At 35.5% G+C, this 57,671-nt stretch carries 54 protein-coding genes, 2 rRNA genes and 1 other annotated feature (1 of these 57 running past the window's edge); of the genes, 40 read left to right on the top strand and 16 right to left on the bottom strand.

The features are described 5' to 3' along the window. Both BLR62_RS04575 and rrf read left to right on the top strand, forming a co-directional pair. Window positions 1-94 (top strand): 23S ribosomal RNA (locus BLR62_RS04575); the annotation flags it as partial. A 257-nt stretch (window positions 95-351) separates the two neighbouring features. Then, window positions 352-465 (top strand): 5S ribosomal RNA (gene rrf / locus BLR62_RS04580). A 19-nt stretch (window positions 466-484) separates the two neighbouring features. Here the strand turns inward: rrf and BLR62_RS04585 are convergent. The 5 genes from BLR62_RS04585 to BLR62_RS04605 form a co-directional block, all read right to left on the bottom strand. Next, window positions 485-727 (bottom strand): hypothetical protein, encoded by a 243-nt coding sequence (locus BLR62_RS04585; RefSeq protein WP_090793809.1) that lies wholly within the window; start codon window positions 725-727, stop codon window positions 485-487. 870 nt (window positions 728-1,597) lie between these two features. Continuing rightward, the gene (locus BLR62_RS04590) at window positions 1,598-2,311 is read right to left on the bottom strand and encodes a hypothetical protein (RefSeq protein WP_090793811.1); all 714 of its coding nucleotides are present in this window, start codon (window positions 2,309-2,311) and stop codon (window positions 1,598-1,600) included. Beyond that, the gene (locus BLR62_RS04595; protein ID WP_090793814.1) at window positions 2,301-3,167 is read right to left on the bottom strand and encodes an ATP-binding cassette domain-containing protein; all 867 of its coding nucleotides are present in this window, start codon (window positions 3,165-3,167) and stop codon (window positions 2,301-2,303) included. The genes BLR62_RS04590 and BLR62_RS04595 overlap by 11 nt, the downstream gene beginning before the upstream one ends. Continuing rightward, a complete protein-coding gene (locus BLR62_RS04600; RefSeq protein ID WP_090793817.1) occupies window positions 3,154-3,528 on the bottom strand; it encodes a GntR family transcriptional regulator in 375 nt (124 codons plus the stop codon). Before BLR62_RS04600 ends, BLR62_RS04595 begins: the two co-directional genes overlap by 14 nt. A gap of 115 nt (window positions 3,529-3,643) precedes the next feature. Beyond that, the gene (locus BLR62_RS04605; protein ID WP_090793819.1) at window positions 3,644-4,900 is read right to left on the bottom strand and encodes a BaiN/RdsA family NAD(P)/FAD-dependent oxidoreductase; all 1,257 of its coding nucleotides are present in this window, start codon (window positions 4,898-4,900) and stop codon (window positions 3,644-3,646) included. A gap of 170 nt (window positions 4,901-5,070) precedes the next feature. On the opposite strand from BLR62_RS04605, the gene BLR62_RS04610 reads away from it, so the two are divergent. Together BLR62_RS04610 and BLR62_RS04615 are read left to right on the top strand one after the other, a co-directional pair. Next, window positions 5,071-6,702, top strand: a complete 1,632-nt coding sequence (locus BLR62_RS04610) for a putative polysaccharide biosynthesis protein (RefSeq protein ID WP_090793822.1) — start codon at window positions 5,071-5,073, stop codon at window positions 6,700-6,702. A 9-nt stretch (window positions 6,703-6,711) separates the two neighbouring features. Then, on the top strand, window positions 6,712-7,428 hold the full coding sequence (locus tag BLR62_RS04615; protein ID WP_090793824.1) for a pseudouridine synthase: 717 nt from the start codon (window positions 6,712-6,714) through the stop codon (window positions 7,426-7,428). Window positions 7,429-7,475: 47 nt separating this feature from the next. Here the strand turns inward: BLR62_RS04615 and BLR62_RS04620 are convergent, their stop codons facing one another. After that, window positions 7,476-7,673 carry an HTH domain-containing protein gene (locus BLR62_RS04620; protein WP_425438865.1) on the bottom strand — a complete coding sequence of 66 codons (198 nt, stop codon included), beginning with the start codon at window positions 7,671-7,673 and terminating at the stop codon, window positions 7,476-7,478. A 186-nt stretch (window positions 7,674-7,859) separates the two neighbouring features. Here BLR62_RS04620 and thpR point away from each other — a divergent pair, with 186 nt between their 5' ends. From thpR to trmB, 4 genes are all read left to right on the top strand, one after another. Continuing rightward, window positions 7,860-8,429 carry an RNA 2',3'-cyclic phosphodiesterase gene (gene thpR, locus BLR62_RS04625; RefSeq protein ID WP_090793829.1) on the top strand — a complete coding sequence of 190 codons (570 nt, stop codon included), beginning with the start codon at window positions 7,860-7,862 and terminating at the stop codon, window positions 8,427-8,429. Between the two features lie 12 nt (window positions 8,430-8,441). After that, window positions 8,442-9,356, top strand: coding sequence for an NERD domain-containing protein (locus BLR62_RS04630; RefSeq protein ID WP_090793832.1), 915 nt, complete (start codon window positions 8,442-8,444; stop codon window positions 9,354-9,356). Window positions 9,357-9,484: 128 nt separating this feature from the next. Further along, window positions 9,485-10,270: a phosphotransferase family protein gene (locus BLR62_RS04635; protein WP_245719411.1), complete on the top strand. Its 786-nt coding sequence runs from the start codon at window positions 9,485-9,487 to the stop codon at window positions 10,268-10,270. 24 nt (window positions 10,271-10,294) lie between these two features. Further along, complete coding sequence (gene trmB / locus BLR62_RS04640) at window positions 10,295-10,933, top strand: tRNA (guanosine(46)-N7)-methyltransferase TrmB (protein WP_090793836.1); 639 nt, start codon at window positions 10,295-10,297, stop codon at window positions 10,931-10,933. A 55-nt stretch (window positions 10,934-10,988) separates the two neighbouring features. Here trmB and BLR62_RS04645 read toward each other — a convergent pair whose 3' ends face one another. Further along, window positions 10,989-11,309, bottom strand: a complete 321-nt coding sequence (locus BLR62_RS04645; RefSeq protein WP_090793838.1) for a PepSY domain-containing protein — start codon at window positions 11,307-11,309, stop codon at window positions 10,989-10,991. A gap of 153 nt (window positions 11,310-11,462) precedes the next feature. On the opposite strand from BLR62_RS04645, the gene BLR62_RS04650 reads away from it, so the two are divergent. The 11 genes from BLR62_RS04650 to BLR62_RS04700 all read left to right on the top strand — a co-directional run bounded on the left by BLR62_RS04650 (window position 11,463) and on the right by BLR62_RS04700 (window position 22,162). After that, window positions 11,463-12,530: a M42 family metallopeptidase gene (locus BLR62_RS04650; protein ID WP_090793841.1), complete on the top strand. Its 1,068-nt coding sequence runs from the start codon at window positions 11,463-11,465 to the stop codon at window positions 12,528-12,530. 145 nt (window positions 12,531-12,675) lie between these two features. Next, window positions 12,676-13,176, top strand: coding sequence for a hypothetical protein (locus tag BLR62_RS04655; RefSeq protein WP_245719394.1), 501 nt, complete (start codon window positions 12,676-12,678; stop codon window positions 13,174-13,176). A 117-nt stretch (window positions 13,177-13,293) separates the two neighbouring features. Further along, complete coding sequence (locus BLR62_RS04660) at window positions 13,294-14,334, top strand: PTS sugar transporter subunit IIC (RefSeq protein ID WP_090793843.1); 1,041 nt, start codon at window positions 13,294-13,296, stop codon at window positions 14,332-14,334. 19 nt (window positions 14,335-14,353) lie between these two features. Next, on the top strand, window positions 14,354-14,674 hold the full coding sequence (locus tag BLR62_RS04665; protein ID WP_090793846.1) for a thioredoxin family protein: 321 nt from the start codon (window positions 14,354-14,356) through the stop codon (window positions 14,672-14,674). 124 nt (window positions 14,675-14,798) lie between these two features. Continuing rightward, window positions 14,799-15,611 (top strand): DUF1444 domain-containing protein, encoded by an 813-nt coding sequence (locus BLR62_RS04670; protein WP_090793849.1) that lies wholly within the window; start codon window positions 14,799-14,801, stop codon window positions 15,609-15,611. Between the two features lie 13 nt (window positions 15,612-15,624). Further along, on the top strand, window positions 15,625-16,227 hold the full coding sequence (gene ytpR, locus BLR62_RS04675) for a YtpR family tRNA-binding protein (protein ID WP_090793851.1): 603 nt from the start codon (window positions 15,625-15,627) through the stop codon (window positions 16,225-16,227). Window positions 16,228-16,294: 67 nt separating this feature from the next. After that, a complete protein-coding gene (locus BLR62_RS04680) occupies window positions 16,295-18,427 on the top strand; it encodes a DNA translocase FtsK (RefSeq protein WP_245719395.1) in 2,133 nt (710 codons plus the stop codon). A 93-nt stretch (window positions 18,428-18,520) separates the two neighbouring features. Beyond that, window positions 18,521-19,627 (top strand): nicotinate phosphoribosyltransferase, encoded by a 1,107-nt coding sequence (locus BLR62_RS04685; protein ID WP_090793855.1) that lies wholly within the window; start codon window positions 18,521-18,523, stop codon window positions 19,625-19,627. A gap of 105 nt (window positions 19,628-19,732) precedes the next feature. Beyond that, entirely contained in the window at window positions 19,733-21,037 is a 1,305-nt protein-coding gene (gene murC / locus BLR62_RS04690) for a UDP-N-acetylmuramate--L-alanine ligase (RefSeq protein ID WP_090793858.1), read from the top strand. A 177-nt stretch (window positions 21,038-21,214) separates the two neighbouring features. Continuing rightward, window positions 21,215-21,622, top strand: coding sequence for a DUF948 domain-containing protein (locus BLR62_RS04695; RefSeq protein WP_090793861.1), 408 nt, complete (start codon window positions 21,215-21,217; stop codon window positions 21,620-21,622). Between the two features lie 51 nt (window positions 21,623-21,673). Next, window positions 21,674-22,162, top strand: coding sequence for a YtxH domain-containing protein (locus BLR62_RS04700; protein WP_090793864.1), 489 nt, complete (start codon window positions 21,674-21,676; stop codon window positions 22,160-22,162). 64 nt (window positions 22,163-22,226) lie between these two features. Here the strand turns inward: BLR62_RS04700 and pilM are convergent, their stop codons facing one another. Continuing rightward, window positions 22,227-24,362, bottom strand: coding sequence for a pilus assembly protein PilM (gene pilM / locus BLR62_RS04705; protein ID WP_090793866.1), 2,136 nt, complete (start codon window positions 24,360-24,362; stop codon window positions 22,227-22,229). Between the two features lie 281 nt (window positions 24,363-24,643). On the opposite strand from pilM, the gene BLR62_RS04710 reads away from it, so the two are divergent. The 4 genes from BLR62_RS04710 to motS all read left to right on the top strand — a co-directional run bounded on the left by BLR62_RS04710 (window position 24,644) and on the right by motS (window position 28,619). Next, window positions 24,644-25,708: a bifunctional 3-deoxy-7-phosphoheptulonate synthase/chorismate mutase gene (locus tag BLR62_RS04710; protein ID WP_090793868.1), complete on the top strand. Its 1,065-nt coding sequence runs from the start codon at window positions 24,644-24,646 to the stop codon at window positions 25,706-25,708. Window positions 25,709-25,929: 221 nt separating this feature from the next. Continuing rightward, window positions 25,930-26,925, top strand: coding sequence for a catabolite control protein A (gene ccpA / locus BLR62_RS04715; protein WP_090793870.1), 996 nt, complete (start codon window positions 25,930-25,932; stop codon window positions 26,923-26,925). A 91-nt stretch (window positions 26,926-27,016) separates the two neighbouring features. Beyond that, entirely contained in the window at window positions 27,017-27,841 is an 825-nt protein-coding gene (gene motP / locus BLR62_RS04720) for a flagellar motor protein MotP (protein WP_090793873.1), read from the top strand. Next, on the top strand, window positions 27,828-28,619 hold the full coding sequence (gene motS / locus BLR62_RS04725; protein WP_090793876.1) for a flagellar motor protein MotS: 792 nt from the start codon (window positions 27,828-27,830) through the stop codon (window positions 28,617-28,619). Before motP ends, motS begins: the two co-directional genes overlap by 14 nt. Window positions 28,620-28,869: 250 nt before the next feature. On the opposite strand, the gene BLR62_RS04730 is transcribed toward motS, so the two are convergent. Continuing rightward, a complete protein-coding gene (locus BLR62_RS04730; RefSeq protein WP_090793878.1) occupies window positions 28,870-29,991 on the bottom strand; it encodes a cysteine desulfurase family protein in 1,122 nt (373 codons plus the stop codon). A gap of 84 nt (window positions 29,992-30,075) precedes the next feature. Between BLR62_RS04730 and nadB the strand changes: the two genes are divergently transcribed. The 3 genes from nadB to nadA are packed head-to-tail and all read left to right on the top strand — an operon-like array spanning window position 30,076 to window position 33,508. After that, window positions 30,076-31,578: an L-aspartate oxidase gene (nadB, locus tag BLR62_RS04735; protein WP_090793881.1), complete on the top strand. Its 1,503-nt coding sequence runs from the start codon at window positions 30,076-30,078 to the stop codon at window positions 31,576-31,578. Beyond that, entirely contained in the window at window positions 31,575-32,414 is an 840-nt protein-coding gene (nadC, locus tag BLR62_RS04740) for a carboxylating nicotinate-nucleotide diphosphorylase (protein ID WP_090793883.1), read from the top strand. Before nadB ends, nadC begins: the two co-directional genes overlap by 4 nt. Next, window positions 32,411-33,508, top strand: a complete 1,098-nt coding sequence (gene nadA / locus BLR62_RS04745) for a quinolinate synthase NadA (protein ID WP_090793886.1) — start codon at window positions 32,411-32,413, stop codon at window positions 33,506-33,508. The genes nadC and nadA overlap by 4 nt, the downstream gene beginning before the upstream one ends. 75 nt (window positions 33,509-33,583) lie before the next feature. On the opposite strand, the gene BLR62_RS04750 is transcribed toward nadA, so the two are convergent. Beyond that, window positions 33,584-36,580: a transglycosylase domain-containing protein gene (locus BLR62_RS04750; protein WP_090793889.1), complete on the bottom strand. Its 2,997-nt coding sequence runs from the start codon at window positions 36,578-36,580 to the stop codon at window positions 33,584-33,586. Between the two features lie 132 nt (window positions 36,581-36,712). Next, window positions 36,713-36,921, top strand: a binding site (T-box leader). Window positions 36,922-36,986: 65 nt separating this feature from the next. On the opposite strand from BLR62_RS04750, the gene tyrS reads away from it, so the two are divergent. Then, a complete protein-coding gene (gene tyrS, locus BLR62_RS04755) occupies window positions 36,987-38,252 on the top strand; it encodes a tyrosine--tRNA ligase (RefSeq protein ID WP_090793892.1) in 1,266 nt (421 codons plus the stop codon). Between the two features lie 167 nt (window positions 38,253-38,419). Beyond that, on the top strand, window positions 38,420-38,887 hold the full coding sequence (locus BLR62_RS04760) for a GNAT family N-acetyltransferase (protein WP_090794798.1): 468 nt from the start codon (window positions 38,420-38,422) through the stop codon (window positions 38,885-38,887). Window positions 38,888-39,003: 116 nt separating this feature from the next. On the opposite strand, the gene BLR62_RS04765 is transcribed toward BLR62_RS04760, so the two are convergent. Both BLR62_RS04765 and BLR62_RS04770 read right to left on the bottom strand, forming a co-directional pair. Beyond that, window positions 39,004-39,912: a cation diffusion facilitator family transporter gene (locus BLR62_RS04765; protein ID WP_090793895.1), complete on the bottom strand. Its 909-nt coding sequence runs from the start codon at window positions 39,910-39,912 to the stop codon at window positions 39,004-39,006. A gap of 63 nt (window positions 39,913-39,975) precedes the next feature. Beyond that, window positions 39,976-41,088: an MFS transporter gene (locus BLR62_RS04770; RefSeq protein ID WP_090793898.1), complete on the bottom strand. Its 1,113-nt coding sequence runs from the start codon at window positions 41,086-41,088 to the stop codon at window positions 39,976-39,978. A 696-nt stretch (window positions 41,089-41,784) separates the two neighbouring features. On the opposite strand from BLR62_RS04770, the gene BLR62_RS12445 reads away from it, so the two are divergent. After that, entirely contained in the window at window positions 41,785-41,958 is a 174-nt protein-coding gene (locus tag BLR62_RS12445; RefSeq protein WP_176759215.1) for a hypothetical protein, read from the top strand. Continuing rightward, complete coding sequence (locus BLR62_RS04775) at window positions 41,958-42,578, top strand: GNAT family acetyltransferase (protein WP_090793902.1); 621 nt, start codon at window positions 41,958-41,960, stop codon at window positions 42,576-42,578. The genes BLR62_RS12445 and BLR62_RS04775 overlap by 1 nt, the downstream gene beginning before the upstream one ends. A 591-nt stretch (window positions 42,579-43,169) precedes the next feature. Here BLR62_RS04775 and rpsD read toward each other — a convergent pair. Then, entirely contained in the window at window positions 43,170-43,772 is a 603-nt protein-coding gene (rpsD, locus tag BLR62_RS04780; RefSeq protein ID WP_090793905.1) for a 30S ribosomal protein S4, read from the bottom strand. Between the two features lie 429 nt (window positions 43,773-44,201). Between rpsD and BLR62_RS04785 the strand changes: the two genes are divergently transcribed. Continuing rightward, window positions 44,202-46,061, top strand: coding sequence for a sensor domain-containing diguanylate cyclase (locus tag BLR62_RS04785; protein WP_090793908.1), 1,860 nt, complete (start codon window positions 44,202-44,204; stop codon window positions 46,059-46,061). 18 nt (window positions 46,062-46,079) lie between these two features. Here BLR62_RS04785 and BLR62_RS04790 read toward each other — a convergent pair whose 3' ends face one another. Next, window positions 46,080-46,562 carry a GAF domain-containing protein gene (locus tag BLR62_RS04790; RefSeq protein ID WP_090793911.1) on the bottom strand — a complete coding sequence of 161 codons (483 nt, stop codon included), beginning with the start codon at window positions 46,560-46,562 and terminating at the stop codon, window positions 46,080-46,082. A gap of 250 nt (window positions 46,563-46,812) precedes the next feature. Here BLR62_RS04790 and ezrA point away from each other — a divergent pair, with 250 nt between their 5' ends. The 6 genes from ezrA (at window position 46,813) to BLR62_RS04820 (ending at window position 53,455) form a co-directional block, all read left to right on the top strand. Beyond that, entirely contained in the window at window positions 46,813-48,507 is a 1,695-nt protein-coding gene (ezrA, locus tag BLR62_RS04795; protein ID WP_090793914.1) for a septation ring formation regulator EzrA, read from the top strand. A gap of 14 nt (window positions 48,508-48,521) precedes the next feature. Next, window positions 48,522-48,911 carry a hypothetical protein gene (locus BLR62_RS04800; protein ID WP_090793917.1) on the top strand — a complete coding sequence of 130 codons (390 nt, stop codon included), beginning with the start codon at window positions 48,522-48,524 and terminating at the stop codon, window positions 48,909-48,911. A 127-nt stretch (window positions 48,912-49,038) separates the two neighbouring features. Continuing rightward, on the top strand, window positions 49,039-50,178 hold the full coding sequence (locus BLR62_RS04805) for a cysteine desulfurase family protein (RefSeq protein ID WP_090793920.1): 1,140 nt from the start codon (window positions 49,039-49,041) through the stop codon (window positions 50,176-50,178). 4 nt (window positions 50,179-50,182) lie between these two features. Continuing rightward, entirely contained in the window at window positions 50,183-51,385 is a 1,203-nt protein-coding gene (gene thiI, locus BLR62_RS04810; protein WP_090793925.1) for a tRNA uracil 4-sulfurtransferase ThiI, read from the top strand. Window positions 51,386-51,484: 99 nt separating this feature from the next. Beyond that, the gene (locus tag BLR62_RS04815; RefSeq protein ID WP_090793928.1) at window positions 51,485-51,697 is read left to right on the top strand and encodes an alpha/beta-type small acid-soluble spore protein; all 213 of its coding nucleotides are present in this window, start codon (window positions 51,485-51,487) and stop codon (window positions 51,695-51,697) included. A 159-nt stretch (window positions 51,698-51,856) separates the two neighbouring features. Beyond that, window positions 51,857-53,455, top strand: coding sequence for an amidohydrolase (locus BLR62_RS04820; protein ID WP_090793931.1), 1,599 nt, complete (start codon window positions 51,857-51,859; stop codon window positions 53,453-53,455). Between the two features lie 74 nt (window positions 53,456-53,529). Here the strand turns inward: BLR62_RS04820 and BLR62_RS04825 are convergent, their stop codons facing one another. Then, window positions 53,530-54,333, bottom strand: coding sequence for an NAD kinase (locus tag BLR62_RS04825; RefSeq protein WP_090793933.1), 804 nt, complete (start codon window positions 54,331-54,333; stop codon window positions 53,530-53,532). Between the two features lie 164 nt (window positions 54,334-54,497). Here BLR62_RS04825 and BLR62_RS04830 point away from each other — a divergent pair, with 164 nt between their 5' ends. Together BLR62_RS04830 and BLR62_RS04835 are read left to right on the top strand one after the other, a co-directional pair. Next, complete coding sequence (locus BLR62_RS04830; RefSeq protein WP_090793935.1) at window positions 54,498-55,481, top strand: class I SAM-dependent methyltransferase; 984 nt, start codon at window positions 54,498-54,500, stop codon at window positions 55,479-55,481. A gap of 126 nt (window positions 55,482-55,607) precedes the next feature. Continuing rightward, entirely contained in the window at window positions 55,608-56,801 is a 1,194-nt protein-coding gene (locus tag BLR62_RS04835; RefSeq protein WP_090793938.1) for an acetate kinase, read from the top strand. Between the two features lie 96 nt (window positions 56,802-56,897). On the opposite strand, the gene BLR62_RS12515 is transcribed toward BLR62_RS04835, so the two are convergent. Next, on the bottom strand, window positions 56,898-57,053 hold the full coding sequence (locus BLR62_RS12515) for a hypothetical protein (RefSeq protein WP_218119753.1): 156 nt from the start codon (window positions 57,051-57,053) through the stop codon (window positions 56,898-56,900). A gap of 77 nt (window positions 57,054-57,130) precedes the next feature. Between BLR62_RS12515 and BLR62_RS04840 the strand changes: the two genes are divergently transcribed. Then, on the top strand, window positions 57,131-57,671 hold the 5' end (the start) of the coding sequence (locus tag BLR62_RS04840; RefSeq protein ID WP_090793940.1) for an ISL3 family transposase. It continues 683 nt past the right edge of the window; only the first 541 of its 1,224 coding nucleotides appear in the window; the start codon lies at window positions 57,131-57,133; the stop codon falls past the right edge of the window.

A 57,671-nucleotide genomic window follows, 5' to 3' on the forward strand; every position in this document is an offset into this window, starting at 1 on the left:
AGATCCCTCAGAGACGATGAGGTAGATAGGTTCGAGGTATAAGCATGGTGACATGTGCAGCTGACGAATACTAATCGATCGAGGACTTAACTAAAATAAAAAGTGCAGGTGCCCGTTTAACAACGACATGACTGGAGCAAAGTGACTGAGATAAAGGAATCACGAATCGCAGATGACTTATCGTAGGGAACTTTGTGAAGTCATCGCGTTGTTGGGCACCGGAGCTAGATTAAACCAAAAGGCTTGAGTGACCGTTTGACAACGAAAGCTGGATTCAACCAAGCAACACCCGATATGACCTTGTCTACATTCTTATCTAGTTTTGAAGGTGCACCCTTCATATTGACTTTGTTTAGTGACAATCGCGAAGAGGTCACACCTGTTCCCATGCCGAACACAGAAGTTAAGCTCTTCAGCGCCGATGGTAGTTGGGTTTACCCCTGCAAGAGTAGGACGTCGCTAAGCAAAAAGTGAACCACTCATTCTAATGAATGAGTGGTTTTTTAAGTATTAATATATAATGACTTTGATCAAACAGTTTCAAATAAAGAAGTCGCTCATATGTATAGTTATTTTCGATTTTTTTCAATATAACTTGAGGTTGAAAATAAAAAAAACCTAAAAGAAATGTAATAGCTGATATATGAAGATCATCTCTATAAATTCCTATCAAAATAATTGATAGGCTCATTAATAATTGCCCTAAAATAATAATATACTTCCACATAAAAATACCTCCCAAAAGTTATTATATAAAAATCTTATCATAAGAAAAGCTATATGATAATTTTAAATTCTATACGCTTTATAATAAGAGTTGATAAATTTTAAGGAAAAGGTGTTAAGTGTATTAGCTCACAAGATAATAGTGATACGACAAATGCTTCCGATCAAGCAACATTGCGTATGTTATCTGTTTTGCTGTTAATTAATATATTGTTGTAATATATATAAAATGTTAATGTAAAAGAGAGTAGAATAATGGAAAATATTCTTTACTTTCAGTGTTAAATGAGATGGGTATTGAATATGAAAAAATGGTATAGATAGTCCTTACCAATCAATAAGGGCATCTTACTCTTAATATCATATATCAGTAAAGGATGTCGTTAAATTGTCTAATAAACAAAAGTTGATTTTTTCTATAATCGGAATTGCAATACTATCCATATTAACACCGGAAATCGTTTCTTTTTTTATGCATTCTGGTAATGGCGTAATGTTAACAACCAATTATTATATTAATTACATAGTGAATGTAGTTAACTTACAAATTGGGCTATTTTATTTGTTTGTATTATCTATCATTCTATTTATATACGGGAATAAATAGATATAATTATTTGTTAAATACTGTTGTGATAGCGTATATAATAACGTGAAGTCTACTGACTTTATCTAATACAATCAAAGTCATAACATGGTCTGGTGCAAGTGTAGTTTGATGGACACATAGTACATATAATTTAATTGTAAAAATTAGTGTGTTGAATGGCGTACCCCTCAAAATTGTATGTTAGAGTAAAATAATAAAAAAATCCCCCCTATACAACTCATGTTGGGTTGTATAGGGGGATGATGTTATCTATTACTTAGTTCATCCTTTATAAGATACTTGATCAATGACGCTCATTTTTTGAATGACCAATCCTAACAATGCAACGATTAAAGAAATAGGAATTAAAAAGTAAATAGGTTGATAATTAGCATGAAAAAGGCTTAAGTATGATAGGTATTCAAGTATTTGTGTACCAACCGGTTGAATAAGCATTGATAAAGGCAGTATGGATAATACAACGAGTCCCCATTTCATACCAAGGCGATAGAAAAGAGCGCTAATTAAGCTGAAGAATAAGAAGAACGTTAAATACATGAGCCATTCAAACAAGTATTCATTTCCATTAATTAAAGGTGCGTATTGGTCTGCATTAAAACTAACAAAATTAAAATTGTTAATGTTCAAAACATCAATAAGATTGTCAGTGACTATGAAGAAACCATGATTAGCAACTAACATAAAAGTTGATAACATAAGTGCATAAACAAGGGTTGCTAGGGTGAATTTTTGTCTCGATACACCAAATTTTATGACAAATGGGAAGACGTCTTTTATACAAAGCATTCCAAAAATAATCATAAAAATTGTACTTGGTAATGTGTTTACACCTTGGAATTCGACAGTTCCTTGTGTTGTTAATGCAAGTGTCATAAATAGGGCGATAAAACCAAAATAAACAAGCCAGAAAATCATGACGGTTTTGTAAGAATATTTATAAAAATAATAAAGTGTGCTTTTTAATTCACTGTCCATCTTGGGCAACCTCCTCTTTTGTTAAATAGACAAATAATTGTTGCAGTGATAATTTATCGTATTCAATCGTTTCGTGTTGCTCATTAATTGTGTCGTATACGACAACCGTTTTTTTACCTAAGAACTCTGATGAATGAATGACGTTCAAATGATTTGTTTCTTGGTCAATGGTTTCTTTTTTTCCTCGTAGTAACCAATGGTTATCTTTTAATTGCTCACTTATTTCATGTAAATGGAGTTTCCCTTCATGCAAAATGGCAACCTCTTCGAACAATCGACTGACTTCATCAATTAAATGTGTAGAGAGAATAATCATTCTTTTATTGGACTGATAGCTTTCGAGTAACTTATCGTAAAATACAGAGCGATAAGATGCATCGAGTCCAATATATGGCTCATCAAAAATAGTTATAGGTGCGTGGCTTGCAATACCGACAATAATACCTAAAGCTGACAGCATCCCTTTAGAAAGAGCGTTAATTTTTTGTTTTCGATTTAACTGGAATGTTTTTAACAATTGATTTGCTTCTTCTTCATCCCAATTAGGATAGAATTGTGAAGCAAGTTGTATGACTTCATTGACTTTAAACTTTTCAAAGAAGTTGTTATTTTCTTGGATAAAACAAATATCACGTGTTAAAAAATAATTATTAAATGGTTCCTGGTCATTGATTGTAATGTTTCCACTTGTTTGCTTGAAATGACCGGCCAATAAACGCATTAGAGTTGTTTTTCCAGCGCCATTTTTCCCCAAAAGACCGATGATTTTATCTCCTTCAAATTGAACAGTTAAAGCATCTAATGCTTGCTCACCTTTGTAACTTTTAGTTAGTTGATCCGCTTTAATAACTGTCATCTAAACCCTCCTCAATCCATTGTTTTAATTGATCTTTACTTAAATTTAATCGTTTTGCTTCAATTAACAAAGGAACCATTAATGAATCATAGAAACGATTTTTTCTCTTTTCTAAAATGACGTGAAATGCTTTTTCCGTCACAAACATACCAACACCTCGTTTTTTGTATAAAATTTGTTGATCAACGAGTAAGTTTATCCCTTTAGCAGCTGTAGCTGGGTTGATTTGGTACTGTTTAGAAAATACATTTGTTGATGGGATTTGTTCATGTGCTTTTATATTTCCATCTACAATACTCTTTTCAATTACATCAGCAATTTGAAGGAAGATGGGTTGATCTTCTTGTAGTTTGTGATTCAAATTATCACCACCTGTTTGGTTAGTTACTTATGTAATTAACCATATAACATAAGTTGAGATAATGCAATAGCAAATAGTAAAATTTCCTAAAAAAAAGAATCGCCTAATGACGATTCTAAAAAGAGTTCCAAGCTGCGTTTTGACCAGCTAATCGACCGGTAACAAGTGCTGAGGTAATGTTGTATCCACCTGTATAACCATGAATATCAAGGATTTCACCGCAGAAAAAGAGCCCTTCCATTAATTTAGAGGCAAGGGTTGTAGGAATGACCTCCTTAATCGATACACCACCGCCTGTGACGAATGCTTTCTCGATCGGTAAGCTATCATGAACGTATACCTCAAATCGCTTTAAATGCTCGACTAGTGCTCGAATCTTTTCCCGGGAAATATTTGCGCTATTTATATCTGGGTCGATGTTCGTTTCTTTAAGTAAGAATAGAAAATAACGCTCAGGCACCCAACCTTTTAGATTATTTTTTATTGATTTTTTAGGATTTTGTTCCATTAATTGATTAAACGTTTGAAATAGCGTTTCTTCATTCGTATTAGGCAAGGCATCAATCAATAATTTGACGGGTTCATTTGAAGTTAACCATTGCTTGACGACATATTGTGAACATCTTAAAACGGCAGGACCCGATATGCCGAAGTGTGTAAAGATCATATCCATTGTGTGTGTAACGAGAGACTTATCATTTGAGTCTTTAACCGTTAAAGCGACATCTCTTAAAGAGAGTCCTTGTAAGGCTTTGTTTTTAATAAAAGCTTGATTCGATTTCAAAGGAACCTCGGTAGGGAAAAGTGTCGTGATCGTATGACCCGCTTTTTTTGCCCAGCTATAACCGTCTCCGGTTGAACCTGTGTAAGGAACAGCTTTCCCACCGACTGCGACAACAATATTTTTTACCTGAATCTTTTCATCGTTATCTAATATCACGGTATGGTGATCTTGACGAAAATCGATTGCTTCGACTTTCGTTTGCATCTTAACGGTAACATTTAAATTGTCTAGTTGATTGATTAAGGCTTTTACGACATCTTTGGCAGAATCACTGACAGGGAACATGCGTCCATGATCTTCTTCTTTTAATTTAACGCCAAGGTCTTCAAAAAAATCTATAATATCTTCATTATCAAAAACAGAAAAAGCACTATATAGAAAGCGTCCATTTCCTGGGATGTGTTTAATAATTTCATCTTTAGGAAGGCGACTTGTTACATTACAGCGTCCACCACCTGATATTTCGAGTTTTTTTCCTAGCTTTTTTCCTTTTTCAATTAATAAAGTGTTAGCTCCTTGTTCTGCTGAGGCAATAGCTGCCATCAACCCAGAAGGGCCTCCACCTATTACGACCACATCATAATTCAAACTTGACATCCTTTCATTTTGCTCAAAATAGGTTTGAGCAGACAATTTTATCTAATAAGAGTATACTATAATTCGAAGGTGATTGCTTAAGCGATCTTACAACTTGCTTAATCTGTGATAAAATATGACGTATTGAATAAAGATCGATTTTAAGAATAAAGGTGAATAAAATGTCTAAAAATACAATTGTTCGTGGCACAGTATTGTTAACTGGTGCTACATTTCTATCAAAATTATTAGGAATGCTTTATACGATTCCATTTGAAAGCTTAGTTGGTGCGACAGGCGGAACGTTATATGGTTTAGCGTATGGACCGTATAGTATTTTCATTAGTTTATCAACGATCGGTATCCCGTTAGCTGTTTCTAAATTTGTAGCTAAATATAACTCACTTGGTGACTATAAAACAAGTTATCGAATGTATCGGTTAGCACTTCGATTGATGATGATCACAGGTTTTGTGACATTTATTATACTATTTGGAGGGGCGAGTGTTTTAGCTCGTATTTATATCCCAGATGATGCAAATAATATTTCGGTTGAAGATGTGACAATGGTTATTCGAATGGTTAGCTTTGCCTTATTAATTATTCCATCAATGAGCATTACACGTGGTTTCTTTCAAGGTTATCAATCAATGGGACCTACCGCTATTTCACAAGTGATTGAGCAGATTGTTCGCATTACTTTTTTACTGTTATCTGTTTATGTTGTCCTTTACATATTTGATGGCACAGTGACATTGGCTGTAGGTTTTGCGACGTTTGCTGCCTTTGTTGGAGCTATTGCATCAGCTATTGTACTTTTTTGGTACTGGAAAAAAAGAAAACGCCATATCAATCGATATATAAAGAATCAAAGATCAGTGGAATCGAATGTATCGACAAAGCAACTATTCCAAGAGTTGTTTAGTTATGCAGGCCCCTTTGTATTTGTAGGACTCGCGATTCCGCTTTATCAACAGATTGATGCGATCACTTTTACAAGAACACTTGTGCAATTGGATTATGATCAATCCGTTATAACAAATACCTTTTCAAATATTAATCTATATGGTCATAAACTGATATTGATTCCTATCACGTTATCAACAGGCATGTCTTTAGCGACATTACCAACATTAACAAAATCATTTGTCGATCGAAACCGATCATTGCTTTTTCAACAAATTAATCAATCGTTACAAATAATTGTCTTGTTGATCTTGCCAGCAGTTGTTGGTATGTCGTTGTTGTCGCATGAGGTATGGGGAGCATTTTATGGTGTCAACCAACATATTGAATTAAACGGATATATTTTAGGGTGGTATGCACCGGTGGCGTTGTTCTTTGCTTTATTTACGGTGACATCATCTATCTTACAAGGGATTAGTCAGCAACGGTTTGCTATTTATAGCTTAGCGGTTGGATTATTACTGAAAAGTATCTTAACGATTCCTTTTCTAAATCTATTTGGTCCAGTTGGGGCTGTTTTAGCAACGGGACTTGCTTCCTTCTCTACCGTAGCCATTAATTTGTGGCGCATTAGACGATCGGTCGGTTTCCCGTTAAAAGCATTTATTAAACGAACTGTCTTGATGATGATTTTCACACTGTTTATGACGATAGCTGTACTTGTGATGCGTCAAATCGTCGGTTTAGGTTTAACGTATGAAGAAGGTCGTTTAGCTAATATTATGATCTTAATGATGACTGTTCCAGTTGGTGCAGGGGTCTATTTATGGTTTGGCTATCAATCAACATTAATTGAACGTGTGATCGGACAAAAGATTTCATTTTTAGATCGATTTAAAAGAAAGTAAGGTGGAAAAATGAGACTCGATAAATTATTAGCGAATTCTGGTTTTGGTAGTCGAAAAGAAGTGAAAGATTTATTAAAACAAAGTCACGTCCGAGTGAATGAAAAAACGGTTAAACAGGGGAAAGTGCACATTGATTTAGAGAGGGATGAGGTGGAAGTTAAAGGCGAAAAGGTTGTCTATGAAGAATTCGTTTATTTTATGTTAAATAAACCGAGTGGTGTTGTTTCAGCGACTGAAGATACAAGAGATAAAACGGTTATCGATTTGTTAGATTCAGTGGATAAGGTGAAAGCACCTTTCCCAGTTGGACGCTTGGATAAAGACACAGAAGGGTTACTATTGTTAACGAATGACGGAAAATTAGCGCACCAATTACTTTCTCCAAAAAAAGATGTCGGTAAATATTATTATGCTGAAGTAGGCGGTGCATTGGATACATCTTTAGTAGAACAATTTAAAGAAGGTATTGAACTTGATGACGGCTATTTAACGAAACCATCTGAGTTAACGATTCTCTCAAGCGGTACTCGATCAGAAATTGAATTAATGATTACTGAGGGTAAGTTTCATCAAGTGAAGCGTATGTTTAAAGCGATCGGTAAAAACGTCGTTTATTTGAAACGATATGCGATGGGGGATTGGATCCTAGATCCCAAATTAGAGAAGGGTTCGTATAGAAGACTCACTCAAGAGGAGATTGATTATTTAAAAAGCTTGCGGTCATAGACAAAAAATAAAGCTGACTATAAGTTGTCAGCATACAAAAATGTTTGTTACCGGTTTTTCACTTTTTTTTCAGTGACATCCCAATAACCACGACTTGTGCTCTTAACGAGATCATTATACTGTAAGACATTAAGATCACGTTGAACAGTTCGATCAGTAATGTCGAATTCGTCAGCAATTTCAGACGTTGTGACAGGTCCGTTCTGATCAATGAATAAATAAACGGCTTTTATTCGGGTTAACATTCTCGTTGTCTGATGACTCAAAAAAACCACTCCTTAATGGTCAACATTAGTACTGTGGTGTTGCTGAATCTCTTTAAAAGCTATTTTACACCCTTTTTTTAAAATTGTATAGTTTCATAGTTCAACAACTCGTTTATTTATCAGAAAATTTGTCGATATAATAACTAAAGAGGACAGTGATTAAGAGTGAATGTATTTCAGACACACTATTTCTTAGCATTTGATTTAGACTCAACGTCTAAAGACTGGGCTCAAAAACAACAAGAAAAATTGGCAAAGGAAATTGGTTACTCGGCTTATAAAAGTTGGGTTCATAAGGAAGATTTTCATATTACAATTCAATTTTTTGGTGCTTTATCTCAAGATCAATTAGATCGGATTAAAGAGCTAATGAATAAATTAGCGGACTTTAATAAAATTGAAACCTATTTAAGTAGCGGCGGTTATTTTGGAACGCTTCCACACCCAAGAGTCGTTGTGTTAGATGTGCAATTAACAGAATATATGAATGAGCTTATTCAATTTGTGAAGTGTTATGCATCAACTACTGATCTCCCAGTTGATAAACGCTCCTACTCACCACATGTTACATTGGCTAAAAAGGTGAATGAAAAATATATGCTTGATCAACACGTTGCCTTTTTTGATCAAGCACCAGCTCAAAAAATAAGTAGTAAACTAAAGTCCATATCATTATATAGCGTCCAACATACAACGCCTAATTATCATATTGTAAGAAGCATCGAATTAAAGTGAGGTGTACGATAGATGGCACAATTGATTAAACTTGAAAATTATATATCTCGTTATCAACGTGATATTTTTCATTATCCTGGGCAATATATTCGATTAAAACAAGCGAACTGGCAAAGTGTGCTAAATGCTTGGGAACTACAAAAACAACCTCTTGAACTAGAGGATCCACTTGAAAGCGACCAAGATCAAAGTATTTTATCAAAGTGGAAAAGTTACTTTAACAAGCGGGAGTCAATTGATGAGGCATATGACGAACCTCAAGAAGTATTGCCGCAAACAGAAGAACAGTTAAAGCATTATTTTTTGGATTCATTGTATTCATTTCAACTAAATTGGGCATCGTCAACGATCAATGAAATGTCATTTCTGGATCGCTTATATCAAGATGATTTAACGCTCAAATACTTTATGCAGCGATTTCCAGATACATTTCTCTTTATGTACAACCCAATTTTTAAGTTGAAAAAGGCAACCGTTGATTTAGATATTATTTTAATCAAACCAACAGAAATTAATCTTATTAAGCTTGTTGAAAGACCATCAACACAATCAATCATCGTTGGAGACGAAAGAACGTGGTTTACTGAAGAAAATAATGTTCAGACAAAATTTATGAGCCCTATGGTGTCCTTGCAACGTTCTGATAAGATTATTAAAAGCATTTTAACTCAACAGGGGTTGGAAATGCCTATTAAGAAATTAGTCTTATCTCGAACAAATCCAATTGGTTACATTTCTGAGCCCTATCAAACCCATTATATTGGACGTGATCTTCACGAAGATTGGTTGCAAGCTCAACGAAATGAATTAAGTCCACTCAAGCACCACCAGTTAAAAGTAGCGGAAACGTTATTAAACTTTACAGACACTGTTTCAGTTTATCGACCAGAGTGGGATCGTGATGAATCTGATGATTTTACAACATAATTAAAAATTTTACTTGATTCTACATGATGTTATACGTTAATCTAATATTAGTGATTATAAATATGGTGGCGTGTTCTCACCATTTTATTTGATGAACGAATTCGAGAGGAGGATGCTTTGTGCAGGATATGTTAGGAGATGGGTGGACAATTCAATCTGCTGGAGGGTCAACAGGCGAAGCTTACTATGCTAAATCTGATCAAAAGCAATTATTTTTAAAGCGTAATTCTTCACCATTCTTAGCCGTATTATCCGCACAGGGTATTGTTCCTAAGTTGGTATGGACAAAGAGGCTTGAAAATGGGGATGTCATTACAGCACAAGAGTGGTTAGAAGGCGAAGAGTTAAATGCTGAAACGATTAAACACCCAAGAGTAGCCTCGCTATTAGGTCAAATACACCATTCGACAGAATTATTAGATATGCTAACACGAATGGGTAAAAAACCTATGGATGCTTCTTATCTCATCCAAGAGTTAAGAAATCGGATTAAATGGCAATCAAGTCATCAGTATGCAACCTTAATTTATCAAGGGTTAAAATATATGGAAACACATTTGGATGTGGCACTAGACGTGAAGCCAGTTGTTTGTCATTGTGATCTTAATCATAACAATTGGTTGTATTCGAATCGTGATCAACTTTATTTAATCGACTGGGATAATGCTGAAATTGGCGATCCAGCCATTGACCTTAGTATGTTATTTAGTCGATATATCCCGTTTGATGAGTGGGAAAATTGGTTGACTGATTATGGTGTGAAAAGTAGCCAATCCCTGTATATAAGAATTTATTGGTATATGATTTATCAATTGATTTCGGATATGTATCAATTGCAAGATCATCATACATTGCAAGAGAGCGCAGAAGAGCTGGAATTGATTTTGCAGCGTACGCATCAATTATTGCGTTAATTTTTCATGTGAGGAGACATCAACGTGCGTGCTAGACACAAGCCTTGGGCTGATGATTATTTAAAAAAACATACAGAATATGTTGTATTAGAACCAGAAAGTTTAAAAGGTAATTGGCAGTCTAGGTTTTCACAGCATCAACCGATTTATTTGGAAATAGGTGCTGGTAAAGGACAGTTTATTACCGGGATGGCCGATCAATTCCCGTCGATCAATTTTGTTGCGATTGAATTGGTTAAAAGTATTATTGTTAGTGCTTTAGATAAAGTCGTTGAATCAAAGCCAGATAATGTACAACTGATTAATACAGATGCTAAGGACTTGCGGTCTTTTTTTGGAGAAGGAGAAGTTGATCGAATTTATTTAAATTTCTCTGATCCGTGGCCGAAGAATAAGCATGAGAAAAGACGCTTAACGTATCACACGTTTTTGGAGCAGTATAAAGAAGTACTAAAAGAAGGCGGAGACGTTATACTAAAAACAGATAATCGTCACCTTTTTGAATATAGTTTAACGAGTTTTTCGCAGTTTGGTATGGTATTAGATGAAGTGACATTGGATTTACATGAGTTAGAAGATCCTACCAATGTTATGACAGAATATGAAGAGAAATTTTCTTCTAGAGGGCAGCCGATTTATCGTGTCCAAGCTAGATTCCAATAAGAAATAAACACAAAGGCTCATCCATTAAAGGATGAGCCTTATTCATTATAGCGTATTAAATCGAATGATTGGATTCTTCAGCATGAATGATCGTACCTGTATGAGCATCGATAAAGAACTCATACTGAATGCTTTCTTCATTTATCGTGCGTGTAATACCACCACGATAAACGATATAATCAAGACCGTGTATCGTAAGAGGTTCTGTCTTCATATAAATCCATGATCCACTTACAGATCCATACACTCTGAATTTTTCTTTTGCCATTTTCAAGGCATCTTCAGGTCGAATGGGCATTTTTTGCAATTGATCGTTAAGTAAATAGCCAATTGCGATGCCTACTCCAATCGTGCTGAGTGTTTTTTTCCAGTTCATTCATTTCACCCCTAATTTAGTCGTTAAGGTTAGTATACATGATTTGAGCTGATTTAGAAAATTGATTTTCCGGACTTCGATAAAATGAGTGGAAAAAAACTCTAGATTTCGCTACAATGACAGTTAAGACTTTGATTAGGGAGGCCGTACATAATGAATCAAGAAACAGAAACAATGTTTAAAACATTAACTGAACTACAAGGCGCACCTGGCAACGAACATCTCGTCCGTCAGTATATGAAGCAAGAACTAAATAAATATTCCGATCATTTAGTCCAAGATAACCTTGGTGGCGTATTTGGTGTAAAAGAAGGAGAAGGCCCACGTGTAATGGTAGCAGGTCATATGGATGAAGTCGGATTTATGGTGACCAAAATCACTAAAAACGGTATGATTAAGTTTCAACCTTTAGGTGGCTGGTGGTCACAAGTCCTACTTGCACAACGTGTTCAAATCATGACAGATCATGGTCCGGTTATAGGCGTGATTGGGTCGATTCCACCTCATAATTTAACAGATGCACAACGTAAGCAACCGATGGAACTAAAAAATATGTTAATTGATATCGGTGCAGATGATGAAGAAGATGCAAAAGCTATTGGAATTCAACCAGGTCAATCCATTGTCCCTGTGATGCCTTTTACGAAAATGACGAATGAAAAGAAGTTATTAGCTAAAGCTTGGGACAATCGTTATGGTTGTGGGCTATCCATTGATTTGCTTAAAAATTTACAAGGGGAAACTTTACCCAATCAATTATATTCAGGCGCGACCGTTCAAGAAGAGGTTGGGCTAAGAGGTGCTCAAGTAGCGGCTAATATGATCAAACCGGATATTTTTTATGCACTTGACGCATCGCCAGCAAATGACATGTCAGGAGATGACAAAGAATTTGGTCAAATAGGTAAAGGTGCCTTATTACGTATTTTTGATCGCTCCATGATTACGCACCGAGGCATGAGAGACTTTGTACTTGATACAGCGGAGTCAAACGAAATTCCTTATCAATATTTCATTTCACAAGGAGGGACAGATGCTGGAAGAGTACATCTAGCGAATGAAGGTATTCCATCTGCTGTAGTTGGTATTGCGTCTCGCTATATTCATACACATGGCTCTATTATTCATGTTGATGATTATGAGGCAGCTAAAGAGTTGATTGTTAAACTCGTCAAACATACTGATCAAAAGACTGTCGATCAGATACGTGCTAATAGTTAATAAGTCTAGGTAAATAAATACAAAAATATTAAAAAAGTATTGTCAATTCGTTAAATTATTGTAATATAGCGTTTCATCTATTGCGTTCTTTACTTTTGATCAAGTATGATATAACTTGACATTCAAAGGTTTAGGAGGACTTTAGGTGAAACGTTTTTACATAATGATGATTTTATTGGCGGTTGTTATAGGTTTAAGTGCATGTGGTGTATCAGAAGAAGAGGTTGTTGATTCAATTACGGAAAAAACCGATGAGTATTTTGACGTTGATTCTCCAGCAGTGACACATGAATTTGCTTTATTTGATATTTATATTCCTGAAACCGCAGAGATTACAGAAGAGGCTGAGAATTACTTAGTGATTGAAGATCAAAATCAAACATATATCTTATTTTCTAATAATCTTGAAGATCCTATGAGCGATTCATTTTATTCACAGGCGGAAACGATGGATCACCATCTGTTGTTGGAATCATACGAAGATGATGAACGTTTTGGCTATCTTCAATTGAGCGAACTGGAAGATGATTATGAAATTCAAATAGGCATTGGTGGTATAAGAATGACCACACACAGCTCACTTGACGATGCTGAACAACAGTTAGAAAAGATGAGTCAAATCATTAATTCCATTGAATTTAATTAGCGATATTCTACGTTACTTTTCTATTCAAAAGAAAAGTAACGTTTTTTTACTTCATGTGTCTTGTCATATGTAAAAACATAATGTAAGATGAGGTAGACGAAAAAAGGGGGAAACATCATGCTTGCATTTTTAGAAAGAAAAAATATTGAAATATCCGTTCAAACTTATTTAATAAAAGCATTAAGCTATATGGCTTTAGGTTTATTCTCATCATTAATTATTGGTTTAATTGTTAGCACATTAGGTGAACAACTTGTCTCTTTCTTTGGTGAAAATGAGTTTAATTTAGCATTAATTGAAATGGGCGAATTTGCAATGGATCCGACGGTGATTGGGGGAGCGATCGGTGTTGCGATTGCTTACAGTTTGCAAGCACCACCGCTTGTGTTGTTTTCAGCTCTTTTTGCGGGTGCGTTCGGTTATCAATTAGGTGGTCCCGTCGGCGCTTATATTAGTGCATTATTTGCTACAGAAGCTGGTAAATTAATTTATAAAGAAACAAAAGTAGATATAATATTAACACCTTTTCTAACTGTTATGATAGGATATGTTGTAGGTCGTTTTATTGGACCTCCAATTGATGCATTTATGACAGGACTAGGCGAAATTATAAACTGGTCAACAGCTCAGCAGCCGTTTATTATGGGGATCATCGTGGCACTTCTAATGGGATGGGCTCTTACAGCTCCGATATCGAGTGTGGCGATTGCACTCATGCTCTCTCTTGACGGATTAGCCGCTGGTGCAGCGGTTATTGGTTGTTCTGCACAAATGGTAGGATTTGCGGTCAGCAGTTATCGTGAAAACGGAGTGGGAGGCTTAATTGCTCAAGGAATTGGTACTTCGATGTTACAAATTGCGAACATTATAAAAAAACCACTTCTAATCATTCCACCTTCCATTGCGGCCATTGTGATGGCACCTGTAGGTACAGTTGTGTTCGAGATGGCTAATAACCCGTCAGGTGCAGGTATGGGAACCTCTGGCTTAGTAGGTCAAATTATGACCTTTCAAACAATGGGCTTTTCATTATCCGTTTTCGGCATGCTTTTTGTGGTGCATATTATAGGTCCTGCTGCTATAAGCTTTATAACATCTGAATGGATGCGTAAAAGGGGATGGATCCAATACGGCGATTTAACCATTCATTATGATTAAACATTAGGGGGTAATTAAGGTGGAGAAAATACAAACAGAAGAACAATTCCATACATTAAAACAAGAAGGACGAACGGTCTTTTTATTTTCGGCAAACTGGTGCCCAGATTGTCGTTTGATTGATCCATTAATACCAGAATTGGAAGAAAAATATGATCAACTTAACCTTGTTTATGTAGATCGCGATGAATTCATCGATATATGCATTAACCATGATATATTTGGAATTCCAAGCTTTTTAGCATTTAAAGATGGTGAAGAAGTTAATCGCTTCGTTAGTAAAGATCGAAAAACGAAAGAAGAAATTGAACAATTTCTTGATCAAGTCATAGCGGCTTAACTTAAAATAAAACAAATAGTGTTTGAGGATAAAAGTACCGTTTTAGGTGCTTTTATTTTCATGTCAAGAAGAGTCATGATACAATACGTTATTAGATAATCTATCCTCAAAAGGAGGAATATAAATGGCTTTAACAAGTATACAATTAAAGAAACGGTTAGATGATAAATTTAGCGATGAAAAGTGGATAACACGTTACAATAGAGAAGAAGATAAATACCGCGTCGAGTTGAAAGATTCCAAACAAGGCGTTTCCATTACGCTACCCGCTGTTATTGCAAAATACGAAAAAAGAGGCGATCAAGCGATTGATGAGCTTGTTTATCATGTGACGTCATCGTTAGATATGATGGCCCAAAAGCAATCATTAAAGGATCGTGAAAAAAGTATTTTTCCTGTTATTCGAAGTACATCTTTTGCAACAGAAACAAATGCAAAAACACAGTTGATTTACCATGAGCATACAGCAGAAACAAGAATTTATTATGCTCTGGACTTAGGTGAGACGTACCAACTCATTGATCAACCAATGTTAGAAGAAGTGAAATGGACTGAAGACCACTTAAAAGAAATTAGTCAATTTAATCTAAAAACATTACCGGTAACATTTAATGAAGATATGGTGGCAGATAATGCGTTTTATTTTGTAAATGCGAATGATGGTTATGATGCAAGTCGTATTCTCAATAAGAGTTGGTTAAAGACGTTTAAAGAAGAGGCAAAAGGTGAGGTCGTACTTTCAGTTCCGCATCAAGATACGTTAATTGTGGCCGATATTGTAAATGATGCTGGTTATGATATTATAGCACAGATGGCTATGCAATTTTTTGCTGAAGGTCGAGTTCCCATTACATCTCTATCATTTGTGTATGAAGATGATGAGCTCAAGCCTATTTTTATATTAGCAAAGAAAAAGCCAACAGATAAACAAGACTAGGATGGTGTACAATATGGATGTATTTTATAATCGAAATGGAATCGGCGATGTACTCGTTATTCCGATCAAAACAGGCAATCGAGACGACATTAAATCAGACCAATTTGGTGATGTGACAGTTATTCGTGATACGGAATCAGAGGAAGTTTTAGGGTATAATTTATTCAAGGCATCGACTTACCTTGATCTTTCAGATGGTAAACACCAAATAACAGAATCATTTCTTGAAAAAATTAATGATGTATTTAAATCGAATGGTGTAGATCATTCACTTGATCTTGACTTGTCACCGAAATTTGTTGTGGGCTACGTACAGAGCGTTGAGCAACATGAAAATGCTGATAAATTAAAATGTACGCAGGTCGATTTAGGGGATGAAGTGACTCAAATTGTTTGTGGTGCTCCTAATATAGCTGAAGGTCAACATGTCGTTGTAGCTAAGGTCGGAGCGATTATGCCAAGTGGTATGGAGATAAAAGCAACTAATTTACGAGGTGTTGATTCATTTGGTATGATTTGTTCTCAAAAAGAATTAGGGCTACCAAATGCTCCAGAAGAAAAAGGTATTTACGTTTTAGATGAAAATAGAAAAGCTGGAGAAGTATTTGAATTTTAATGAATAAATGCGTAAGGGAGTATCGACTCTTTTACGCATTTTTAAAAGCTGTTAAAATAATGATAAAATGGCAAAAATGGAAGAGTGGAAAATCATGTGGAAACAACTTAAAAATCGATTGAATCAATTATTTGAATCGAATCCAGATAAAAATGATCAAAAAGACTACACATCATTGAATAGTCAAGACCGAGAGAAATCCATTGAGGCAAAGGTAGCCTTTAATTATCCTAAAAAAACGTCTTATAATTTTCCTATGAGCGTCGATCAAACACCTAAAAGAGTGGAAGAAAAACCCAAAAATAGACAGCTTAAGAAAAGTGAAAAAATTGAAAGATCAAAACCGGTTATACATACTAAGGATGAATCGCAAAAACAGACAACGTCAGTAAAACGTAAGCCATTTAAAGTGTCAGACGTTCCTTCACCCGTTTATGGTTTTAAACAAAGGCAACCAGTAGATAAGCTTTTAAAACACACATCTTTTGAGGATGAAAAAGAAGAAGCGTCAATAATTGATCCCAATTGGGAAAGTAGAAGAGATCAACCAATAAAACAAGAAGAGAAAAAACAGTACCACAACATGGATGCTGACACCCAAAGTGAGAAAGAAAACATAATGATGGATCGTACCAATTCGAAACCAACTGAGCAAGAAGAACCTTCTGTCGTTGCAAGTAACAAAACAACCCAACCCACCCACAAGAAGAGGGAACCTTTTAATGTGCGGATGAGACCGAGTGATAAAAAACGATATGCTGAATCAAGAAAACAAAAACGAGCTCAAACTGAAGATAAACAGCTTGATCATTTAAACGTTAACTTATTGAATGAAGTCAATGATCAAAGTCAAGAGGATAAAACGTGGTTGACTAAAAAGAGCGAGCTGTTAATCCAAACGCTAGAAGAATTTAACGTGAAAGCAAAAATAGCAAACGTGATGCAAGGACCTTCTGTCACACGATTTGAAATACAGCCAGAAACGGGTGTAAAAGTAAGCAAAGTTAAAAACTTAAGTGATGATATAAAACTAAATATGGCAGCAAAAGATATTCGAATTGAGGCTCCCATACCCGGTAAAAATGCAATTGGTATAGAAGTTCCGAATGATCAACCGTCCGCAGTTAATTTGATGCACTTATTTAATTCAGATTCTTTTAAAAATGCTCAGTCCCCGTTAACGATCGGATTAGGACTGGATATTTCGGGTAGAGCAATAGTATCCGACATTAAAAAGATGCCACACGGTCTAATTGCTGGTGCTACAGGATCAGGTAAGAGTGTATGTATAAATGCGATTTTATTATCATTACTTTTTCGTGCAAGTCCTGAGGAAGTTCGACTCCTATTGATCGATCCTAAGATGGTAGAGCTTGCGCCTTATAACGATATTCCACATCTCATATCACCTGTTATCACAGATGTTAAAGCAGCAACACAGTCACTAAAGTGGGCCGTGAAAGAAATGGAAGAGCGGTACATGCGATTTGTTGAGATGGGCGTTCGTGATATTGATCGCTACAATGAAAAAGTAAAAAAAGATGATCGCAATGCTGAGAAGCTACCTCATTTGGTGATTGTCATTGATGAATTATCTGATTTAATGATGGCCTCCCCTCAAGATGTAGAAGATGCCATTTGCCGTATTGCTCAAAAAGCTCGAGCGGCAGGTATTCATTTACTATTAGCGACACAGCGTCCATCCGTTGATGTGATTACTGGTTTAATAAAGGCTAACATACCGACACGAATTGCCTTTAGTGTCGCATCTCAAGTTGATTCAAGAACAATGATAGATACGAATGGTGCTGAAAGATTACTAGGTAAAGGGGATATGTTGTTTGTAGAAAATGGAGCAAGAACCCCTGTTAGAATTCAAGGTGCTTACGTATCAGATGAGGAGATTGAACGTATTACTCAGGCTGTTCGTCATTCGGAAGAAACGCATTATTTATTTGAACAAGATCAATTACTCGAACAAACGGAGAAAGAAGAAATAGAAGATTCTCTATACGATGATGCATTACAATTTGCCATAGAAAATGAGAGTATTAGTACCTCATTACTACAACGCCGTTTCAAAATAGGTTATAATAGAGCAGCTAGAATGATTGATGCTTTAGAATCAGAAGGTATGATCTCTGGACAAAACGGAAGTAAACCAAGACAAGTATTAGTCACATCGAAAACAACGAATTAAGAATAGATTAACTTGTGGAAATATTTATAATCTTATATGATGGTTAAAACGATACTAAACTTATAGTAATAAGTTAACGAGGAGTTTAGATTTATGGAAAAAGAAATTTCAATGAAGCTAAATGGTAAGATTGATCGTTTAACAAATAAAACATTTAAATTTGATGAGCGAATAAAAGAAGGTTGGTTTTCAGCTGTATATTTTTTAAAAACAAAAGAAATTGCTAAAGAAAAAAAGCCTAATAACGAAGTGGTTATGCAATTCTTTCAAAAAGATAATGCTGTATTATGCGGGACGGACGAGGCAATTGCTTTAATTCATGAATTTGCTGATCATCCGGAGTCTTTAGAAATTTATTCATTAAAAGATGGCGATAAGATTAGCCCGTTTGAAACCGTATTAACCGTAAAAGGCCCTTACCAGTCGTTCGGTTATTTGGAGGGCATTATTGATGGTATTTTGGCACGTCGCACCTCAGTCGCTACAAACGTGTATAACGTCGTTAAGGCTGGTCGGAGTTCAGGAAAGCAAAAGCCCGTCATATTTATGGGAGATCGTGATGATCATTATACACAACAGGCTGGAGATGGTTACGCGGCCTTTATTGGTGGATCAACCGCTCAAGCTACACACGCCATGAACGAATGGTGGGGAAAAAAAGGAATGGGAACGATGCCACATGCCCTTATTCAGCTGTTTGAAGGTGATATTGTAGAGGCAGCTAGAGCATATCGCGATGTTTATCCGGATGATGATTTGATGGTTTTAGTTGATTATAATAATGATGTTATTAATGATTCTCTAAAAGCGGCTCGTGAGTTTAAAGATGAATTGAAGGCTGTACGTTTAGATACTTCAAATAATATGGTAGATAAATATTTCTTAAGAAATCAACATTTAATGGGATCATTTGATCCTAGAGGCGTCAATCCAGAGCTCATTTTTGCATTACGTCAAGCTTTAGATGAAGAAGGTTTTAACCATATTAAGATTGTTGCAAGTGGTGGTTTCACTGAAGAAAAAATTCGTCGCTTTGAAAAATGTAATGCACCTGTAGACATGTACGGTGTGGGGCGAAGCTTGTTAGAAATTAATATCGGCTTTACGGGTGATAGTGTGGTATTAAATGGTAAACCAGAGTCGAAATTCGGTCGCCAGTACCGACCCAATCCTAGATTAGAAAGAGTCAATGCTCCTTAATGCTTTATTTTAACTGATTTTAAGAGTAGAATGTGATATAATAACGCATTGTGTTTAAAATATATGAGTTAGGGAGTGTTTACCACTCTTTTGGAGGTAAGAATTATGACAACTTATCATTTTGTTGGGATCAAAGGAACTGGAATGAGTGCATTAGCTCAGATTCTATTTGATGCTGGTGAAGATGTACAAGGATCTGATGTTGAGAAACATTTCTTTACTGAAGAGGCATTAAGACAAAAAAATATACCTATATATCCATTTAATAAAGACAATATAAAGCAAGGTTTGACGATTATAGCAGGTAATGCATTTAGTGATGATCATCAAGAAATTAAAGCTGCGGCGAAATTAGGATTAACCATTTATCGGTATCATGAATTTTTAAGTGATTGGTTAAGCCAATATACGAGTATTGCTGTTACCGGTGCACACGGTAAGACGTCTACGACAGGACTTTTAGCACATGTTTTAGAAAAAAACCACCCTATATCGTACTTGATTGGTGATGGTACAGGATTAGGCCATTCTGATAGTGAATACTTTGTATTTGAAGCGTGTGAGTATCGTCGACATTTCTTGGCTTATCATCCGGACTATGCAATCATGACAAATATTGATTTTGATCATCCGGATTATTTCTCAAGTGTTGATGATGTTTTTAATGCTTTCGAACAAATGGCTAATCAAGTGAAAAAAGGGATTATCGCGTGTGGAGATGATGAGTATCTTCAACAAATCCAAGCGAAAGTACCTGTTGTTTACTACGGTTTAAATGACGGTAATGATTTTCAAGCTAAACAAGTCGTTGAGACAGAAGAAGGTACTGTATTTGATGTTTATGTGCGTCATAATTATTATGATCAGTTTATGATCCCGATGTATGGAACGCATAATGTGTTAAATGCTTTAAGTGTCATTGCGGTTTGCCATTATGAAGGTATGTCAAGTCACGAGATGAAACATTTAAGCTCCTTTACTGGTGTTAAAAGACGTTTTTCAGAAAAAATCGTTAATCAACAAGTTATAATTGATGATTATGCGCACCATCCAAAAGAAATTGCAGCAACAATCGATTCTGTAAGAAAGAAATACCCAAACAAAAAAATAACAGCTATTTTTCAACCACACACTTATACTCGAACAAAAATGTTTCTAAATGAATTTGCTGAAACATTAAATGAAGCGGATGAAGTATTCTTATGTGATATTTTTGGTTCGGCACGAGAACAGGTTGAGAAGTTATCGATAAAAGATCTACAACGCTTAATTCCTAATAGTAAACGATTAACGTTGGATGGAACAGACCAATTAAATCATAGTCAAGACAATGTTTTAGTTTTTATGGGAGCAGGAGATATTGAAAAGTATCAAGTTGCTTTTGAGAACGTAATTAATTCTGAACATTAGAAGGATAATAAAACTCTACGTCGAATAGTAAACAGGCGTAGAGTTTTTATATAGAAAAAAGAAAGTAATAAAGTTTTGGGTTTATTTGCATGTTATGTTTACAACTCCATGAAACGGGTAAACAACAATATGTCAGTTTAATGTTTTCAATACATAGAAAAGGAGTGTGGTTCTCGAATGGTTGATCTTCTTTATATTGCAGCACTCATTTTTGCTGTTGCATTTGCAGCATTAGTTGTTTATGTCATTAAAGTTTTAAAAGAAACAGAAAGAACAATGACAAATGTTGCAAACACTCTAGAAGGCTTAGAAAGTCAAATGGAAGGGATCACGACTGAGACAACGTTACTGTTGAATCGGACGAATGCTTTAGCAGAAGATATTAATGATAAGTCTAAACGATTAAATGTACTTATTGAAAGTATTGGCGGTTTAGGTACAACGATTTCAGGTTTCAATGATTCCATAAAGCAAGTATCTGACTCTGTCTCAAAAGTAGCTGTGGACAATCAAGAAGAAACAGCGCAAGCGATTAAGTGGGGATCAGTTGTTATGGAATTATTCAAGAGAAACAAACATAAATAATGTTTGTTTCACAATAAATTAATTACAAAAACTTTAGGAGGTTTTTCTAGTATGACAAATCATGATAACCAAACAAACGAAAATATCAATGCAAAGGATTTTTTAATCGGCTCATTGGTCGGAACATTAGTAGGGGCTTCAGTTGCTTTATTATTTGCGCCTAAATCAGGAAAGGAATTACGTGGTGACATTAACAAAGGTGCTCACGAACTAAAAGATAAAGCAGATGAATGGAAAGATGTTGCTTATGAGAAGACAGACGAATTTAAAGAGTATGCTAAAGATCAAAAAGATAGCTTGAAAGAAGTTGTAACTGAAAAATCACAAGAATTACAAGAGAAATTTAATGAAACAAAACAAACAATTCAAGAAAAAGTTGATCAAGCACATGCAGATGCTGAAGATGCTAAAGAGGATCTTGAAGAAAAAGTTGATGAGGTTAAAAAAACTGCAAAGAAAAAGGCTAAAGCAACAAATGCTGCAGCTAAAGATGTAGCAGAAGCTGTAGAAGAAGCTGCTGAAGACGTAAAAGAAAAATAGTCCATAACTTAAGGCTTGGAATTTAAAATTCCAAGCCTTTTACTATGAAAAAATACATTTCAGATCAAAACTTTAATTCAACCTGATCATTTTCATTTAACGGATCTAAGAAAGTGGCGGGTTGTTTATTAATCATGAGTGACACATTGCCTTTCACTTCTGTTAAGTCAATCGACACGACTTTGAAAATGTCTTGAAAGATAAAAGGTGTTTCTTCAGACTTTTGTGTCGTTAAGCGAGATTCAGGTTCAATAACAGTTTCTTTAGTTAAAACTTGATTATCTTGTAATAGTGATTGTGTTTCTTTTTCAAGTGTAACCGGTTTACCATTAAAGTAGACATTAATGGATTGAGAACTTGGCATGTCTAAATGTACGAATAAATCTTCAACTGTCACTCTTTTAGCAGGATGATAAATGATTTTATCATTTGGTTTCAAAGGCTGGTCAAGAACAGCCTTTCGATTATTTACTGTTAACTTCGCTGAGAAGTTTGTTAGGTTTATTTTTTCGTCGTTTAAATAAATTGTCATTTGATTTAATTGGTCAATAAGTGAAGCTTTACCTACTTCATGAAGCCATTCTCTTAATGTTAATGACTCTTTAACTGATATTTGGTCATGATCTTTTAGTTGATACGTGCCTTGTACAAATTGGTTATTAACTTTAAGTTTTGGTTTAATGGTAAAGGTTTGATCATTAAATTCAATGGTAAATGCTTGGTAATCATCGATAACCTCGGCTAGAGTGACATTAGGTTCCAATCCATCCTGTCCTTTTTCAACGATTAGATGGTCTCCGTGTTTAATGGGTTGATCAACTTCAATCGGTTCATCATTTAATAACAGTTTAGGTGGTTCACCATGTGTACCAGGTAGTGTTATGTTTTGGTTGTTAAACGTCACAATATAGGCCATACCAGGTTTTCCGTACATTTTGTCTATATAAATTCCTGCTGCAAGTAAACAATCACCAACTGTTAAATGTTTCATATCAAACAATCTTACAGCTCGACCATTAACGGTTACACTAATATAATGGACAGGATTCTGTTTTGCAGCGATCGCTATACCAATTGGCGTTATGAAGGCAGGTCCTGTCGGTATATCGATCATTGTTTTAAGGTTTGGTATAGCATCTGTACCTCTTGCAGCTACTCGATTTTCAGGTAGATTTAATTTCTTTGCTAAAACAGTACTTAAACGTGGTGTTAAACTCCCACCTCCTACTAACATGACAGCTTTGGGAGATTTACTGTTTAATTCAAGAATTTTATCAGCAATCGCACTAGCTAAATCTTCAATCGATTCTTTAATTGTCTTAGCTAGGTCTTCAAATGTGATGACCTCACTAAATCCTAGAATATCTGTTATGTTCGCTTCACCATGAGATGTAATTTCTCGTTTTACACGTTCAGCTTCATTAAAGTCAAGCAAGTATTGATCGCTGATCGCTTCTGTAATCTCATCTCCGGCTTTTGATACCATGCCGTACGCTGTAATTGTACCTTCATCTGTGAGCGCAATGTCACTTGTGCCCGCTCCAATATCAACTAGCGAAATGTTTAAGCGCCTCATAGATTCAGGGATTAAAACATTAATAGCGGCAATCGGTTCAAGAGTTAAGGCTTCCATTTCCAAGTTAGCACGCTGAAGTGCAGCAAGGAGTGATTCAACCACTACTTTAGGTAAGAATGTTGCAATAATTTCTACTTCTGCTTTATGACCTTGTTGATCGATTAATGATCCGATAATGTCATGGTCTAATTTGTATTGCAAGACAGAATAGCCAACACAATAGTAATGTGTTTGACTATTTTCATTCTCTTCTTCCAAGGCCAATTCATATTGTGCATTTTGAACAGCGCTTAACTCTAAAAACAATATATCTTCTTTTTCCATTAAAGGGTGTTGATGAATGTCCTTTTCAATACGTGTGCGTTTCGTTTTAAGTGCACGTCCAGCAGCTGCAACGCAGACTTTATTAAGTGTGAGGTCATGTCGATCTTCTAGCTCTTGTTTTACTTCCTTGATGACATTAGACACGAGGACAACATCATGAATTTGACCGTCCAACATGGATCTTTTATCATGTTCGTGTATACAATAGTCATAAAGTTTATACTCGCTTCCATCTGCTTCAAGTAAAAGACCGATCACAGAACGTGTTCCAATGTCGAGTGCAAAGATTAAATTCGTCATAATTCGTATCCTTTCTACCAACATACTATTACCATAAAGTTTAACAGATTTTAATCATTTTATATAATGAATTTTAAAAAAACGATTCAAAAGAAAATTAAACCGCTTAACTATATAAAGAAAATACTAAATATTTAAACAATGTAGTGACAATTGTAAGAATATTAGCTATAATAAGCCCTAATCATTCTTTATCTATTTAAATAATACGGAAGTGCTACGATTCTTTGAATCGTCTAATGCAATAGATAAGCAGTAAATTAACAATAGGGGGAATTAAAGTGAGTAATGAACGATTAGATCAATTAAGAGATGAACTTGATCAAGTGAATTTAGAAATATTAAACTTGATCAACAAACGCGCTGAATTAGTGACAGAAACCGCACAAGCGAAAGAAAACCAAGGTGCTGACAAGAAGTATGATCCTGTTCGTGAACGAGACATGCTTGAACTGATTAAAAAGCATAATAGTGGTCCTTTCCAAGATGCAACGATTATTCATTTGTTTAAAGAAATCTTTAAAGCTGGATTAGAATTACAAGAAAAAGATTACAGCAAAGAATTACTCGTATCTCGTAAGCGCAAGGCGGAGAATACAATTGTTGATATCAATGGTGCTAAATTTGGTGGGGATGAACCACAATATATATTTGGTCCATGTGCTGTTGAGACATATTCACAAGTTGCTCAAGTTGCTGAACAACTTAAAAATAAAGGTATGAAAATTATTCGTGGTGGTGCATTTAAACCTAGAACATCACCTTACGATTTTCAAGGTTTAGGCTTTGAAGGTTTAGACATTTTAAAACGTGTTGCAGATGAATATGATTTAGCGGTGGTTAGTGAAATCGTTAATCCTGCAGATATGGAAGAAGCAGCTAAGTATTTAGATGTGATCCAAATTGGTGCACGTAATATGCAAAACTTTGAATTACTAAAAGCGGCTGGTGAAGTGAATAAGCCAATCATCCTTAAACGAGGTATGTCAGCTACTGTTTCTGACTTTATCAACGCTGCTGAATATATTAATTCAAGAGGAAATGGTCAAATTATTTTGTGTGAACGAGGCATTCGCACGTATGAAACGTCGACGCGTAATACGCTAGATATCACGTCAGTTCCTATCCTAAAACAAGAAACGCACTTACCAGTTATGGTCGATGTTACACACTCTACTGGACGTCGTGATTTATTAATTCCAGCTGCTAAAGCTGCTCTTGCAATTGGTGCAGACGGTATTATGGCTGAAGTACATCCAGATCCCGCTGTTGCGCTCTCAGATGCTCAACAACAAATGGACTTTGATCAATTTGATCAGTTTTTAAAAGAAGTCGTAACTAAATAAGAAAAATTATGTGCCCTTTCTTTTTAATTTGTTTAAAACGAAAGGGCACATTTATGCTTAGACTATTTACTATAAATAAAAGACGTTAACTGAAAAATTTGTTATACTATGGTATAGATTAGCTTTATGTTGATAAAAAGGAGATTAGTATGGAAGATGCTCTTCTATGCTATACTTGTACATAATAGCACAATAACTATGTAATCAGTGGAGGGTATAAAATGAATGTAACGATTTATGATGTTGCTAGAGAAGCCAACGTATCGATGGCGACTGTATCACGAGTGGTAAACGGAAATCCAAATGTTAAACCAGCAACAAGAAAGAAAGTGTTAAATACAATTGAGGAATTAGGCTATCGTCCGAATGCTGTAGCAAGAGGGCTTGCGAGTAAGAAGACGACAACTGTCGGCGTTATTATCCCTGACATTTCAAGTATCTTCTTCTCAGAGCTAGCGCGTGGGATTGATGATATTGCGAATATGTATAAGTACAATATTATTTTGAGTAACTCTGACCAAAATGTTGATAAAGAGATTAATTTGATTAATACAATGCTAGAAAAGCAAGTAGACGGTATTGTATTTATGGGTGGACGTATTACAGATGAACATATTCAACAATTTAAAACATCGCCCGTTCCTATTGCATTAGCGGCTACAGTTGACCCGAAAGAAACAACGCCATCTGTCAATATTGACTATGAAAAAGCAGGATATGAAGCGACAGAGCTTTTAATTGAAAATGGTCATAAACATCCAGCTTTCGTAACTGGTGTAGAAGAGACGCCAGCGAATGAATTAAAATATCAAGGCTATAAACGAGCTCTAGAATCCAACCAACAGACTGTCAATGATGAAGTTGTTATTAGAGGTGATTTAACATACACTTCAGGTATTGAAGCTGTTGAACAATTACTTCAACATAAAGAGCACCCAACCGCTATATTTGTTGCATCAGATGAGATGGCGCTTGGTGTGATCCACGGTATTCAAGATAAAGGCTTGCGTGTACCAGAAGATATTGAAGTTGTAGGTTTTGATAACACAAGATTAGCGACGATGGTACGTCCAACATTATCTACAGTTGTTCAACCGATGTATGACATTGGTGCTGTTGCGATGCGATTATTAACGAAATATATGAATAAAGAAGAAGTGACAGATTCAAATGTTATTTTGCCACATCAAATTATTGAAAGAAACTCAACAAAATAATTTTATTGCCGATATAGTAGATATCGATCGTGCAAATCCTTGGCATTTTCGAAAGTAGATTGTAGATTTTACGTAGTTAAGGAGAGGGCATATGAAAAAAAGAGATATTTTAACCCCAATCGGTATCACACTAGGTATTGTGATGATTTCTTTCGGTATTATATCAAATACAGGTGTTGACGGTTTTGTTGCATTTGTTCAGGTATCGTCAGTTGTGATCGTACTCGGTGGTTTGACTGCTGCATTATTAATCAATTTTAATGTAGATCAAGTAAAATCGATGGGGAGCGTTGTAAAAGAGTCATTTAATAAGAATGAGCATGATTTAGAAGATCTAATTAGCTTATTTGAGCGTCTGTCTGAGCGGGCAAGACGTGAAGGATTATTAGCACTAGAAAATGAACTGGAAGAGGTTGAAGACCCTTTTATTAAAAAAGGTGTCTTATTAGCCATTGATGGTATTGAACCAGAAGTCATTCAAGATATCATGTCAGCTGAGATAACAGCGATGGAAGACCGTCATACAAGAGGTCGTATGATTATTGAAAAGGCTGGAGAGTTCGCACCATCATGGGGAATGATTGGTACGTTAATTGGTCTTATTTTAATGTTGAATGATTTAAACGATCCAGCTACACTAGGGCCACAAATGGCCGTCGCTTTGTTGACCACATTTTATGGGTCTGTAATGGCTAACTTAGTCTTCTTGCCGATGTCTGGTAAATTAGAGACGAAAACAGATGAAGAAGTATTTATGAAACAAATTGTTATTGAAGGGGTGATCGGCGTTCAATCCGGTCAAAACCCTCGTATACTTAAAGAAAAATTAAGTGCGTTTCTTTCTGATGATATGCGTAAACGTCGCTCTGAAGATAGTGATGAGGTAGAAGAAGGTGTAGCTGATGAAGCTTCGTAAAAAGAAGCAATCAAAAGGAAGTCCAAAATGGATGACGACCTTTGCTGACATGATGACACTTATTCTTGTGTTTTTTATACTACTTTTTTCAATGTCACAGATTGACGCTGCTAGATTTGAGGCGGTTGCTGAATCATTTAGAAATCGAATGGTTTTTGATGGATTCCCTTCACCGGTGGAAATGGATCAACCATCAGATAGCTCTGATATGAGAGATCAGCTAGATGGAATGGAACAATTTGATCCCGATTTTTTTGAAGATGAAGAGGATGACGAAACTGATTTTGACGAAGATGAATTAGAAGAAGATGAAGATTCACTTGATGAATTACTTCAAGAAGTTGAAATGTTTCTTGAAGATAATCAATTAGAAGAAGTGATTTCAGCAAATCGGACAGATCAAGGCGTTGTCCTCATTTTGCAAGAGCGGATCTTATTTGATACAGGGGAGGCTGTGATTAAGTCAGAAGGTGAGCCTTTTCTAGATAAAATTGCACTTTTATTATCAAATATACCGAACTATGTTCGAGTTGAGGGTCATACAGATGATAGACCTATTTCGACACCGGAATTCCCATCAAACTGGGAATTATCAGGAGCAAGAGCAAGTAGTGTTATTCGTCATATTATCGATGCAAATGATTTTGAAGAAGACCGATTTATGGCAGTTGGATATGGTGATACCCGTCCAATCGTTCCGAATGACTCTCCAGAAAACTGGCAAAGAAATAGACGTGTAGAAGTTGTTATATTATCACTTTCAGAATCTACAGATTAACTAACAAAAAACCTCTTATGTATGAAAACATGCATAAGAGGTTTTTTGTTACTTCTAAAATAGTCTCTGAAATATGTGCTAGGGTAACGGTACACTTTGTGAAAAAGGAAAGTGTGATTTTAGATTACGATATGGCTATTACTTTTATATAAAAATATTTATTCCCACAAGAAAAGAGATTAAGATTAAATAACAGCCAACAGTTTTATTTCTAAGTTAACAAATAGATTTTCAATTTTTTATGATTGGTTTATGTGAAAAGTGTGACTCTCAATTGTGAAATTAAATGATCAATCTCGTCTTTCGTAGTACTTAAGCTTGTGCTAATTCTAAAAAAGCGTTGATGGCTAGATTCATCATCTAATAAACTGCTTAAATTACGATTTGAATGAACCGTTCCTTGGCAGGCGCTTCGTGTTGATATGTATATTTTGTGTCTATTTAATTCTTGCGCAATGTATTCACCATTAAACGCATGAGAAACACATCCAATAATACTTGAATGTTGATCATTGCTTTCAATGATGGACAGTGGCAAATGATGTTTTTGAACTTGTTCAGTAAAGTATTGTCGTAAATCGCTAGTATGTGTGAAAAACAACTCTTCTTCATCCATTGTGTTTGAAAAAGCCTGAGCTAAGCTTCCGATTAATGCTGGGTTAAGGGTACCTTGTTTAAAACCATATTGTTGCGTATTTTCATATAAAGGAGTAAGGATATCAGCGTGTTTGATTAAAAGTAGTCCTATTCCTTTTGGTCCTTTAATTTTGTGTCCAGAGATGGATATCGCATCTACGTAAGTAAATAAGTTATTTAAGTGGTGCTTCCCAAATGATTGAGCAACATCACTATGAAAAGGAATTGATTTGTCTTTTAACATTTTTCCAATTGCTTTAATTGGCTGAATACAGCCTGTTTCACTATTAACGTGTTGAATTGTGACAAGCCTAGTATTGGGTCTTATTGCTGATTGTAGGTCATTAAGAGAAATTTGCCCTGTTTTGTTAACAGGTAAATAGGTAACTTCAATGATGCCTCTTCTTTCTAACAACTTTAAATAATAATAGATAGAGCTATGTTCAACAGATGATGAGATCACATGGCTTTTTTCTTGTTCTTCAATTTGAGACAAATATAAATCAATTGCGAGTTGATTACTATCTGACCCACTTGATGTGAAAATAATGCCTTCATCACTTAAATTAAACCGATTTTTAATGACTTGGCGTGCGGATAACACAATTTGATTCGCGTGCTGTCCTAAATCATGTAGGCTATGAGGGTTATATGGATAAGTTGATTCGAGATACCTATACAGTTCGTTTATTTCCTTAGGTGTAGGATAAGTAGCAGCATAGTCTAAATAAATCAATAGTCATTCCTCCTTGCAAAAAAGTCTTTCTTTTATTATTATATGTAAAGATAGGTGTAAAGACAAATGTAAAGAAGGGTTAATATGGACAAAAGAAAAATGTTAATAATAGGAGCGGGCTTATCTGCATATCAATTAGCGAAGTACAGTTATGATGCGTTTGATGTCACGATTGTTACGAAAGGAAGTGCCAGTCAATGTAATTCCATGAGAGCTCAAGGTGGAATTGCAGCAGCTATTCATTCTAATGATCACCCCGATTTACATTTAAACGATACGTTAAAAGCAGGGAGTTATTATAATGATGTCAATCAAGTGAATACACTAGTAAAAGGTGCTAAAGATATTATGGATACACTTGTGTTAGAAGGTTTTCAGTTTGATAAAAATTCAAGTGGTGCGTTATCCTCTGGTTTCGAAGGAGCTCACCAAAAAAAGAGAATTTTTCGCGCAGGTGGGGATCAAACGGGTAAATATTTAATTGAATTCTATCAATCATTGATTGAAGATCACATTTCATTGATTGAAAATCATTTAGCAGTAGACTTAATAGCTAAAAATGGTGAAGTGAAGGGTGTCATAACGATTGATCAATATGATCAGTATCATGTTTTTAATGCTGATGTTGTGATCCTTGCTACTGGTGGTTATGGAGGAATATATGATCGTCATTCAAATGACGAGACCACTACAGGTGATGGTATCAGTTTAGCGTACCGAGCAGGGGCTGAAGTTTTAGACTTAGAATTTGTTCAATTTCATCCGACTTTATTTAAAGGTAAAAACCGTTATCACTTAATTTCTGAAGCGGTAAGAGGAGAGGGAGCCTGTTTGATCGATGAAAGGGGTACAAAAATCTTAGCAGAGCACCCGATGAAAGACTTAGCACCGCGTGATATCGTAAGCCAAGAAATCACCAGTGTTTTAGAGAAAGGTTCACAAGTTTACCTAGATATAACAAAGATTCCAAATTTCAAAGAACGGTTTCCAAGTATTTATGAGTCATTAATACAAGAAGGTTATTCAATTCATAAACCAGTATCTGTTGAACCAGGTGCGCACTTTTCAATGGGTGGCGTACGTGTTGATGAAAATGGAATGACAAGTATTAAAGATTTATATGCGGTTGGTGAGGTGAGTGCACATCGACTGCACGGTGCCAATCGATTAGCGAGTAATTCATTGCTTGAAACGTTAGTATTTCCAAAGCGTTTAGCTTTATATTTAGATAACGTTATACGTTTAAAAAAAGACAGTGTTGCTGCTCCATTAAGTGATAGAAAGAAGATAAGCGACTATCCTTCATTAGGCTGCATAAAAGAAAAAAACCGTCTAATACTTGGAGTCTTACGAAATCAAACTTCCTTATTAAATTATAAGCAGTGGTTAGATCAGTATGAACTTGATAATCTAGTAAATTTATCGGCGCGAAATGTTTCTCGAAAACAGATCGAAAAAGAACATATTCTAATTGTAAGTCATTTAGTCCTTAATCATTGTATAAGACGAAAAGAATCGCTTGGCGCCCATGTTATTAATAAATATCAAGATCGATCACAAAATCTAAAAGGGGTGTTAAGCTGTTGAACCATTTAATACTTGATGAACAACTTAAACAGTTTTTAAATGAAGACATAGGTCATGGGGATCTTTCGTCACAATGTATTCCTGAAGATGCAAAAGGAAGAGGTCAGCTAAGCTCTAAAGCACAAGGTGTTTTTTACGGATGTGAAGTCATTCGATCCATTTATCGTTTATATGCGCCGATGACTGATATAGAATTTTATATTAAAGACGGAGAAAAAATTAAACAAGGTGATATTATTTGTAGGATTGAAGGTTGTTATCGGCATTTATTAGAGACAGAACGGGTGTTACTTAATCTCATTCAACATTTAAGTGGTGTTGCAACTACAACAGCTGAAGCGGTTGTACGATTAGATGATCATTCGGTAAAAATAGTTGATACACGAAAAACAACACCTGGTCTTCGCATGCTAGAAAAATTAGCTGTAAAAGCAGGTGGTGGACATAATCATCGGTATCATCTAGCAGATGCGGTTATGTTAAAAGACAATCATTTAGCATTTTTCTCATCGATTAAGAAAGCAGTAGCTACTATTAGATCACACATTTCACATATGACAAAAATAGAAGTAGAGATTGAGACTTACGAGCAATTGATTGAAGCGATTGAATCCAATGTTGATGTGATTATGTTTGATAATTTGCCACCCCAAAAAATAAAAGAATGGTTAAGTGTAGTGCCTGATTCAATAGCAACAGAAGCATCAGGTAATATTACACTTGAATCGATCCATACATACAAACATTGTGGCATTGATTTTATTTCGTTAGGTGCATTAACACACTCATCAAAAGCTTTAGACATTAGTTTACAGATTGAGGAGATAAATAAATGAATTTTTTAGATAACTTAGTCGAGTCAAATATACTACCAGATTATTATTTAACGACAGATTCTTCTGTTTTGGAGAAAAGAATAAAAATGATTAAGAATGAGATGAAAGATGATTTGTTCATTCCTGGTCATCATTATCAAAAAGATGAAGTTGTGCAATTCGCTGACGAAATGGGGGATTCTTTAGAATTGGCTAAACAATCAGCGACGAAGACAGCGAAGTATATTGTATTTTGTGGTGTCCATTTCATGGCAGAAACAGCTGATATTTTGTCATCAAATGATCAGGCGGTTATTTTACCAGATTTAAGGGCAGGTTGTTCAATGGCTGATATGGCTTCAATAAAACAAACAGAAAAAGCATGGACATATTTACAGGAGATCTTTGATGATACGATCATGCCATTGACCTATGTGAATTCAACAGCGGACATTAAAGCATTTGTTGGTAAAAACGGAGGAGCTACGGTCACTTCCTCAAATGCGAAAGAAATGATTAAATGGGCTTTTAAACAAAAAGAAAGATTGTTGTTTTTACCGGATCAACATCTAGGTAGAAATACAGCCTTTGAATTAGGTATAAAATTGAATGAAATGGCTGTGTATGATCCAATTAATGAATGCTTAGAATACGATGGTCTATATGATGATGTGAAAGTCATCTTGTGGAAAGGACACTGTTCAGTACACCAACTGTTTACGGCAGCTCAAATAGAATCTATAAAACAAAATGATGATCAAATACAAGTGATTGTGCACCCCGAGTGTCCATTTGAGGTTCTTGAAAAAAGTGACTTAAGTGGATCTACACGTTATATCATTGATAAAATCGATCAAGCACCACCGGGTTCTAAATTTGCGGTAGGGACTGAAATGAATCTTGTCAATCGTTTGATCGATACCTATCCGGATAAACATATTCAATCACTCAATCCATTTATGTGTCCATGTGTGACGATGAATCGTATTGACTTACCACACTTAGCTTATGCACTAGATTGTGTTTATGAGAGTGAATTGTTGAATGTTATATCTGTTCCTAATCAAACGAAAGAATACGCAAAAATGGCATTACAAAGAATGCTGGATCATTAGCATCGTGAGTGAATTTTGTTTAGATAGCAAAAAAAAGAGGATGAAATTATTTCATCCTCTTTTTTGATAAAGTGATTAATCCTCTTCATCGTCACCACTATTGTCATCATCGTTATTACTATTATCATTGTCATTATCATTGTCATTACCATTGTCATTACCGTCGTCATTATCATTACCATTACCATTACCGTTCTCATCGCCGTTATCATTTTCGTCTTCTTCGTCTTGATCATCAGAGTCTCCATTGTCATCAGAGTCTTCTTGATCATCATCATCATCATTGTCATCATCGTCACTAAAGTCACCATCTACAAATGGAGAAGTCGGACTAGATTCTCGACCGAAGTAATCGACAGCGACGATTTCGTATACTGCGGGTCCACTGCCAACATTAAGATCTGTGTCGGTCGTTGAGTCGTATTGTTCAAAATTACTATCTGGATCATCGGCACGATAAATACGATAGCCAACAACATCATTACTAGATGAGGCGTTCCAAGTCAGAACATTGCCAGATTTAGAAACAGAGCTAGGTGAGCTAGGGGCTGATCCATCATCTTCAATTTCATCCATATCTGGAATTTCAACATCGTTCCATGCAGAGTTTCCACTAGGGATAAGTTGTGACATATCTTCAAGTTCATCATACCCCATATCGCTTAACCAATCTGGATCAAAAATGACACCATCTTCTTCAGTAAATTCTTCGGGTGTGTCACTTCCTGCAATAACGGCTTCACCGTCGATCATCACGTATTGCCCCTCCATTAAACTTTCATCTTCATCGGTAGGAACAAATTCAGCATTAAAGATATCACTGCCGACCAATCCGAGTGATTCAGTTAATTCACTTGGTTGCATACCAGAGACCATAGAGTAGGAATCGGTGACAATATTGTTAGGTTGATCAAATGAATTTGATGGTGCCATTAAATCTGGATCGACTTCAGTTGCTGCGTTTACAAGTGCAGCCCAGAATGCTTGAGTACGTCCGCTGTATCCTGTTTCAAGCTGTTGTCTGTATTCATAACCCATCCAAGTCCCCATCGTGACATTAGGGTTTGTTGCGATAAACCAACTATCTGCAACTTCGTTTGATGTACCTGTCTTACCAGCCCAATCAACACCTGGATTGGATAAGTTGTTGCGAGCTGTTGTACCAGTTCCACTGGTTAGAACATCCCGTAACATGTCGATCATTAGATAGCTTGTTTGAGGACTAAATATATCCTCAGATTCAGATTCATGTTCATAAATTTCTTCGCCATCAGGTGATTCAATTTTTTCAATCATGTAGCCTTCTGTATATTGGCCATTATTCCCGAATGTTGAATAGCCATCTATATTTTCTGATACAGTTGCTTCAAAAGAACCGAGTGCGTTTGATTCATATCGATAATTTTGTTCGGGAATGGAATCAAATCCCATCGGAACGAGATAGTCAGGAACTGGATCATTATCTTCAAGTATATCAACATAAGCAGACATAGCAGACACATTATATGAATTTACTAGTGCATCTCTTGCGCTAACGAGTCCATAGTAACGATCGCTCACGAAGTTAGTAGGGTATCCTAATCCGTATCCATAATCTAAGTTAACATCAGCAATAATCGATCCTGGTTGCACAGCACCCTCTTCCATGCCAGGTCCATATACTAATAATGGCTTAGCGGTACTTCCTAATTGTCGATTAGCGTTTGTCGCAAAATTACGATTTTGAATGTCGTAATCACGACCTCCAACAAAGGCAATAATCGCACCTGATTCATTATCACGCAACACACTACTTGCTTGAACGGGTGTGACTAATGGTATATCCTCACCAGTTTCGGGGTCTTGAGTCATAATAGCATCCCCATTATTATTTGTTGCTGTTTTATCAGGCCCATAATTATCATAGTCAGCTGCAACTTCTTGAAAGGCATCATAAATGTCTTTATCAATGGTCGTGTGAATTTCATAACCACCTTGAGACAATTCACGTGATGCATACGTTTGATATTGTTCCGTTAATTCTTCACTATCTTCAATCTCTTCCATTGTGTATCCATCTTCGGTAGCGAGTTGTTCCATCATAATGTCTTCAGCTCGCCCTCTGATTTCCTCAGTCAAATAAGGATACTCTTCATAGGTTGAAGGAGAACGTGTCGTAAATGAATCGAGTAGGTCATATTCCAACGCTTCATCGCGTTCTTCTTCCGTAATATAATCAGCTGAAACCATACGATTTAAGACAGTTTGCATACGATTTAACCCTGGTTGAAGACCTTCTTCATCTTTTAGTGCACCATTCGTTGTAAATGGCGTATAAGCAATTGGACTTTGAGGCAATCCAGCAATAAAAGCTGATTGAGCTAAGTTTAGTTCGTCAGCTTCAACGCCAAAAATACCTTCAGCAGCAGCCTTTATACCTGCAATATTTCGGCCATTAGCATTCCGTCCAAATGGAACGATGTTTAAGTATGCTTCAAGTATTTCATCTTTTTCCATGAAATGTTCAAGACGCATGGCCAAAATAATTTCTTGAGCTTTTCGATCAAAAGAAACCTCACTTGTTAAAATTTGATTTTTAATAATTTGTTGAGTTAACGTACTTCCGCCGGTTTGAGTAGCAGATCCAGTAAACTCTTGGAAGGTTGCTCTTAGGATGGCCTTCGGTACAATACCATTGTGAGTTTCAAAATACTCATCCTCAGTTGCAATGATCGCATCAATGGCTTGGCTAGAGACATCGTCTAATTCTATTTCTTCTCTGTACAGGTCGGATCTTACTTCTCCCATGTAAACATCATCTGCAAAGTAAATTTCAGATGTCTCTTCGTAATTATAGATATCATCAATCATCGAATCAGCTGAGCGTAGTGGTTCGTCCTGAACGAGAGAGGCAAAATAGCCAGCGCCTAAACCACCAATTAAAAAGATACCGATAATACCAATGAATAAAAAGAATAATATGACATTCCATACAATATCATAACTAATTCGAGCTATTCTTTGTATGATACCTTTATCAATTATTTCTTTAATTTTAAGCCAAAAATTCTTTAGTCTATCTTGAAAATTCATTTATAATACCTCCTAAAAATGCAATCTATATTATATCACATTTGATAAGTGGGAAAAGGTTTTTGAAAGAAATACCTAAAAAAACTTGTGTTTGTCATCAAATTATGATATTAATGTAACACAATAGTCATTTTAAAAGCGATGAAAGAATGAAGTAATTTTATTGGTCACTGTTAAAAGAGAGCTGATGGTTGCTGCGAATCAGTACATACTAATAAAGTGAATTACGTTCCTTGAGCTGTTCTAATTAGTAGAACCGGTATTTAGATGCCGTTATCTAAATGAAGTGGCAATCAATGAATTGCAACTAGGGTGGTACCGCGAGCAGATTCGTCCCTGATTTGGGAGATGTCTGTTCTTTTTTTGTGTCAAAAATGGAAGAAAAATGTGAAGGGAGTTAAGAGAAATGGATATTATTCAAGATTTAAGTAACAGAGGTTTAATTCAACAAACAACAGATGATGATGCTTTAAAAGATCATTTAACAAATGAGGTTGTAACACTATACTGTGGATTTGATCCGACAGCAGATAGTTTGCATATTGGTCATTTAGTACCCGCTCTAATGCTCAAACGTTTCCAAGAAGCTGGGCACCGTCCAATCGCTTTAATTGGAGGCGGGACTGGTATGATCGGTGACCCTAGTGGACGAACGAGTGAACGTCAGTTAAACGATGAAAAAACAGTCCAATATTTTAGTGATCGCATTAAAACTCAACTTGCTCGCATTTTAGATTTTGAACAAGGTGAGAATTCGGCTGTTGCTAGAAATAATGCTGAATGGTTGTCGTCACTTACACTCATTGAATTCTTACGAGATACAGGGAAGCACTTCGGTGTCAATTATATGTTAGCCAAAGATTCTGTTCAAACAAGACTAGAACATGGTATTAGTTTTACTGAATTTACGTATATGATCTTGCAGTCGTATGACTTTATGAACTTATTCGAAAAAGAAAATTGCACACTCCAAATTGGTGGAAGTGACCAGTGGGGGAACATTACTGCTGGTATGGAATTAATTCGTAGAACGCGAGAAGATGAAGCTGTTAAAGTATTTGGTTTAACTGTACCGCTTATTACAAAAGCAGACGGTACTAAATTTGGAAAAACAGCAGGCGGCGCGATTTGGTTAGATCCCGAAAAAACATCACCATATGAATTTTATCAATTTTGGATTAATACAGATGATCGAGATGTCATTAAGTTCTTAAAATACTTCACTTTCTTATCAATGGAAGAGATTCAAGCCTTGGAAGAAGAGTTGAACCAAGCGCCAGAAAAACGTGTACCACATAAACGTTTAGCAGAAGAAATGACTAAAATCGTACACGATGAAAAGGCTCTACAGCAAGCTCAACATATTACAGAAGCACTATTTAGTGGCGATCTTAAGGGACTAAATGCCTCTGAAATACGTCAAGGATTTAAAGATGTGCCAACTGTAAAATTAGAATCTTCAGAACAAACATTAGTAGATCTTCTGGTTGAAGCATCAATTGCTTCATCTAAGCGACAAGCGCGTGAAGACATAAAAAATGGCGCTATCTATATTAATGGAGAAAGAACACAGGAACTAGATTATCAATTAACCTCAAATGACAAAATTGAAGAACAATATACAATTATTAGAAGAGGTAAAAAGAAATACTTCCTGCTTGATTTTAGTTAATGACTATCAACGCTGCCATTAAATTATCCAAATTCACTTAATAAGGTTCAATTTTTTGACTAACACATCTAGCTGGTACGTGATCACAATCTTTATTGTGGATTAAAGGAAAGGTGGTTGAAAATTTGTTTCTAGTAAAGCCATCTACGCACTATGAAAATCAATATATGGATTTCTATAACGATTGGAAATCCAGCGAGGAAGAAATGGTTCCCTTTGTAATAAAAAAAGAACCCATTAATTTTCAATCAATGTTGGATTACCTATTAGATTGTGAAAAAGGCATAGAGCCACCAGAAAATTGGATTCCAGAAAATTCAACTTACTGGTTAATAGACAATCAAGAAGTGATTGGTGTTGTGAATATTCGTCATTATCTAACAAAACCATTATTTAATGCTGGTGGTCACATTGGTTATGGTATTAGACCTTCAAAAAGGAATAATGGCTATGCTACACAAATTCTTTCCCTAGCTTTAGAAAAGGCTCGTGACCTTAATTTAGATAAAGTTCTTTTAGTTTGTCATTCAACGAATACAGCATCTAAAAAAATTATCTTAAAAAATGGTGGGGAAATGGATAATGATTATAATGATGGGGAGAACATATTAAATAGATTTTGGATATATTGTTAATCGAACAATAATATCAATTAAGTCGTTTCAGTTTTCTTGTTTATGACAAGATTAACTTTATTATTCCCATTCAAAAAGGAGGGTAACATGTGCGCATGTTACCCTCCTTTTTCGATTTAAATTGACCATTTACGATCTTGAGTAAATAGAACGGTTAACCATTGATCGTGTGGATATTGATCTAGATGAGATTTCAGCGTTTCTCTGATTTGATCTTGTTCTTTAATGGTTAATTCCTTTGAAGTAATAAAGTCGACTTCAACCCAAAGTGTTTTACCTACTTTAGAGACGCGCGTAAAGCTTTCATCGAATTGATAATCAATAACGAGCTCATTCACGAAATGCTTAATCTCTTCAGATACGGTTCCTCGTGGTGGCATATCTAAAATTTCTCTTAATGCTGTACCCATTTCTTGAATGGGCACTTTAATGAAATAAATCGAGACAAGAACGACCATCAATGGATCGATGTAAGGAACTAGCCATTGTAAGTTATCAAATTGCAAAAGTACAAACGATATAACAAAACCTATTAATACACCTACACTGACTAAAGAATCCATATACCATTGATTTCCTTCAGCTTGTATAAGAGCTGACCTCACGTTTTTACCTATTTTAATCAAGTACCATGTAATCAATACACATAACACGGTTGCAATAGCTGAGTATAAGAGAGCAAACCCTACTTCAATCTCACGACCACCTGTAAATAAAGCCATAATGGCAGACGCAAGTGAACCGATGACTAAAATCAAAATAACAAAGTATTTAATCAACACAACAAGAGGTTCAATCTTATCTTTTCCAAAAGGATAGTTCTCCATATCACTTTTGTTCATAAAACGAGATGCAGTTAAAGATAATAAAGATAGCCCTAAACTAACAAGCGAATAAAGCCCATCGAATAAAATCATCTGAGCGCCTACTATTAATCCTATCACAATACCTGAAACCGAAAAAACAAGAGCACCGTAGACCGATAACTTGAGTACAGTGTGCTCTCGTTTCATATTTTCATACATATTATCTGCTCCTATCTAATTAATCCAATAGATAGTTTAGCATAAAATGTCATAAAATGCTCGTTATTCACTTTCCACATCCTGTTGTTCAATTTCTTGATAGCGTCTATTTTGCCTGTAACCATATGCGATGTTGCGAACGAGCTCATCGCTTTCAGAACTTGCCCCAACCGAACCAGCAAGTGTTGCAACTGATGTTGCTAGCCAGCTAAGTCTTAAAAAAGCAGCAAAGTCTATTTCTTTATCAACATCGGTTAGTGATTCAAATAAATCCGGTGGTACAAAGAGGATAATGGCAGTCGAGAAAATAACAAATAAAACAAGGTAATAGGCAATAACAGCAATTGAAAGTGTTGATAAGGTTGTTGCATTGTATAATCGTTTAAATCGTTTTCCGCCTTTTTGGGTTCGTTTTTCCCAAAGTTGATGTGAAACAATCATCCAGATGACCATACTGGCAATGGAGGCAAAAGTCATACCGATCAATCGAAAGAGATTATAACTCAAACTCAATTCCCATAAAGTTGGGAAAATTAACGAATAAGCCCCTGTTGCAAATGCTACAGCAATAATGGGCTTAAATGAGGCGATGACGGCCCATGGCCTGTTTGCATAAGTCATACCTAGTAGTGTACGTAAACGTCCGTTTATTTTAGGAATGACTAAGTATCGAATAATCGATAAGTCATTGGATAATGTTTTTTCGATACGGCGAATGGGAGATAGGTTGAACTTTCTCTTGTATCGATGAGTTGCTGTTTTTTTAACTTCTTTATGTTTATTTTCTTGCTCGTGTAATTCATGAATTAATTTCTGAATTAATTGTTTTGTCCGTTTTTGCATTGGAGGTGCTCCAAGTGCAGGGATGGACAGTTGGGCAATGCCTTTTTTTATATTTACATCAGCTAAAACAACATCATCATTATCAAACAAAGGAAGATCGGTCACACAAATGGTATAGTCCCAATTTTGTTTATTTGATATATGATTCGCCTCATCAATAATTTCATCAGCTGTTTCAGCTGCACCTGTTAATGGATCTGTAATAAGATCTAATTTCCAATTATAATCAGAATCAACTTGTTCTTCGCAATAGGTTGCGAGTTCATCAATTAATCGATTTGTCATATATTCAGGAAGCTCTGGTGCACAGATGAAACCGAGGTGCTTGTCCATCCAATCACTCCTCTTTTTTCAATCTATACGTCTATTACCCAAATTGAAAGTATATTAACCTAAAAAAAACCCAAAAACCTGAGATAGGTTTTTGGGTTTTTTTAGAAGATACGTAAAAATATTATTAATAAATTATGAATTTAAAAGTGAATGTATTTCGATACTTTAAAAGATCTTCATATAAAAAGAATAATTTTCATCTGAACTTGAAGATTATTTGAATGAGTTAGTAGAAAACCATAAAGAAAGATCGATTGATGAATAGAATATAAGCGATTAAAAAACTTTGACTAGGCATCGAAGGAGTTTAAGCAGTCAAACTAACAAAGAGTAGCTTAAAGTATTAGTTACTATTGCACAATTTAATAAGATTAAAAGTTAGTTTAAAAGTTCAAATTACAGGTTATATATTCCTAATAGTGATGCAGCATCCTTTACATGTTATGTAGTCTGGAAAACATCTCCTTAAATTTATTTTTTGGGGGCTACTTTATATTTCATTTTAATTATGTTTTCCTTAAACGCTTGTATTTATACACAGAACTTTTCTTGCTTTCAATGCATATAATTATCTTATAAGGAAAGAATATTGTATAATATAATTAAATTATTTAACATGCATCATATTGTTTTTTAATAAGAATATATATATAATTTGATTAAAGATTTTTAAAATAGGAAATTGAGGTGTCTATAATGGCAACCAAAAGTTTTACAACTGACTTCAAATTTAATCAGAAACAAGCACAAAAACTTATAAACGCAATAGAGAATAGTAAAGACACGCAATATAAACCATCACAACGAGTTAATGAGGTAAGTGATCCAGAAGCGATTAAAAATATTATCCAGTCGACTAGGGATAATTAATGGCTTTAGATGTTGTTTCATTAACAGATATTTTGAATTCGGACATCAGTGAAGAGGAGGTCAAAGACCTTCTCTTTACTTTTGAAACGATACAAAGTGATGGAGTAAGTGGTGCTGCTGACGTGGAGTATTTTTTTCACTATAAAGCGATTGAGTTTGAGAAATTGGATATATCCAGAACATACTTAGTTTTTAGTACATATAAAGAAAAGCGTATTTTGAGTGGATATTTTTCAATATCTAATAGGCCATTAGCCATTAGCAAAAAAAATTTTACAAAGCTGACTAATTCAATGAAAAAGCGTTTAATGGGTGTTGGTCATAGAACTGAACAAAATTCATACGAAATTAAAGGTTTTTTGATCGGACAGATAGGTAGAAACTTTAGTGAAAAGTCAAGAAATTCTAACGGGGCTACTGGCAGAGATTTGATGGCTTTTGCACAAAATAAAATATTGGAAGCTCACAAAATAGTGGGGGGGAGAATTGTTTATCTTGAATGTCAACATGATCAAAAGCTTATTTCATTTTACCGTGACCATGGATTTATTGAGCTAGAAGACTATGAATCTGTTAATGGTTTAGCTATGTTGGTAAAACGTTTGAAACAACCTGAGTAGAGTGAATTGATCATATGTAGAGTTCAATTGTTATAGTTCTAAAGATTTTCTTCATCCCTTTTTCTTTTTAAAATATGATTCTCTTGATCGGGATAGGTCATAAAAGAAACATTGTCTGCTTTTGCTGAAAGAAAAAAGCAAATTAGTTAATTCTTACATGTCTGAAGAAAAAATTGGAACAGTTCTAATTCTCTTGTCATTGAGTAAGAACGAACAATTAAACTTAAACAACACGTTGGATATGTGTTTCTAAACTAACATTGAATGAATTCACTAAAAAAGTAATTGAGAGCGTAACTACCTAATGTAAGGTGTGCTCAATTACTTTTTTGTATGCTTAGCGGCTGTTTAATGTAGATTTGTGGAGGTGAGTTCATCACTAAAGATTAAAACTGTGAACGAATCGTTACTCTATACCCGAAAAACGTGCAGATGTGAATTTCACATATAGCTTAATGTGCTCTAGAAACGGAAATTCCACATCAGTTTCTGCGTTATTCTGCATATATTAATCCAAATAAAAAACCCTGAAACACTTGATTTAACAAGGTTTCTAGGGTTTTTAATCTTAGTATGTGCATACTCAATTTTTTAACGTGAGTACCACTCAACGATAAGTGCTTCATTAATCTCAGCTGGTAACTCTGAACGCTCTGGGAAGCGTGTTAGAGAACCTTCTAGCTTGTCTGCATCGAATGAAACATATTCAGGAACAAATGTGTTCGCTTCGATTGCTTCTGCAATGATGTCAAGTTTTTGTGATTTTTCACGTACGCCAATTACTTGGTTAGGTTGAATGCTGTAAGATGGGATATCTACACGAGCACCATCCACAGTAATATGGCCATGGTTTACTAGCTGACGAGCTTGACGACGTGTACGAGCAAGGCCTAAACGATAAACCATATTATCTAAGCGTGATTCAAGAAGGATCATGAAGTTTTCACCATGAACACCTTTCATTTTACCAGCTTTGTTGAATAAGTTTAGGAATTGACGCTCATTCAAGCCGTACATGAAACGTAGTTTTTGTTTTTCTTGAAGCTGTAAGCCATATTCAGATAGCTTTTTACGTTGATTAGGACCATGTTGTCCTGGTGCGTAAGGGCGTTTGTCTAACTCCTTACCTGTACCTGTTAATGAGATACCTAATCGACGAGATCTTTTCCATACAGGACCTGTATAACGAGACATAAAATAATCTCTCCTTCTAGTATTAGATTTTGCATAAAAGAAGATATAGTGTTCCATTGTCGCTTGGCATTTTGTTTTCATGTACCATCGCTCCAGCAGCAGAGAGTTACACGATACACCTTAATTTATTATATAAGGAACAAAATGAACAACCGGTGGTTCACAAAGGCTACCTTTTTTACACAAAGTACATTATATGCTTTTTGAGCATTAAAGTCAACTGTTTCTAAAGGATTAAATGTCAAGATGACAAAATACATTATTTTTCAAAAGAATTTCGACATTTAACAAAAATGGTAACCCTTTCCTTAAACTTAATAAGGATAATTTACTATGTTTTTGGTAGGCAATTAGAAATATTTGCGTTATACTGTAAAGTAAATGAGTTCGATTGATAATGATCATTATAAGAAAGATGGAGGGTAATTGATGAAGTCTAATACACTAACAGAAAAATATGCCACGTTCCTCCATGATGAGACGTTTTCAAGTCAAATTGAAAGTTCGTTACATAATGTCTTAACGCTTATTAAACAAGTTAGTGAAGTGGAATCTGTTGCGTTTTACAATTACAATGTGTGGCGTGATACATTTGAACTGTTTGATGTCGCATCTGATAAATCAATAAATCTAATAGAACAGCTCGAAGATCATGCGTACCTAAATAAGAATGAAGGGCATGCATTTAAAAAGATGCCTGCAAATTTGTTTTTAAAAGATGACAGTTATACTCAAGTCTATGTAAGCAATATGGAGCATAATGAACGGATAACTGGTCAACTACTTTTCTTCACACAACCGAATCAATCGCTAAATCAGAGTGAGGCGATAAGCTTTGTAGAGAAGTTAAAATCAACAATAATTGGTTTAACAAAAAGTCATGACATGCTGACACAATCTAAAAAGTATGAGTTGATGTTTAATGTGACACAAAAATTTCATTCAACGATGCAAACGAGTGAAGTATTGTCAGAAGTCATAAAGACGATAAAATCGGTTTATCCTCATTATGAATGTAGCTTATTTTTATCTAAGACGCACCAGCACGACACCGATTTACCGATTAAAGAACTTATATATAATGATGAATATGCTGATAAGGCAAGTGTTCAAGCGTTTCTATCAGGTGAAATTAAGCAAATTCAAAAACCGCACAAACGTACAGTGTATGCACCGTTAAATGGTAAGCAAGGGATTTATGGTGTAATGCAATTAATGATTCCAAGTGCTAATGTTTTATTACCACAAGACATCGAGTTTATCCGGCTTTTAGCGAATACAGCTGGGAATGCACTAGAAAATGCTCAACTGTATCAGCAATCAAATCACCTTGTCAGTGACCTGCAACTTATTAACACATTTGTTCATGGTTTAAATAAATTAGAAACTAAAGAAGAAATAACGTCATTTATCAAACAACAATTTTTAAATTGTGTTTCGGCTAAAGAGATTGGCTTTTTACTTTTAAATAAAACAGATCAATTTGTCTTTGATAAGGCATCGAGCAAAAGTTTTATGCATGACAATTCTGAAAGTTACATTGCGCCGATTCTGAATTTAGTGAAAGATAAACAAGCACCGGTATTTATTGGAGACCGTTTAGAAAAAGATATATTACACACAATGACAGATCGATCAGTGATTCTTTTACCGATGGTTCAAATGGATCAATTACTAGGTGTTGTTGTCGTTACACACAAAGATCCTTATCACTTCACATTTGAACAATTTAAATTGTTGCGTTCGTTAATTGAACATGCGACATTAGCATTTTATAACATGATATTAAGAGAAAAATTGGAACGAACTGTAATTACGGACTATTTGACAAAATTGTATTCTAGACAATATTTGGATGAGAAATGTGCCTATCATTTGAAGAATGATCGAGAAGGAGTATTTGTTTTATTTGATTTAGATGATTTTAAACAAATAAATGATCAGTACGGTCATGATGTCGGTGATACAATACTTGTTCAAGTCGCTAATATATTGAGAAAGAAAACTGAAAAAATAGGATTTGTTGCTAGATGGGGTGGTGAAGAGCTTGTTGTTTACCTTGTTAATGCATCTATCGCAAGAGGTAAGCAGATTGTAAGAGATATATTGAGGACGATAGAAAATGAAACCACACCAAAGATTACAGCTTCAGTGGGGATCACACACTGGAAGGAAAGCTATGTCTCCTCATTATCTGACCTTTTTGACCAAGCGGATCAAGCACTGTATAAAGCGAAGAGAAATGGCAAAAATCAATTACAATTAGCAAAACCGCCCCAACATTCATAGTGAATGCGGGGCGGTTTTTTAAAGGTATTTTGTTAAAATTTCAGCAAATGCTTCAAGATAGGATTCATCGAGTGAGTCAAATCGATCAAGCTCTGGACTGTCGATGTCAAGAACACCTATAACGCGATCGTTTTTAACTAATGGAACAACAATTTCTGAATTGGTATCAGCATCACAAGCTATATGACCAGGAAATTCATGTACGTTCTCAACTCGTTGCGTTGTTTTTTCTGAAACGGCTGTGCCACAAACACCGCTTCCCACTTTGATACGTAAGCAAGCAGGTAGCCCTTGAAAGGGTCCCAAAATCAGCTCGTCTTCTCCATCCATTAAATAAAATCCAACCCAATTGACTCGATCAAGAAACTGATTAAGTAAAGCTGAACTATTTGATAGATTTGCTACAGTGTTTGGTTCATCTTCAATTAAAGCCTCTAACTGCTTTAATAAACGTTCGTAATTTCGTTCGCGCGTTCCATCATATGATTCCTTTTCAAACATAAATAATCCCCCTTGATGAAATGAAATAGTTGGTAAAAGATTATACAGATGAATGATGCGATATGCAATATTAAGGTATCGAAAAAAGCATAAGTTTGAAAATGATGTTGTAATTTGAAATTATTTGTTTTTTTTTAGCCAAAAGTAAGATGTTCATGGTATGATAAAAATAATAAAGAATAAATTATATGATGAAAAATTTCTATTTACATAAATATACATATTTTGACTGAGGTTGAGGAGGATTTACATGGTAACCTATATTATAGGGTTTATTCTCATTATTATTACACTTATTATCATAGGGTTAATACTTAGAAAACGAATTTATGATCGCGTTGATCAATTAGAGGCTTGGAAAATGGATATCATGCATCGTAATGTATCTGCAGAGTTACAACGTGTAAAATCCCTGAAGTTGTCAGGGGAGACACAAGAAAAATTTGAAGCATGGAAAGAGACGTGGGATCGAATCTTAACGCGTGAATTACCAGATATTGAAGAATATTTATTTGATGCAGAAGAGTCTGCTGATCGGTTTAAAGTACAAACAGCTAAACGCAGTTTAAATAAAGTTGAACAAACGTTAAATGAAATAGAAGAGACAATTGAATCGATGTATCAAGAACTAGATGACTTGCTTGATTCTGAGAAACAGAGTCGAAAAGAAGTTGAAAAAGTTGTTCCAAAGATTAAAGAATTGAGACATCTCATGCTACAAGATCGACATCTATTTGGAAAAGCAGAGGTGCGTTTTGAGAAGGAGATCAATGAACAACAGAATCTATTAGATCAGTTTTATCAAGCCTCAGATGAAGGTAACTATTATGAGGCTAGACAGATTGTCCAAACATTAAACGATCAATTGAGTGATTTGTCTGAACGAATAGAAGCCTTTCCAGTTTTGTATAAGAAGTGTAACCGTGAACTTCCTGACCAAGTTAATCAATTACGAAATGGTATACGGGAAATGACGCAAAATGGTTACCCAATCGATGAAGATCAATATTTATCTGAATTGGATCAATTTGATCAACAACTAAAAGACTTTGTTGATCGTTTAATTGAAACAGACGATGCTTCTATATACGAAGCGATCGAATCAATGGAAGAACGGATTCAAGAGATTTATACTATTTTGGAACAAGAAGTGCACGCTAAAAAGTATGTCGATAAACATCTCGAATCGTTCAAAACATTAATTGAAGATGTATTGGCTGATTTTAATGACACTGATTTAGAGGTGAAAGACCTTCAACAGACGTATTACTTAGAAGGAAGCGATTTAGAGCTATATAATAATCTTGATAAATGGATTCATCAACTTGAGCGACAAGCTGAACAAATGATACAAGATTTATCAAATGGAGATTGGACTTATGTGGCCATTCAAGATCAGTTAAAGTCAAGTTATCAAGACCTAGAAAAGTTTAAAGAATCACACCAAGAATTTAAAGATCAAGTAAGAACAATTCGTAAAGACGAACTAGCTGCGCGTGATAAGGTGAAAGAAACGAAAAAAACCTTATTAGACATTGAGCGTCGGATTAGAAAAAGTAATTTACCTGGTGTTCCATCGAGTATATGGAATCGTCTTGATGAAGCAAAAGACCATACTCAAAATGTTGTCGAAAAGTTAGAAGAACAACCTCTTGATATGGGTCAAGTTTCCCGCCAATTAGAAAAAACGAATCAATCAGTTGAAGATCTAATTGAACAGACAGAGTTTATGATGGAACAAGCTTATTTAGTAGAGCGTGTCATTCAATATGCGAATCGCTATCGTACGCAATATCCCGTTTTATCTGCAAAGTTGTCTGAAGCAGAAAAAATGTTTAGAGATTATTATTATAAAGAAGCATTGGAAACAGCTTCTGAAGGGTTAGAAGAAGTAGAACCAGGAGCCCTTCAAAGGTTGAAGACTCGGGTTGAAATTTCGAGTTAGTGAGGTGAAAAGAGATGAAAATTGTATCAATTATTAGCATGGTTGCTTTAACGTTAAGCGTCTGGGGACTTTTCTTCGCTATAACGATTGTTGATCAATCACCATCAGAATATGAAGTTAATGCCGGATTGGATGAAGATAGAATGGCAGAGAGAGAACGTGATGCTAATGACTACCAACCGGTTGTTTTAGATGAAGAAAACAGTGATGATAACGACGTAAGTGAGGCTGTTTCAGAAAATAGTGATGAGGAAATAGAAGAAGATGAACCGGTAGTGGATGAAGAGGTGTCACTTTCGGTTGAAGAACGTGCAAGTAGTCCTTATAATGACATATTGTACGACTTTGAACGATCAAATCCTGTTTCAATTGACGAATTATTATCAGCATTGGATATTGAGTAGTGTGCAAAAATCCCAGGCTTAAGCTTGGGGTTTTTGTGTGCGCATATCTAGGTTGTTTGCATATTTTAATTGTAACAGGGGTGTGTTAGAATGAAGGAATGCAATATGACGGTGAAGGAGCAAATAAATGATTTACTTTGATAATAGTTCAACGACTAAACCACTACAAGAAGTTGCGGAGAGTTTTCAAACGGTCTCAGAACAATATTACGGAAATACGTCATCTGCTCATCAGTTTGGATTAGATGCAGAGAAATTGCTGCGAAAGTCTTCACAACAAGCGGGTCAACTATTAGGTGTGGGTGAAGATGAAATCATATTCACTTCTGGGGGAACAGAAGGTAATAATTTAGCCATTAAAGGTGTTGCGTTAGCCTATCAAAATAGAGGTAAACATGTGATTACAACAGCGATTGAACATCCATCTGTATTAGAATCTGTTCGTTCTCTTGAAGCGTTAGGTTTTGAAGTGACCGTACTCCCTGTTGGTGAGTCGGGTGTTTTAGATGTTGATGCGGTTTCTGATGCGTTAAGAGAGGATACGATTTTAGTTAGTGTCATGCATGTCAACAATGAACTAGGGACGATTCAACCTATCAAAGCGATTGGTCAACTCTTAAAGAACCGTGCGCATACTTTTTTTCATGTTGATATGGTTCAAAGTTTTGGTAAAATTGACCTTTCTCTTAATGACTGCTCAGTTGATCTAGCAACAATTTCAGGCCATAAAATCCATGGAATCAAAGGAACTGGTCTACTTTTTGCAAGAAAAGGTATACGCCTTTTTCCATTATTTCACGGTGGCGGTCAACAAAATGATAGACGTTCAGGAACGGAAAATCTTGGTGGTATCGTATCACTTGTAAAAGCAATGCGTGTGATGACTGAACAAAAAATGCACCATCCGGATCATTTTAGAAACTTGAACCATTTAATGAGAATCGAATTAGAAAGTATGGATCATGTTATTATAAATACGATGAATGACCAAGCTGATCACATTTTGAACTTCTCTATACCACACTTTAAACCAGAAGTAGTTTTGCATGCTTTAGAAAAGCGTAATATTTTCGTTTCAACCAAATCAGCGTGCGCATCCAAAAAAGAAGAAGAAAGTCCAGTATTAAAAGCAATAGGACTTCCGAGAAATCGAACAACATCTTCTATTAGAGTGAGCTTTTCTTATCAAAACACTGAAGGAGAAGTCGAATTGTTCACAAGAGCTTTGAAAAAAGTGATTCAGGAATTAAATAAAGTAATGGGGTAATAGTATGTTATATGACCACTTGCTAATTCGGTACGGTGAATTAGCTTTAAAAGATAAAAACCGAAAAAAATTCATAAATCAGCTACATGAAAATGTGAGACATCAATTAAAAGACTTCCCAGATGCTAAAGTTAAAAGCAATCGTGATCGGATGATGATTGAGTTGAATGGGGTCGCCCCATCACCGATTATAGAGCGTTGTCAATATATATTTGGTATTCAAACCTTTAGTTTAGCAATTAAATCAGATAGTGAGGAAATGGCTATTAAACGTGCCGCTCTTTTTGCATTGAATGAAGCTGACTCAGTTCAAACATTTAAAGTGACAACGAAAAGAGCAAATAAAAGCTTTCCTATTGGCTCTCAAGATTTTAATTATATTATCGGTTCACATTTATTAAAAAATACGGAAAATATTAAAGTTGATGTGCATCAACCAGACCTAGAAATTCATATAGATATTCGAAATGATGCAACTTATGTAACCTCAGAACGTTATCAAGGTATGGGAGGACTTCCGGTTGGTTCGTCTGGTAAAACCTTATTATTGTTATCCGGAGGTATCGACAGTCCAGTTGCAGGTTATTTAGCAATGAGAAGAGGTATAAAAATTGAAGCCATTCATTTTCATTCACCGCCATACACAAGTGAGGGCGCGAAGCAAAAGGTATATGATCTAGCCAAACAATTGTCCAAGTATGGACATGCGATTAAAATTCATGTCGTACCTTTTACTGCCATGCAGCAGAAAATTCATCGTGATATACCATTTGGCTATTCGATGACAGTGATGAGGCGAATGATGTTGAAAATTAGTGAGATCATTGCTGAGAAACAAGACATCAAATCCATTACAACAGGTGAAAGTTTAGGTCAGGTAGCGAGTCAAACGATGGAAAGTATGCATGCTATTAACGCGATCACAAATTATCCAATTATCAGGCCATTAGTTACGATGGATAAAAGTGAAATTATATCAATTGCTAAAACAATTGATACGTATCCTATTTCGATTCGTCCTTATGATGATTGTTGTACAGTTTTCGTACCTAATGCCCCCAAAACTAAACCTAAGAAAGAAAAGGTTGAATTTTTCGAAGGTGAATTAGATTTAGAGCAGGAGTTAAATGATTTATTAGATAATATTGAAACGGTATCACTATCTCCGTTTGATTCTGATGAGAATGAAATGGATTCACTCTTTTAATTTGTTCAAAATCTAACAACAACTACCAGTTTAAAAAGGGTATGAACTTCTTTCTTTTGCGCAATCTAATTGTGTAATAAAGAGGAGGTGAATACTGAAATGGTTGCAAATAATAATAGTAGTAATCAATTGGTTGTTCCTGGTGTTTCACAAGCTCTTGATCAAATGAAATATGAAATTGCACAAGAGTTCGGTGTCAATTTAGGTGCTGATACAACATCTCGTGCCAATGGATCTGTTGGTGGCGAAATCACAAAACGTTTAGTTCAAATGGCCGAACAACAATTAGGAAATCAGTCAAATCAATCATAATGAATCGAAGAGAGTAGTGTGAAGTTGACACTGCTCTTTTCATTTGTCACATTTTAAAACATAGCTAAATGTAAAGTACCTTCATAAATATAAGTTTTGAATTTCGTTTTAATTTAGGTGATAATAGTTGATAAAGAAAATAAGGGGGCGAATAAGCAGATGGGGACTTTATGGTATAATGGGGTATTTTATACGATGAGAGATGAAAATGAGACTACAGAGGCCATTTTTACTGAATCAGGTGTTGTAGTTGATATTGGAAACTATAAATCATTAAAAGATCGTTATGGAAAAAGGGTTAAAACTGAAATGAATATGAACGGTGACACTGTATTTCCTGGATTTGTTGATAGCCATTTACATATTATTGGTCAAGGTGAAAAACTGGATCATCTCGATTTATCAGATTGTACAAGCCGAGAAGAGGTGTTACGACGGATCAAATTGAAAGTGGATGAATTGAAACCAGGGCAGTGGTTGTTTGGAGAAGGTTGGAATGATAATCAATGGGAGGATCAACGTGTTATTGATCGTGATGAACTGGATCAATTGACTGCAGAACATCCTATTATATTAACAAGAATATGTAGACATGCTATAGTGGCTAATAGTAAAGCTATTTCGATGTCAGGCATTGATGCCCAAACAAAAGACCCACAAGGTGGAAAAATCGTAAGGGACCATAAAAAACGTATGACGGGTTACTTTTTAGATAGCGCTCAGGACATGATAAAACAAGCAGTACCTGATCGGACAGTAAGTGAGTTAAAACAATTAATTCGTTATGCAGTTGATCACATGCTTAGTCTAGGATTAGTCGGTGGACATAGCGAAGATTTAGCTTATTACGGGAAAAACAGCTTTCAAAATGTCTCACAAGCATACGCTGAAACATTAAATGAACACAATCGTTTATTTCGCGCGCATTTGCTTGTTCATCATGACGTTGTTGATGATTACCTAGCTGCGTTTGATCAAAAGACTATAGTAGCTTCAGAATATGTTGAATATGGTGCGATGAAAATATTTTCTGACGGTGCTCTTGGTGGTCGAACAGCTTGGCTTTATCAACCATATAGCGATGATTCCGGTAATACGGGACTAAACATGCATACACATGAAGATTTAAAACAATTGATAATGAAAGCACGAAAACACAATTTACCAGTAGCGGTTCATACAATAGGTGATCGTGCGATTGAAACCGTTATTGATTTATTGAAGCAATATCCTTTAGCTACAGGTGGTCGTGATCGGTTAATTCATGCTGTTTTAGTCAATGAGTCAATTGTTCAAAAGTTAAAGTCGATTGATGTGACGTTAGATATACAACCTACATTTGTATCTTCTGATTTCCCTTGGGTGATTGATCGGTTAGGAGAAGATCGAGTGAACAATGCTTATGTATGGAAACGTTTCTTGGAGGAAGGTATTGCTTGTGCTGCTGGTTCTGATGCACCGATCGAAACGGTGAATCCACTAAGTGGCATTCAAGCCTTTGTTGAGAGACGGTCGACTATAGATGGAGTGGCATATACAAAGGATGAACGGATTAATGTATTTCAGGCTATCTCATTGTATACAAATGGTAGTGCCTATGCAATCGGTAAAGAGAAAGAAAGAGGTTACATTTTACCAGGCTATACCGCAGACTTCACCGTTTTAAATAACAATCCTTTTGATGTAGAGCCAAGTGAAATTGAACAAATTCCTGTTAATCAAACGATTATAAATGAACGAATTGTTTTCTCTCGTTAGTTTGTCTTGAATTAAGTAGATATATCAATTAAAAAACATGCACATATTCCCATTGTGCATGTTTTAGCGTATTTTCACTTCTTATTTAGAAATTGATCTTTTAACTGATCAATATAATTAGCTTCTGGTAAATTAAAATGCGTCAAGGCTCGAGGAACAAGGCTTAACTCGACTGATCGAATATGGGAAATGGGAAAAGCCTCATTATCAAGGCCAATAATAGGATGGTCATTACCATCTTGAATAATATCAAATCTTATTTTTCTTGAGTGATCGAGCACAAGAGGTGAATGAAAAACATTATAACGGCTATTCGTTAAAGGTGCGATTTTACTTATTTGTAAAGATGTTAATTTCGGGTCAACAACAGCACCCCCAATTGATTTATTATAACCTGAGCTTCCTGAAGGTGTAGATACAATTAAACCATCACCGTGAAATTGTTCAAGGTGCGAGTCATCGATTTGAACATCGATAACGATACTTTTAATAATACCAGAACGTATACTGAATTCATTTAAACAAGCATAAAAACGATCCTCTCGATCATCAATTGATAAATGAAGAACATCATGTTTTTGTGTGTAAGCTGTGTTAGATATGTTTTTCCAAATATCGTCTTTTCTTGAGAATGGGACAGAACTATATAAGCCGACGCTTTCATTTTCTGAAACGCCTATGTAAACAGCATTTGAGGAAAAGTTCGTTTTTCTAACGCCGTGCAGAAAATCACCATCATTTCCTAAAATGACAATAGCATCTGCTTTTCTAGGCTGATTAATTAATTTGACTTGGTTTTGTTCGGCGGATTGGATCAATTGATTCATCAAAATTGATTTGTTTTCGTTTTCTTTTTCATGTATGTATACTTTATTCATTTAAAACGCCCCCTTCTTTATATGGTGATCCCACTTATATATAACCTAAACGTGAATAGGTCAAACTCCATGGTGCATAAGGTGATTAAATCACTTTAGTAAAATGAGAGACGAAAATGCGTGTCTGTGTTATACTTGTTCATTGGATTAAGGGAGGTTTTAAGATGGAACAAATCGAGCAACTATTTAATCAATTTGATCAACTTGTAGAAGAAAGCATTAAACAAACGAATGATGCGTATTTAGAAGGGTTACTTGATATTTTAAATTTAGTTGTTATGGATAAAGAAGAAGTGAATTCAGAAAAAGAACAATTATTACAAGAGCGTCTACCATTAACTTCTTTCGACGCTTTAGATAATGAATCGAAAAGAAAAATAGTTGAATTGTTGACATTAAAAGCTATGAAAGGCGCTACACAACAACAGCATCTTATTACACCGGACTCAGTTAGTAGTTATGTCAGCTATTTAGCAGAAAAACTATTGTATGATAAAAAGACAATCAGATTGTTTGATCCTGTTTCAGGATCGGCAAATTTACTGACATCCGTCATCAACCAATTGAAAAATCATACGGTACAAGGATATGGAAGCGAGATTGATCCAACATTTACTGAATTAGGACTTTTGAATGCGACGATTCAAAAGCATGATATTGAATTTTTCCACCAAGATAGTATTCAACCGCTCTTATTAGATCCAGTTGATTTAGTCATCGCAGATTTACCAATTGGCTTTTATCCAGATGATGAGCGAGCAAAAGCTTTTAAAGTGCATAGTGAACACGAGCATACGTATGCACATCATTTACTAATTGAGCAAAGCCTAATGTATACGACACCAGGTGGTTATGCGATGTTTGTGATTCCAAATACGTTATTTAATAGTGATCAATCAACTTATTTACACCAATTGATTCAAGAATCAGCACACGTTATTGCACTATTACAATTACCGACTTCATTATTTAGATCAAATGAAGAAGCGAAAAGTTTATTTGTCTTACAGAAAAAAGGTGACCATACAAAAGCACCTAAGGAAGCCTTAATGGCTCAATTGCCATCGTTTAAAAATATGAAAGCAACTGAAAATATGGTTCTGAAAATGAATGCATGGTTTAAAGAAGAAGGGTATAAATCTGTTTGAATTGTATGAATTTAAACAGACAACGCTCTCATCAGTTAATTTAAGTTGCAATTTACATTCAACATTCGTTAAAATGGTAATGATTAATATATAGATAAAATAGGGAACCGAAAGGATTGGATTATTTTGAGTAAAGTAATTTCTATTAATGCAGGCAGTTCATCACTTAAATTTCAATTGATTGAAATGCCAGAGGAAACTGAATTAGCTAAAGGTATTGTCGAACGAATTGGTATAGAGGATGCTGTTTTTAAAATTGAATATGGTGAAGAAGAAGAAAAACTAACAACTGATATTCAAAATCACGAAAAAGCTGTTCAATTATTATTAGAGAAACTTCAGGACTCTGGTGTTATTCAATCACTAGATGAGATTGAAGGTGTTGGTCACCGTGTTGTACATGGTGGTGAACGTTTTAGTGACTCAGTACTTGTAACAGATGAGGTTATTGAAGAAATTGAAAAAGTATCTGACTTAGCACCACTTCATAACCCAGCAAACTTAACAGGCATTCGTGCTTTCCAAGAGATTCTACCAGATGTACCGGCCGTGGCTGTATTTGACACAGCGTTCCATCAGTCAATGCCACCTGAATCATATTTATATAGTTTGCCATATGAGTATTATGAAGATTATGGTATTCGTAAGTATGGTTTCCATGGTACAAGCCATAAATATGTATCAGAGCGCGCGGCTGAACTTTTAGATGAGCCATTAGATAATCTAAGACTGATCACTTGCCATATCGGTAATGGTGCAAGTGTTGCTGCTGTTAAAAATGGTCAATCGATTGATACAACAATGGGCTTCACGCCACTTGAAGGTGTTACAATGGGAACACGTTCAGGTAGTCTTGACCCGGCTTTAGTACCATATATTATGGACAAGACTGGAAAAGATGTTAACGAAGTGCTTCATGTATTAAACAAAGAAAGTGGTATGCTAGCTCTATCTGGTTTCTCTAGTGACTTAAGAGATATCGAAGATAAAGCGGCTCAAGGAAATGAGCGTGCTGAATTAGCACTTAAGATCTTCGCTGGACGTATCCATCAATATATCGGTTCTTATGCATCTAAAATGCATGGTGTAGATGCTATTATCTTCACAGCAGGTATCGGTGAGAACAGTAAAGCTGTCCGTGAGCGTGTGTTAGAAGGGTTAGAATTTATGGGTGTTTATTGGGATCCACAAAACAACGATGTTCGTGGTAAAGAAACATTTATCAATTATCCACATTCACCTGTGAAAGTTTTAATCGTACCGACAAATGAAGAAGTTATGATTGCTCGTGATGTTCAGCGTTTAGCTTTTAACGAATAGAACGGATTAGAAAACCCTAGCTGTTTAAACAGCTAGGGTTTTTACATTTAATTAATAATTTTGGCTCTAAAATATATGTTGGGGTAAAGATACAATTCAACACGCTGCTTTTATAAAAAGCGTTCGTGTGATCGACCACTCGCTTGCCGCGGGCACGGCCTCAACTAACTTAGGAAAGAAAGGCACTTTCCTAAGTGGATTTTCGGCTCGTGCTGTTCCCGCAGGCGTCTCGTAGTCATCACACGTTAACATAAAAAAGCACGCAAGCTCCTTATTTGTTATGATTTGTTTAGACGAACAAAAACCAACAAAAAGGAGTTGCGTGTACTATGTATTCTAACATCACTTTACCAGGATTAGAAGGGGTCATCGTGACAAAGTCTTATCAAAAAGAGGGTGTCTATCACCTCCATGTGGAGCTGGAAAGACAGCCTCACAGCTGTCCTGATTGCCATCAAATGACCCAGAAAGTGCATGATTATCGCATGCAAAAGATTCAACACACGCAAGCTTTCGGAAGAGATACACACTTGTTTTATCGAAAGCGCCGTTATATTTGTGAAGAGGCAACGTGTCAAAAACGATTTTATGAAGATAATACGCTCGTCGCGCGTTATCAGCGACAATCTGTTGAGTTTAATCAAGCGTTATCAATCGAACTGATTCATGCCAAGAATTTTAAAGATGTGGCGGATCGCTTTGGGACATCTCCTACAACGGTTATGCGTCGCTTTGACACGATTTGTGCTTCTAAATTAAACGAGACAAAAGAACTCCCTAAGGTTATTGCCATCGATGAGTACAAAGGGGATGCAGGTGGCGAGAAGTATCAAACGATCATTGCGGATCCGATTCGCCGAAAACCGATTG

Origin of the sequence: Pelagirhabdus alkalitolerans, from assembly GCF_900096905.1 — a bacterium.
GTDB classification, from domain to species: domain Bacteria; phylum Bacillota; class Bacilli; order Bacillales; family Amphibacillaceae; genus Pelagirhabdus; species Pelagirhabdus alkalitolerans.

What these genes read in the sequence shown, in the direction of transcription:
- BLR62_RS04585 (WP_090793809.1), bottom strand. Translation starts at nt 727, where the DNA reads ATGTGGAAGTATATTATTATTTTAGGGCAATTATTAATGAGCCTATCA.
- BLR62_RS04590 (WP_090793811.1), bottom strand. Translation starts at nt 2,311, where the DNA reads ATGGACAGTGAATTAAAAAGCACACTTTATTATTTTTATAAATATTCT.
- BLR62_RS04595 (WP_090793814.1), bottom strand. Translation starts at nt 3,167, where the DNA reads ATGACAGTTATTAAAGCGGATCAACTAACTAAAAGTTACAAAGGTGAG.
- BLR62_RS04610 (WP_090793822.1), top strand. Translation starts at nt 5,071, where the DNA reads ATGTCTAAAAATACAATTGTTCGTGGCACAGTATTGTTAACTGGTGCT.
- BLR62_RS04615 (WP_090793824.1), top strand. Translation starts at nt 6,712, where the DNA reads ATGAGACTCGATAAATTATTAGCGAATTCTGGTTTTGGTAGTCGAAAA.
- BLR62_RS04620 (WP_425438865.1), bottom strand. Translation starts at nt 7,673, where the DNA reads ATGTTAACCCGAATAAAAGCCGTTTATTTATTCATTGATCAGAACGGA.
- BLR62_RS04630 (WP_090793832.1), top strand. Translation starts at nt 8,442, where the DNA reads ATGGCACAATTGATTAAACTTGAAAATTATATATCTCGTTATCAACGT.
- BLR62_RS04635 (WP_245719411.1), top strand. Translation starts at nt 9,485, where the DNA reads ATGTTAGGAGATGGGTGGACAATTCAATCTGCTGGAGGGTCAACAGGC.
- BLR62_RS04645 (WP_090793838.1), bottom strand. Translation starts at nt 11,309, where the DNA reads ATGAACTGGAAAAAAACACTCAGCACGATTGGAGTAGGCATCGCAATT.
- BLR62_RS04650 (WP_090793841.1), top strand. Translation starts at nt 11,463, where the DNA reads ATGAATCAAGAAACAGAAACAATGTTTAAAACATTAACTGAACTACAA.
- BLR62_RS04660 (WP_090793843.1), top strand. Translation starts at nt 13,294, where the DNA reads ATGCTTGCATTTTTAGAAAGAAAAAATATTGAAATATCCGTTCAAACT.
- BLR62_RS04670 (WP_090793849.1), top strand. Translation starts at nt 14,799, where the DNA reads ATGGCTTTAACAAGTATACAATTAAAGAAACGGTTAGATGATAAATTT.
- ytpR (WP_090793851.1), top strand. Translation starts at nt 15,625, where the DNA reads ATGGATGTATTTTATAATCGAAATGGAATCGGCGATGTACTCGTTATT.
- BLR62_RS04680 (WP_245719395.1), top strand. Translation starts at nt 16,295, where the DNA reads ATGGCAAAAATGGAAGAGTGGAAAATCATGTGGAAACAACTTAAAAAT.
- BLR62_RS04685 (WP_090793855.1), top strand. Translation starts at nt 18,521, where the DNA reads ATGGAAAAAGAAATTTCAATGAAGCTAAATGGTAAGATTGATCGTTTA.
- murC (WP_090793858.1), top strand. Translation starts at nt 19,733, where the DNA reads ATGACAACTTATCATTTTGTTGGGATCAAAGGAACTGGAATGAGTGCA.
- BLR62_RS04695 (WP_090793861.1), top strand. Translation starts at nt 21,215, where the DNA reads ATGGTTGATCTTCTTTATATTGCAGCACTCATTTTTGCTGTTGCATTT.
- BLR62_RS04700 (WP_090793864.1), top strand. Translation starts at nt 21,674, where the DNA reads ATGACAAATCATGATAACCAAACAAACGAAAATATCAATGCAAAGGAT.
- pilM (WP_090793866.1), bottom strand. Translation starts at nt 24,362, where the DNA reads ATGACGAATTTAATCTTTGCACTCGACATTGGAACACGTTCTGTGATC.
- ccpA (WP_090793870.1), top strand. Translation starts at nt 25,930, where the DNA reads ATGAATGTAACGATTTATGATGTTGCTAGAGAAGCCAACGTATCGATG.
- motP (WP_090793873.1), top strand. Translation starts at nt 27,017, where the DNA reads ATGAAAAAAAGAGATATTTTAACCCCAATCGGTATCACACTAGGTATT.
- motS (WP_090793876.1), top strand. Translation starts at nt 27,828, where the DNA reads ATGAAGCTTCGTAAAAAGAAGCAATCAAAAGGAAGTCCAAAATGGATG.
- nadB (WP_090793881.1), top strand. Translation starts at nt 30,076, where the DNA reads ATGGACAAAAGAAAAATGTTAATAATAGGAGCGGGCTTATCTGCATAT.
- nadA (WP_090793886.1), top strand. Translation starts at nt 32,411, where the DNA reads ATGAATTTTTTAGATAACTTAGTCGAGTCAAATATACTACCAGATTAT.
- BLR62_RS04750 (WP_090793889.1), bottom strand. Translation starts at nt 36,580, where the DNA reads ATGAATTTTCAAGATAGACTAAAGAATTTTTGGCTTAAAATTAAAGAA.
- tyrS (WP_090793892.1), top strand. Translation starts at nt 36,987, where the DNA reads ATGGATATTATTCAAGATTTAAGTAACAGAGGTTTAATTCAACAAACA.
- BLR62_RS04760 (WP_090794798.1), top strand. Translation starts at nt 38,420, where the DNA reads ATGGATTTCTATAACGATTGGAAATCCAGCGAGGAAGAAATGGTTCCC.
- BLR62_RS04765 (WP_090793895.1), bottom strand. Translation starts at nt 39,912, where the DNA reads ATGTATGAAAATATGAAACGAGAGCACACTGTACTCAAGTTATCGGTC.
- BLR62_RS04770 (WP_090793898.1), bottom strand. Translation starts at nt 41,088, where the DNA reads ATGGACAAGCACCTCGGTTTCATCTGTGCACCAGAGCTTCCTGAATAT.
- BLR62_RS12445 (WP_176759215.1), top strand. Translation starts at nt 41,785, where the DNA reads ATGGCAACCAAAAGTTTTACAACTGACTTCAAATTTAATCAGAAACAA.
- BLR62_RS04775 (WP_090793902.1), top strand. Translation starts at nt 41,958, where the DNA reads ATGGCTTTAGATGTTGTTTCATTAACAGATATTTTGAATTCGGACATC.
- rpsD (WP_090793905.1), bottom strand. Translation starts at nt 43,772, where the DNA reads ATGTCTCGTTATACAGGTCCTGTATGGAAAAGATCTCGTCGATTAGGT.
- BLR62_RS04785 (WP_090793908.1), top strand. Translation starts at nt 44,202, where the DNA reads ATGAAGTCTAATACACTAACAGAAAAATATGCCACGTTCCTCCATGAT.
- BLR62_RS04790 (WP_090793911.1), bottom strand. Translation starts at nt 46,562, where the DNA reads ATGTTTGAAAAGGAATCATATGATGGAACGCGCGAACGAAATTACGAA.
- ezrA (WP_090793914.1), top strand. Translation starts at nt 46,813, where the DNA reads ATGGTAACCTATATTATAGGGTTTATTCTCATTATTATTACACTTATT.
- BLR62_RS04800 (WP_090793917.1), top strand. Translation starts at nt 48,522, where the DNA reads ATGAAAATTGTATCAATTATTAGCATGGTTGCTTTAACGTTAAGCGTC.
- BLR62_RS04805 (WP_090793920.1), top strand. Translation starts at nt 49,039, where the DNA reads ATGATTTACTTTGATAATAGTTCAACGACTAAACCACTACAAGAAGTT.
- thiI (WP_090793925.1), top strand. Translation starts at nt 50,183, where the DNA reads ATGTTATATGACCACTTGCTAATTCGGTACGGTGAATTAGCTTTAAAA.
- BLR62_RS04815 (WP_090793928.1), top strand. Translation starts at nt 51,485, where the DNA reads ATGGTTGCAAATAATAATAGTAGTAATCAATTGGTTGTTCCTGGTGTT.
- BLR62_RS04820 (WP_090793931.1), top strand. Translation starts at nt 51,857, where the DNA reads ATGGGGACTTTATGGTATAATGGGGTATTTTATACGATGAGAGATGAA.
- BLR62_RS04825 (WP_090793933.1), bottom strand. Translation starts at nt 54,333, where the DNA reads ATGAATAAAGTATACATACATGAAAAAGAAAACGAAAACAAATCAATT.
- BLR62_RS04830 (WP_090793935.1), top strand. Translation starts at nt 54,498, where the DNA reads ATGGAACAAATCGAGCAACTATTTAATCAATTTGATCAACTTGTAGAA.
- BLR62_RS12515 (WP_218119753.1), bottom strand. Translation starts at nt 57,053, where the DNA reads ATGTTAACGTGTGATGACTACGAGACGCCTGCGGGAACAGCACGAGCC.